The organism is Roseicyclus sediminis (genome assembly GCF_025515305.1).
Classification (GTDB): domain Bacteria; phylum Pseudomonadota; class Alphaproteobacteria; order Rhodobacterales; family Rhodobacteraceae; genus Roseibacterium; species Roseibacterium sediminis.
This window is the reverse complement of sequence record NZ_JAOPHT010000006.1, coordinates 51,805-108,041: the sequence shown is the minus strand read 5'-3', so window position 1 is coordinate 108,041 and position 56,237 is coordinate 51,805. Positions and strand designations below refer to the sequence as shown.

Sequence of the window (56,237 nt, the reverse complement as noted above, 5' to 3'; positions counted from 1 at the left end):
ACATCTCCATCGCCACGACGCGGCCCGAGACGATGCTGGGTGACGGGGCGGTGGCGGTCCATCCGTCGGACGAGCGCTATGCGCCCATCGTCGGCATGCTGTGCGAAATCCCCGTCGGCCCGAAGGAGCATCGCCGCCTGATCCCGATCATCACCGACGAGTATCCCGACCCGGCCTTCGGCTCGGGCGCCGTCAAGATCACGGGCGCGCACGACTTCAACGACTATGGCGTCGCGAAACGGAACGGCATTCCTTGCTACCGGCTGATGGACACCAAGGCGCATCTGCGCGAGGACGGACTGCCCTACGCCGAGGCCGCCGCCGCCGCGCAGGAGGTTGCCGAGGGCCGGCGCACGCTCAGCGAGGCCGAGGCCGACCTTCTGAACCTCGTGCCGGACCACCTGCGCGGGCTCGACCGGTTCACCGCGCGGGAGCGCGTGGTGGACGAGATCACCGCCGAAGGCCTTGCCGTCATGACGCGGGCCGACGATCCGCGCCTTGGGAAGGCGGCGGTCAAGCCCGGCGCTGAAGGGGCCGATGCCCTCGTGCCGCTCGTCGAGGAGAAGCTCATCACCCAGCCGTTCGGCGACCGCTCCAAGGTCGTGATCGAGCCGATGCTGACGGACCAGTGGTTCGTCGATACCGCGAAGATCGTGGGTCCCGCGCTGGACGCCGTGCGCGACGGTCGGACGACGATCATGCCCGAGCAGCACCGCAAGGTCTATTTCCACTGGCTCGAGAACATCGAGCCCTGGACGATCTCGCGGCAGCTGTGGTGGGGGCACCAGATCCCGGTCTGGTACGGCTTCGACCTTGCCGGTCACGGGTTCCGTGACGACGAGGGGGACGGCGCGCTCGACGAGGTCGAGATGCTGCGGCTGCTGAATGCCCAGACGCTTCTGGAAGGCGAGGACCGGCACCATTGCGCGGCCGACTTCGAGGGTGTGAGGGCCGAGTTCGCCGATGTCCTCGGGCGCCTGCCGACGCCGCTCAACCATGCGCGGGTCGTGGAGGTCGAGGACCGCCACGCCGCCGCCCACGCGCTGGGCGCGGCGCTGGCGCAATACGAGATCGACCAGGATCCGACGAAGCTGGTCTACCCGGTCTGGCGGGACCCCGACGTTCTGGACACCTGGTTTTCCTCCGGGCTCTGGCCCATCGGCACGCTCGGCTGGCCCGAGGATACGCCGGAGTTGCACCGCTACTTCCCGACATCGACGCTGGTTTCGGGCTTCGACATCATCTTTTTCTGGGTCGCCCGGATGATGATGATGCAGCTGGCCGTCACGGGCCAGGTGCCCTTCCGCGACGTCTACGTCCACGCGCTGGTGCGGGACGAGAAGGGGCGGAAGATGTCCAAGTCGATCGGCAATGTCCTCGATCCGCTGGAGCTGATCGACGAGTTCGGGGCGGATGCCGTCCGCTTCACGCTGACCTCGATGGCGGCGATGGGGCGCGACCTGAAGCTGTCGAAGGACCGGATCGCGGGCTACCGCAACTTCGGCACGAAGCTCTGGAACGCGGCGCGCTTCGCCGAGATGAACGAGTGCAGGCCGGTGCCGGGCTTCGACCCCTCGGGCGTCACGCAGACGGTGAACAAGTGGATCGTCGGCGAGACGGCGCGGGCGCGGATGGCGCATGACGAGGCGCTTTCGGGATACCGGTTCAACGACGCGGCGAACGGGCTTTATGCCTTTGTCTGGGGCAAGGTCTGCGACTGGTACCTGGAATTCGCCAAGCCCCTCTTCGCCAGCGGAGACGAGGCGGTGATCGCCGAGACGCGGGCGACGATGGCCTGGGTCATCGACCAGTGCCTGATCCTTCTGCACCCCACGATGCCCTTCATCACCGAGGAGCTCTGGGGCGATATCGCCGAGCGGGAGAAGATGCTCGTCCACGCCGACTGGCCGCAATACGGCGCCGAGCTGGTCGACGCGGAGGCCGACCGCGAGATGACCTGGGTCATCGGGCTGATCGAGGAGATCCGGTCGATCCGCGCGCAGATGCATGTGCCGGCGGGCTTGAAGGTGCACCTGATGCAGGCCGAGCTCGACGCGGCCGGCCGAGCGGCCTTCGCGCGGAACCGGGCGATGATCGAACGGCTGGCGCGTCTCTCCGAAGTCACGGAGGTCGATGCGCTGCCGAAGGGGGCCGTCACCGTCGCGGTGGAAGGCGGTGTCTTCGGCCTGCCGATCGCGGACCTGATCGACGTCGCCGAGGAGAAGGCGCGGCTGGAGAAGGTGCTGGAGAAGCTCGGCAAGGAGATCGGCGGGCTGAAGGGGCGGCTGTCGAACCCGAAATTCGTCGAAAGCGCACCCGAGGAGATCGTGGAAGAGACCCGCGAGAACCTCGCGCAGCGGCAAGAAGAAGAGGGCAAGATCCGTGCCGCGCTGAAGCGTCTGGCCGAGATCGCCTGACGGCCACGCATTCCCGCGCGGCGCGTGTCCGGTTGTGGTAGGATACCTGCCATGACGGGCAAGTGGGACAAGCTGGCCGAACGCCAGATGCAGAAGGCGCTGGCCGAGGGCAAGCTCTCGGGCCTCGAAGGCGAGGGCCGGCCTCTGCCCGAACGCCCCGAGGCGGCCTTCGTGGACCCCGGCGAGGCCGTGGGTTACCGCATCATGCACGAGCATGGCGCGCTGCCCGAGGAGATCGAGCTGCGCAAGGCCGTTGAGGCCGCGAAGGCCGACTACGCCGCCGCCGAGGGGGAAGACGCCCGGCGCAAGGCCATGGCCCGGATCGCGGAACTGCAGATGAAGCTTTCGATCGCCGAGGAGGCGCGCAAACGCTTCATGCGTTGAGGCTCAGGGCACCAGACGGTCCACGGCACGCAGGCCTCCCGTGGCCTTGTCCCGCACAAGCGTCAGGATACGCCGGGCGGGGAGGCGCGCAAGCGCCGGGGGCAGGGCGCGCGCGGCGCCTGCGGCGGATAGGGCGGCGAGAAAGCCGCGACGGGTCAGTTCCGGCATCCATGGATCTCCTCGCAGGTTCGGGGCCTTGGAGCATCGGTTCGCGCAAGGTTTCCGGCAAGCCTTGCGCAGGGGGAGAATTTCGGATTTTTCTCCGCTCCATGTCCGACAGCACCCAAGCCCCCCGCTATACCGATCTCGTCCGCACGCTTCCGGCGACGGTGCCTTTCGTCGGCCCCGAGACGCAGGAGCGCGCGCGCGGCGCCGCCTTCGCCGCCCGTCTCGGCGCGAACGAAAGCGTCTTCGGCCCCTCGCCGAAGGCAGTGGCGGCCATCGCCGAGGCCGCATCGGGCGCATGGATGTACGGCGATCCCGAGGTGCATGACCTGCGCCGCGCGCTCGCGGCCCATCATGGCGTGGGCGCGGAGAACATCGTGGTGGGCGAGGGGATCGACGGGCTTCTCGGCTACCTCGTCCGGCTTCTCGTCGCGCCGGGCGATGCGGTGGTGACCTCGGACGGCGCCTATCCGACCTTCAACTACCATGTCGCGGGCTTTGGCGGAGTTCTGCACAAGGTGCCTTACAAGGGCGATGCCGAGGATCCCGAGGCCCTGATCGCCAAGGCGGCCGAGGTGGATGCGAAGCTTGTCTACTTCGCCAATCCCGACAACCCGATGGGAAGCTGGCATGACGCGGCCACCGTCCAGCGCATGATCGACGCTCTTCCGGCGGGCGCCGTGCTCGCCCTCGACGAGGCCTATGCCGATACCGCGCCCGCCGAAGCGGTGCCCGCCATCGACACCACCCATCCCCGCGTAATCCGGTTCCGGACCTTCTCGAAGGCCTATGGTCTCGCGGGTCTGCGCGTGGGTTACGGCATTGCCGCGCCGGATTTCGTCGCCGCCTTCAACCGCATCCGGAACCATTTCGGCATGGGCCGTGTCGCGCAGGCCGGCGCGCTCGCCGCGCTCGCCGACCAGGACTACCTGGCCCGGACAGTCGCCGACATCGCCGCCGCGCGGGAGCGGATCGGAAAGATCGCGATCGAGCATGGCCTGCTGCCGCTGCCCTCGGCGACGAACTTCGTGACCATCGACTGCGGCCGGGACGGTGCCTTCGCCCGCGCCGTGGTGGCCGGCCTCATCGCGCGGGGGGTCTTCGTGCGGATGCCCTTCACGCCGCCGCAGGACCGGTGCATCCGGGTCTCCTGCGGGCGGGAGGCCGACCTCGACGCCTTCGCCCGGGCGTTGCCCGAAGCGCTGGAAGAGGCCCGCGGCGCGCCGGTGGCCGTCACCAGCCGATAACCTGAACAGCCGGCCCGATACCGGCGCTACGCTTGTTTTCCGACGATCACCGGCAGAGCACGGCGCGCAGGTTTCCGGATAATTGGAGAAGCCGGCTTCCCCTGCGACATTTTGGCGCTACCTCCGGAAGCAGGTCCTGCCAACGACGGTTTCCCCAATGCATTTCCGGGTTCTCTACGCACTCGCCATGGCTCTCACGGTGTTCTCGCTCTTCGTGCTCTGGGTCTGGACGGGTCCGCTGGGCGCGGCGATCGCGGCGTTCGCCACTCACTGCATCCTCCGCGTCTGCGAAGGTCAGCGCGATGGCGAGCTTGCGCTTGCCCGCAAGGAACGTGACGCCGAGTTGCGCGCGTCGTTCCGGCGGAACGGGCGGGACCGCTGAGGGCCTGCCGCCACCTCAGCCCTCCGCGATCACCTTCATCGCCGCCTCGAGCCCCGTGGCCCCGTGCGGAATGCCAAGCGCGGTCATGCCCGCCTGAAGGCTCGCCAGCACGCCCAGCACCATGTGCGTGTTGACATGGCCCATATGCCCGATCCGCAGGAAGTCGTCGGCATTGCCACCGGGCCCCTCGACGCCGCCAAGCGGAATGCCGAGCGTCACGCCGGCATTGGCGGTCATCCAGTCGCGCATCCGCTTGCCGTTTCCGGGGCCGAAGTTGACCGTCGTGACCGAGTGGCTCCGCGTGTTGCGGTCGGCAATGTTCGGGCGAACCGGTCCGGCCTGTCCCCAGACTTCCAGCGCGGCCCAGACGGCGCGGGCCAGAACCGCGTGCCGGTGCCAGACGTTTTCCAGCCCTTCCTCATGCACGATCATGTCGAGCGCGACGCGCAACCCGTAGAGGTGATGCGTCGGCGCGGTGCCGTTGAAGTAGCGGTAGAACTCGGCAGGGTTCGCGCGCGGGCGCCAGTCCCAGTAGGGCGTGACGAGGTCCGCGCGCGCGCGCGCCTGGTCGGCCTTGTCGCTGAAGAAGACGAAGCCCATTCCGGGCGGTGTCATCAGCCCCTTCTGGCTTCCGGTCACCATCACGTCGACGCCCCAGTCGTCCATGTGGAACTCGTCGCAGGCGAGGCAGGCGATGCAATCGGCGAAAAGGAGCGCGGGATGGTCCACGGCATCGAGCGTGCGGCGGATCCCCTCGATATCGTTCTTCACGCTCGTGGAGGTATCGACCTGCACGGCGAGAACGGCGCGGATCCGGTGTTCGCGGTCGGCGGCCAGCGCCTCGGCGACGCGGGACATGTCGATGTCGGAGCGTTGGCCGAAATCGATGATCTGGCAGTCGATCCCCATCGCCGCCGCCATCTCGCCCCAGCCGAGGCAGAAGCGGCCGGTGCCCAGAACGAGGATTCGGTCGCCCCGGCTGAGGGTGTTGGTCAGGGCCGCTTCCCATGCCCCGTGGCCATTGGCGATGTACATGGCGACATTCTGCGTCGTTCGCGCCACGGTCCTGAGGTCGGGGACGAGGCCTGCCACCATGTCCACGAGTTGCCCGGTGTAGATGTTCGGCGCCGGGCGGTGCATCGCCTGCAAGACGCGGTCGGGCATGACGGACGGGCCGGGAATGGCGAGGTAGTGGCGGCCGTTGGCAAGGCTCATTTCGGGGGCTCCTCTCACGGGACAGAAGCGGGGTAGAACGCGCGACGGGCAAGGTCAATCGTGCCGCCCGGCTTGGCGTGCGGGCGGGACATCACTAATTGTGAGAAGCGACTTCGGCGGAGGTGATGATGACGGAAGAGGCCACGGGCGAACGCGCCTCGGACCGAACGGTCCTGCGGATCTCCGGGGGCGACCGGGAAAAGTTCCTGCACGGTCTCGTCACCCATGACGTCGGGCCAGAGGGCTCTGGCCTCGTGTGGTCGGCGCTCCTGACGCCCCAGGGCAAGTACCTGGCAGATTTCTTCCTTCTGAACCGGGGCGAGGACATCCTTCTCGACGTGAAGACCGAGCTTGCGGCCGGTCTGGCGCAGCGGCTGTCGATGTACCGCCTGCGCGCCGATGTGGGAATCGAGGACAGCGGCCTGACGGTCACCCGCGGCCTCGGCGACGCGCCCGAGGGGGCTTGGCCCGATCCGCGCCACCCCGCGCTCGGCTGGCGGGGCTACGGACTGGGCGGGGGCGAGCCCGCGATCGACTGGGACGCGATCCGGGTCGCCGCCTGCGTGCCGGAGACGGGGGTGGAGCTTGTCCCGAACGACAGCTTCATCCTCGAGATGGGCTTCGACCGACTGCATGGCGTCGATCACCGCAAGGGTTGTTACGTCGGGCAGGAGGTGACGGCGCGGATGAAGCACAAGACCGAGCTTCGCAAGGGCCTCGTGACGGTCACGGTGACCGGGCGGGCGGATCCCGGCACGCCGATCGAGGATGCCGAGGGTCGCACGGTTGGCACGCTCTTCACGCAGGCCGGCGGGATGGCGATTGCCTATCTCCGGTTCGACCGGGCGGGAGACGAAATGCGGGCGGGCGAGGCGCGGATCGGCTGGCAGCCCTAGGGGGCGGTCGTATTCCGGCGCCCCGCGCTCAGATCAGCAGGCCCGCCGCCCCCTCGTGACGCAGAAGCGCGACCTTGGTCTCGACCCCGCCCGGCGCGCTGAACCCGCCGAGCGTCGCGGCGCCGAGGACCCGGTGGCACGGTATCAGGATCGGCAAAGGGTTCGCGCCGCACGCCTGGCCGATGGCCTGAGCAGGCGCGCCGAGGTCGCGCGCGAGGTCGCCATAAGTCCGCGTCTCGCCGAAGGGGATCGCCGCGAGCGCGTCCAGCACCTGTCCCTGCAGGCCACTCCTGCCATGTGCAAGCGGCAGGTCGAAGGCCTTGCGGCTCCCGGTGAAATACTCATCACACTGCCGGAGCGCCTCGGCCAGGGTCGGATCTTCCGTCTCGTGCGACGCGGGGCCCCAGCCGCTTGCGACGATCAGACCGTCGCGCGCCTCGACCCAGACCGGCCCGACAGGCGTGTCGAGCCCGGCCCGCGTCACGCGGCCAGCCTGAGCCGGATCGGCCCTTTCGCACCGAGGGGGTCCACCGGCTGGCCTTTCTGCGTTGCCAGAAGCGGCAGCCCCGCCGCGACGCGCCGGACTTCGGGCATCAGCGGTCGCCAGTCCTCGGCCAGCGCGCGCGCAGCGTCCGAGGGGCAGAAACTTGCGCCCGCTCGCCGGGAATGGGCGAGGTCCATCAGGACCGCCGCGATCAGTGCCTCGTCCGCGCTCACTCTGCGGCCTTTACCTTGTCCTGCGTCCGCGTCTCGAAATCGCTGGCGTCGTGGCGTTCCCAGAGCTGCTGGGACGGGTCCCCGAAGGTGCGGTTGACCATGCGCCCGCGCTTCACGCCCGGACGGTCGTAGAAGCGCTCGGCCCAGGCGATGACGTTGGTGTATTCGTGCACCGACAGGAACTCGCCCGCGTCATAGGCTTCGCCGAGCACGAGGCGGCCATACCAGGGGCAGATCGCGATATCGGCGATGGTCAGGTCATCGCCCACCATCCATTCCCGCCCCTCCAGATGCCGGTTCAGCACGTCGAGCTGGCGCTTGGCTTCCATGGCGTAGCGGTTGATCGGGTATTCCATCGGCTCGGGCGCGTAGGCGTAGAAATGCCCGAAGCCGCCGCCGAGATAGGGGGCCGAGCCCATCTGCCACATGAGCCAGGACAGAAGTTCCGGGCGGTCCGAGGGCGCGCCGAGGAAGGCGCCGAACTTCTCGGCCAGGTGCATCAGGATCGCGCCCGACTCGAAGACGCGCACGGGCTCGGGGCCTGTCCGGTCCACCAGCGCGGGGATCTTGGAGTTGGGGTTGATCTCGACGAAGCCCGAGCCGAACTGGTCTCCTTCGCCGATCCGGATGAGCCAGGCGTCGTAGTCCGCCTCGTGCCCGGCCTCCAGAAGCTCCTCGAACAGAACGGTGACCTTCACGCCGTTGGGCGTACCCTGCGAATAGAGCTGGAAGGGATGCTTGCCGACAGGCAAGGGCTTGTCGTGGGTGGCCCCTGCGATGGGGCGGTTCAGACTGCCCCATTTGCCGCCGTTTTCCTGGTCCCAGGTCCAGACCCTGGGAGGCGTGTAACCGTCGTTTCCGCTCATGGTATCGCTCTCATCGCTTAGCCTGATCCAGAGCTAGGGCATCTGGTGAGAAATCCCAAGGCACGGATGGGTGTTCATCAGCGCACAAACCGAAAAAGGCCGGGGTCGCCCCCGGCCTCCTTTCTACGCATCGCTTGCCTCAGAACCCGATGACGGCCCCTGCCAGAGCGATCCAGAGCGGGATCGACAGGATCGCGACCGGCGTACCAAGGCCCGTGGAGGTGCCGACATAGGCCGAGGGGTTGGCCTCGGGCAGCGCACCGCGCAGCGTCGGCGGGCCCGAGATGTCCGAGCTCGAGGCCGCCATCACCGACAGGAGCACCACGCCGCCCGCCGAGAAGCCCGTCAGGTGATGCGCCACCAGCCCGGCGCCGAAGCCGATGAGGCCGTGCAGGAAGGGTGCCGCGATGCCGTAGAGGACGTAGGCGTGAGCCACCTTCCGCATCTCCGACAGCCGTTGCCAGGCCTCGATGCCCATGACGAGCATAAGGATCGACAGGAGGCCCCGGAACAGCGGCTCATAGAAGCTTTCGTAGACGCTCTCGGGCCGGGCGAAGATGCCGATGGCCAGCCCGAGCAGCAGCGCCGAGATCGCCGGGCTGCGCGCGGTGTCGACGAGGATGCCTTTCACGAGGTCGCCGTCGAAGCCGTTTCCGCCGGACCCACCACCACCGATGGTCATGGTCGCCGCGCCATTGCTCTGCAGGCTGCGCGCGGTCTTCCTCTCCGCGCTCATCCGGGCCAGCACGATTGCGGTGACAAGGGCGGCGATGTCCATGAACGGGTAGAGGGCGCCGATGAACCCCTCGTAGGCGATCCCCTCGGCGTCCAGCATGGCCATCCCGGCCGCCAGCGTCGAGGCCGAGACCGCCCCGAAGAGGCCCGCGGTGGCCATCCCGTCCATCTCCGACACACCGCGCCAGCGGGCGAGCGTGGCCCGCCCGATCAGGATGATGACGATGCCGACGGCGGCGGCCAGTGCGGCGGGCACGGCGAGATCGAGAAGATCGGCCTCGCGCACCGAGATACCGGCGCTGAGGCCGACCTTGAGCAAAAGGACCATCACGATGAACTTGTAGACCGGATCGGGCACCTCGAGCTTGCTGCCGAGCGCGGCGAGAAGCATCCCGCCGATCAGGAAGGCGAGCGTCGGCTTCTGCAGCTGTCCGATCAGCGTGGCCGCGATGTCTGCGACGAATTCCATGATGTCACCCCGTGCTTGAACCCTGCACGGGGATTTGCGTCATCCGGGTGTGAAAATAAAATAGAAGTTAAATGGGATATCGTTCTTCTTGAAAGAACGAACGCAAAGGGGCCGGACCCGTTTCCAGGTCCGGCCCCTGCGCATTCAGTTCGACAGCGCCTCGTCGCAGCGGCTGCAGACATCGGCATGCGCATGGCTGCCGACGTCCGGCAGGATCTTCCAGCACCGGGCGCATTTCTCACCCTGCGCGGCATGGAACACCACGCCGATGCCCGGATCGTCCAGGCGGAAGGCGTCGTCCTGCGGCTCGCCCTCCATCACGCTGAGGGCGCTCGTGATGCAGATGTCGTCCATCGCCACGCCCTTCACGACGCGCGCGAGGTCCGGATCGGCGATCTGCACCAACGGCGCTGCCTCGAGGCTGGCACCGATGACCTTGTCGCGCCGCTGGATTTCCAGCGCCGCCGTTACCACGCGCCGGACCTTCCGGATGCCGGCCCATTTCGCCGCGAGCGCCTCGTCGCGCCAGTTTGCCGGCGTCTCGGGGATGTCCTGCAGGTGGACGGAGCTGTCCTCGCCGGGGAAGCGTTCCAGCCAGACCTCTTCCATCGTGAAGACGAGGATCGGTGCGAGCCAGGTCGTCAGCCGGTGGAACAGGATGTCGAGCACCGTGCGCGCCGCCCGCCGCCGGGGCGTGTCCCCGTCGCAGTAGAGCGCGTCCTTGCGGATGTCGAAGTAGAAGGCCGACAGGTCCGTCGTCGCGAACTGGAACACCGACTGGAACACACCCTGGAAGTCGAAGGCGCGGTAGCCTTCGCGCACGGTCTGGTCCAGCTCGGCGAGGCGATGCAGCACCCAGCGCTCCAGCTCGGGCATCTCCGCGGGTTCGACCCGGTCGCTCTCGGTGAAGTCCGAAAGCGAGCCGAGCATGAACCGCATCGTGTTGCGAAGCCGCCGGTAGCTGTCGGCGGTGCCTTTGAGGATCTCGGGCCCGATCCGCTGATCCGCGGTGTAATCGGCCTGCGCCACCCACAGCCGCAGGATATCGGCGCCGTACTGGTCCACCACCTCCTGCGGGAGGATGGTGTTGCCGATGGACTTGGACATCTTCATGCCCTTCTCGTCCAGCGTGAAACCGTGCGTCACCACGTTGCGGTAGGGCGCGCGCCCGATGGTGCCGCAGGCCTGCAGCAACGAGGAGTGGAACCACCCGCGATGCTGGTCGGTGCCTTCCATGTAGACATCCGCGATGCCGTCCTCGGTCCCGTCCGCGCGGTCACGCAGCACGAAGGCGTGGGTCGAGCCGCTGTCGAACCACACGTCGAGGATGTCGAAGACCTGTTCGTAGGCCTCCGGGTCGTGGTCGTTTCCAAGGAAACGTTCCTTGGCGCCGGGCTTGTACCATGCGTCCGCGCCTTCGGCCTCGAAGGCGTCGAGGATGCGGGCGTTGACCTTGGGATCGCGCAGCAGGAAGTCCGCATCGCCGGGCATTGCGCCCTTCTTCACGAAGCAGGTCAGCGGCACGCCCCAGGCGCGCTGCCGCGACAGAACCCAGTCGGGCCTCGTCTCCATCATCGAGCGGAGGCGGTTCTGCCCGGAAACGGGCGTGAACTTGACCAGCTCGTTGATCGAGGTCAGCGCGCGCTCGCGGATCGTGCGCCCGTGCTGGTCCCGGCCGTCCTTCAGGTCCACGTCGATGGCCGCGAACCACTGCGGGCGGTTCAGGCGGATGACGGGCGCCTTCGAGCGCCAGGAATGCGCGTCGGAGATGGTGATGCGCTTGCGGGCCAGAAGCTTGCCGACCTCCACCAGTTTGTCGATCACGACCTTGTTGGCGTTCCCCGGCTTGCCGTTATCGCGGATGATCTGTTCGCCCGCGAAGAACGGCAGGTCGGGCCGGAACGACGAGTCGTCGAGGATGTTGTGCGTCATCGGCAGGCCGTGACGGCGCCCGATCTCGAAGTCGTCGTCGCCGTGCGAGGGTGCCGTGTGAACGAAGCCCGTGCCCGCGTCGTCGGTCACGTGGTCGCCCGGGAAGAGCGGAACGTCGAAGTCCCACTCGCCCTCCGCTCCCTCCGCGCCGCGCAGCGGATGCGCGCAGCTGAGCGCGCCCAGTTCCTCCGCCGTCACGTCGCGCAGGCGCCGGTACATCGACGGCTCCAGCCGCATGGCACCCAACGCCTCCTCGGCCAGCGCGTCGGCCAGCAGGTAGCGGTCGCCGATCCGCGCCCAGCATTCCTCGGGGCGGCCGGTGATTTCGTAAAGGCCATAGGCTATGTCGGGGCCGAAGCAGATCGCCCGGTTCTGCGGCAGGGTCCAGGGCGTGGTGGTCCAGATGATGACCTGCGCCGTGTCGAGGTCGCTTGCGGTCAGCGCGTGAAGCGACTCGTTGAACGCCGTCGGCTCGTCGTCCAGCAGCGCCATCTTCTCGGATTTGGGCACCACACGGAACGGCACCCAGACCGCGTCCGTCTGCCGGTCGTGATACTCCACCTCGGCCTCGGCCAGCGCGGTCTTCTCCACCGGCGACCACATCACGGGCTTGGAGCCCTGGTAGAGCGAGCCGTTCATCAGAAAGACCATGAACTCCTCGGCGATCACCCGCTCGGCGTGGAAATCCATCGTGAGGTAGGGATCGTCCCAGGTCCCGGTCACGCCCAGGCGCTTGAACTCCTCCCGCTGGACGCCGACCCAGTGTTCTGCGAAGCGGCGGCATTCCTGGCGGAACTCGACGACGTCGACCGCGTCCTTGTCCTGGCCCTTCTCGCGGTACTGCTGCTCGATCTTCCACTCGATCGGCAGGCCGTGGCAGTCCCAGCCGGGGACGTAGCGGCTGTCATGGCCCATCATCTGGTGCGAGCGCACGATGATGTCCTTGATCGTCTTGTTCAGCGCGTGGCCGATATGGAGGTTCCCGTTCGCATAGGGAGGGCCGTCATGCAGCGTGAAGGGCGTCCGCCCCTCCTTCTCGCGCAGACGGTCGTACACTCCGATCTTCTCCCAGCGTTCCAGCCACGCGGGCTCGCGCTGCGGCAGGCCCGCGCGCATCGGGAAATCGGTCTTCGGCAGGTTCAGGGTGTCCTTGTAGTCGACACCGTCGGTCTTCTCGGCGCACATCTTCCGCGCTCCTTGGCTCGTCTCGTATCCGGAGAGTGTATTCGGGGAATAACAGGGCGGTGCGATAGCTCAAGCACCTTGTCCCGGCGGCTCAGGGGTCAGAGCGCCGGGTTGGTAATTCGAATGACGATGGCAAGGCGGTGCGTCATGGCACGCGGTATAGGCCCGCCGCCTGACGGGGTAAAGAGGGACCAGGCCCGCAAGGAGGGTTCCCGGCGCGCTGCGACGTCCCGCCGTCCGTGCCCGTGTTCGCGCGTGGCGTGTCTGCGTTCAATGACGCTGACGTCGCGCCGGGCCGAAGCGGCGGCCGCCGGGGTCGGATCAAGCGGTCAGGCGGTCGGTGGTGCGGCCCGTGACATGGCGCGCTCGCGCATGACGATGTAGAGGCCCGCCGCGATGGTCACCATGATGCCCGCGGCCGCCAGTCCGTCGGGCAGATCGCCGAAGATCAGGAAACCGACGAGCGTGGCGACCGGGATCTCCAGGTATTGCATCGGCGCCAGAGTTGCAGACGGCGCGAAGCGCAGCGACCACGTCATGAGGAGGTGCCCGAGCGTGCCCGTGACGCCGAGCGCCACCAGAAGCCAAAGCACGGGACCCTCGGGCGCGACCCAGCCGATCACCGGGGGCTCGCCCGTGGACAGCGGCGCCAGCAGGTAGATCGCGGCGAGGATCGGCAGTCCGATCAGCGCGTTCGAGGCCTGCAGCGCGATCGGGGTGATGTCCTTGGCGATCTGGCGCGTGACCAGCATGAAGAGCGCGAAGATCACCGCGACACCCAGCGGCAGGAGCGCGGCCGGCCCGACCTCGGCGAAACTCGGCTGCACCACCATGAGCGTGCCGACGAAACCCACGGCGCAGGCCGCGAGGCGTCGCGGTCCCACCTCCTCGTTCAGGACGAAGCGGCCGAGAAGCAGCATGATGAAGGGCATCACGAAGGCGATCGCGACCGCGTCCGCCAGTGGCAGGTAGCGCAGCGCGGTGAACATCATCGAGAGGCCGCCGATCTGCAGGAGGGTGCGGATAACCGTCAGCCGCGCGACCCGCGCCGACGGGAACAGCGCGGCCCGCGCCGCCAGCGCCAGCGGCAGGAGCAGAAGCGCCTGCGCGAGGTAGCGCACGACGATCAGCTGCCAGAGCGGGAGGGTATCCCCGAGTATCTTCGCCAGCGCATCCGAGAACGGGATGAGCAGGCAGAAACCCAGCATCAGCATGATGCCGAGAAGCGGCCGGTCGGCAGTGTGGAGGGTCGGGGCATGGGCCATGCCCCCGGGTCTGGCACGGATCGCGGCGCTTGTCAGGGGGGAAGCGTTTTCGAGGCGGAAAGCGGATCGGACAATCCGCAAATCCGGCGGCCGCCCGGGCCCCTGGTTCTGCGCTTCGCGGTTTAGCCGTTCAGGAAATCCCAGACGCGGCTGATGACGACCGATCCCTCGCCGACCGCACTCGCCACGCGCTTGACCGAGCCCGCCCGCACGTCGCCCACCGCGAAGATGCCCGGATGCGACGTCTCGTAGGCCGAGTTCGTGCCCACCTCGGGCCCCGTCAGAACGAAGCCCTTCCCGTCAAGCGCCGCGAGGCCGGACAGCCATCCCGTGTTGGGCGCGGCGCCGACCATGACGAAGACCGACGACGTCCCGAGCCGCCAGTCCTGCGCCGAGGTCCTGTCACGGATGGTGATCGCCTCGAGCTGGTCCTCGCCGTGCAGCGCGGTCATCTCGGTGCGGTAGTGGATCGTGATGCGCGGATGCGCCTCAAGACGGCTGGAGAGGTAGTGCGACATGGACGCCGCGAGGCTCTCGCCCCGCACCAGGACATGAACGTGCCGCGCGGTGCGGGCGAGGAACATCGCGGCCTGACCGGCAGAGTTCCCGCCGCCGATCACGGCCACTTCGCTGTCCCGGCAATAGCGCGCCTCGACATCGGTCGCTGCGTAGTAGACGCCCGCGCTTTCGAAATGGGCCAGCCGGTCGAGCGGCAGGCGGCGGTACTGCACGCCCGTGGCCACCACAATGGCGCGGGCGCAGGTCCTCGCGCCGTCTTCCAGCGTCACGCGGAATCCGCCTTCCACCTTCTCCAGCGCCGCGGCGCGACGCGGGACGGCGAAGCGGGTGCCGAACTTCATCGCCTGCACCTCGCCACGCCAGCACAGGTCGGCGCCGGAGATGCCGGTGGGAAAGCCCATGTAGTTCTCGATCCGGCTCGACGTGCCGGCCTGCCCGCCGATGGCGAGGTCTTCGAGCACGAGGCCAGACAGTCCCTCGGACCCGGCATAGACCGCGGCGGCGATGCCCGCCGGCCCCCCGCCCACGATCAGAACATCATGCCATTCGTCGGTGTCGAAGCTGAGATCGAGCCCGAGCCTCGCGGCGATCTTGCGGGGGCTCGGGTCGGGGATGGGGGTGTCCTTGCCGAAGATCACGGCCGGTGCGTTGGGGGCGATCTCGCAGGAATTCGCCAAAGCCTCCGCCTCTGCCTCGTCGAGGGTCAGCGAGCGGAAGGGAATGCGGTTGCGCCCCGCGAAGCTCGCGATGGCACGGATCGCGCGGTCACTTTCGGCGCCGATCAGGGTCAGGCTCGCCCGCCCGCTTTCAAGAAGCCTGCGCCGCCGCGCGGCGAAGACGGTGATGACGATATCCGACATCTCGGGCAAGCGCCGCATCAGGTCCAGCATCACCTCGCGGTCCACGCACAGAAGCTCCGCATCCTGCACGGCGACCGCGCCCAGCATCAGCGCGCCGCCCCAGAGCAACGAGATCTCTCCGAAGAACTGTCCGGGGCCGAGCGTTGCCTCGCCGTAGCGTTCGCCGGTCACCGGGTCGGTGGCGGCAAGCTCGCCCGCGAGGACGTAGATGAACCTCTCCTGCACGTCGCCGCTGCGATAGAGCACCTCGCCCGCGCCGAGCGTTTCGACCTGCCCGACCTTCCGCATGGCGGCGACATGCGCCTCGGTCAACGGCGTCCGGATCATTGTCCGAAGGTCCTGCGCGAGCGTTTCCATGGTCTTGCCCCTGGGTTCAGGCGTTCCGCGCGATCTCGGCTTCCGTCTCCGCCAGGAGCGCGTCGAGGTCGGGGTCCGGGATGTCCATCTCGTGCAGGTGCCGCACGACGTTGCGAAGGTAGTCGGCGCTGGTGCCGAGGAAACCCTCGCCCAACGCGAGATAGCGGATCTGCTCGGCCCGGCTGATGTCGGGCCGCATCAGCGGGTCCTCGTGGTCGGCGAGAAAGGTCAGCGCCCGGGCTTCCCGCCCGCCGACGAGGACCGGGACGAACCGGGCCAGGTAGCCCGGCCCGATCATCTCGCGGCGAAAGAGGATTTCGGTCTCCGTCTCCACCTTGTCCGACGCGATGCGGAAGACCAGCCCGTCGCAGCCTTCGCCGTCGTCGAGGGCGGCCATCAGGCCCGGCTTCTCCGCGGTTCCCCGCCCGCCATAGGTGTCGACGAGGATGAAGCGCCGTGCATGCTGGGGCGCATGGGCGCGGCGGACCTCGCAGAAATCGAGCGCCGGGTCCCAGATGAGGGACCCGTAGGCGAAGACCAGCAGATCCCCCGCATGCCCCTTCAGCGCCTCTGCGCGGATCGCTTCGCGGACGGTGTCCGGATGAAAGGGAAATGTGTCGTGGCCGCCCCTTGCCTCGGCCATTTCGCGGATGACGTCCGTTGTGACCGTCCGGAAGAACGACTCGGCGAAGGGTTTGATCTTGTCCCGCAGGCCGGGGTGGTGGCGGAACGGGTCAGCCATCCTCGGCCTTGCCTCCGAAAAGCCCCGTCAGCGCGCGGCGCACGAGCGCGGTGACGCTCGGCCGGCGTTTCGGGCCGAAGGGCAGCGGGCGGCAGACTTCCATCGCCGCGACGCCGACGCGCGCGGTCAGCGCCCCGTTCACCACGCCCTCGCCGAAGCGGCGCGAGACCCGGCTGAGGACCGACCCGCCGGCGACCGAGCCGATCAGATCGTCGCCCACCGCGACGGCGCCGGTCGCCACGAGATGCGTCAGCACCGCCCGCGTGAGCCGCCAGGCGCCGAGCGTGCCCGCCCGCCCGCCATAGATCTCGGCGATCCGCCGGATCATGCGCAGGTTGGACGTCAGCGCGGCGATCACGTCGGCGAAGGCGAGCGGCACGATCGCGGTGACGGTGGCGACCTGCCGGGCGGCGGCCTCGACCTCGCGGGAGGCCATGGCGTCGAGCGGGGCGAGGAGCCGGGCCTCGGCCAGCGCGAAGAGGCTCTCGGCATCGAAAACCTCGTCGCGGCGGCGGGCCATCTCCTTGGCGCCGAGCCGCAACTCGGCCCGGCCGCGGTAGAGTGTGCCGAGCTTGTCGGTCACCGCCCGCGCGGCGCGCAGGTCGCCCGAAGACAGTGCCGCCTCGGCGTCGCGATGTATCTCATCCAGCCTTCCAAGACGCGAAAACGCCGCCAGTTCCCGCAGCGCGATCAGGAGGAGCGTCACGAGAACGAGGCCGATAAGCGCCGTCGCGGTCCATCCCAGGATCGGGTTGGCGGCGAGAAGCCCGGTCGCGAAATCCCAGGCGGCCACCGACAGGACGAACCCCAGGAGCGCGGTCAACGCGCCCCAGAACCACCGCGCGAGGCCCGAGCCCTTCCGCTTGCGGCCGAGCGTGGCCACCACCTGCATAGCACGGCCCTCGGGCGGCGCCTCCGTGTCGACCGGCGGGGCCGATGCCGGCGCTGGTGGCGCCTCGGCGGCGTCGTCGATCTCGATCAGGACCGGGCCCTTGCGCTCGTTCATCTCGGTTCCTTTCGCTCGCCTGGGCCAAGTCCGGACGGTGCCCCGGAGAGAGCGGCCCCGCCCGCGCCCGAGAGCAGCCGCGTCATAGCCGGTCCCCGATGAGAAATTCGGCGGCCCGGTCGAGCCGGATATGCGGCGGCCCCTCGCCGGCCCGAAGGGATTGCGGCGTGGGGGCGAAATGCATCACCCCATAATCCCCCGACAGCCACGTCGCCGCCCCTTCCCGCGCGGGGGCGAGAAGGGCCGACGGGTCCTCGGGCAGGTCGCCGGGATGGAGCGCCGCCTGCCGTCCGTCCCGCAGGAGCCTTCCGCGGACGAGGCCCATCTCGGCGCCATTCACTCGCCGCGTTTCCTCGACCGTGGCGCGCAGGCTCGCGATCGCCATGGCCCGCGTCGTGGCGCCCTGGAAGTCCGCACGGCGGCGCGCATCCGCAAGCAGCGCCTCGATCACGGCCTGAAGGCGGCCGTGCTGCTCGTGATGCAGATGGTCAGCCTTGGTCGCGGCGAAGAGGATGCGATCGACGCGTCGACCGAGGATCGCACTCAGGAAGGTGTTGCGGCCCGGCCGGAAGGCACCGAGGATCGACGCCATGGCACGGCGCAGGTCCTCGAGCGCCTGCGGCCCCGAATGGATCGCACCGAGCGCGTCGACCAGCACCACCTGCCGGTCGATCCGGGCGAAATGGGCGCGGAAGAAGGGTTTCACGACCTCGCGCTTGTAGGCCTCGTAGCGCCGGGCGAATTCGCGCGTGAGCGAACCGCGCGGCGCGGGGCCGGGCGGCAGGGGCGCGAAGGTGAGGGCGGGGCTGCCCTCCAGATCGCCGGGCAGAAGGAAGCGGCCGGGGGTGCAGTCGCTGAAGCCCGCCTCGCGCGCGGCCGCGAGATAGGCTGTCCAGCCGCGCGCCAGCGCGGTGGCGGTCGGCTCGTCCAGCTTCGCGGAGGGGTCGGCCGCGTCGAGGGCCGCGAACCAGGGCCCGGCGAGGCCGTCGCGGCGGGCCTCCGCGCGCGCCAGCGCCTCGCGCGACCATGCCTCGAAGTCGAGGTCGAGCAGCGCGAGGTCGAGCAGCCATTCGCCCGGGTAGTCAACGATGTCAAGATGCACCGTGCGGGGCCCGGACACCGCGCCGAGCAGGCCGGACGGCCGCACGCGGAGCGACAGGCGAAGCTCGGAGACCGCGCGGGTGCTGTCCGGCCAGCGCGGCTCGGTCCCGGTCATCGCGGCGAGGTGTTCCTCGAAGGCGAAACGCGGGACCGTGTCGTCGGGCTGCGGCTGCAGGAAGGCGGCCTCGATCCGGCCGGAGCGGGCGGCCTCGAGCCCCGGCATCCGGCCGCGTTCGAGCAGGTTCGCCACGAGCGACGTGATGAACACGGTCTTGCCCGAGCGCGCGAGGCCCGTCACGCCGAGGCGGATGACCGGTTCGAAGAAGGCTTCGCTGACGGCGGATGTCACGCCCTCGACACCGCGTCCCAGCGTGTCCGCAATCGTACCGATGACCAAGCGCCGCCGTCCTTCTGCCGTCTACGCAACCCAGAATAGGCATTGCGGGCGGCGGTTAACAGGGCCCGGGGTTGCGCCGGCCCTGCCGGCGCCCGGAGAAGCGCCGTCTCGGGGCCTGAAGGCCCCTCGGCGGCGCTGGCCTCCGGCGGGAGTTTTCCTGCCAGGATGAAGGAGCCGGTGCCGCATTGCCCCGTGCCGGGGGATCGGGTAGCCGGACGCCATGCCGCGCTATGCCCTCAGGATCGAATACGATGGCCGCCCCTTCGCGGGATGGCAGCGCCAGGCCGACCAGCCTTCGGTGCAGGGCGCGCTGGAGGCGGCGCTGGCGGCCCTGGAACCGGACGTGCCCCCGATCGCGGCGGCGGGGCGCACGGATGCGGGCGTCCACGCCACCGGGCAGGTCGCGCAGGCCGATCTGGCGCGCGACTGGGAGCCGTTCCGCCTTGCCGAGGCGCTGAACTGGCACCTGAAGCCGGCGCCGGTCGCCGTGGTCGCCTGCGCAGTGGCGCCGCCGGACTGGCACGCGCGGTTCTCCGCCGTGGAGCGGCGTTATACCTACCGGGTCGTGTGCCGGCGCGCGCCGCTCGTGCGGGAGGCCGGCTGGGCCTGGCACGTAAGGCAGCCGCTCGACCTCGGCGCGATGCGGGAGGGGGCGGCCCACCTGATCGGGAAGCACGATTTCACCACGTTCCGGGCCTCGATCTGCCAGGCGAAGAGCCCGGTGAAGACGCTGGACCGCCTGGAGATCGAGGCGGCCGGACTGGCGAATGGCACGCAGGTTCTCTTTCACCTTCAAGCGCGGTCCTTCCTGCACAACCAGGTGCGTTCGATCGTGGGCACGCTGGAACGGGTGGGCGCGGGCGCCTGGCCGCCCGCGCGGGTCGCCGAGGCGCTGGAGGCGCGCGACCGCGCCGCCTGCGGACCGGTGGCGCCGCCCCAGGGGCTCTGCCTGACCGGGGTGCGCTACCCCGTCGATCCCTTCGCGGCCGGGTGGAGCGAGACATGACGCCCGACGCGCCCATCGTGAAGGAACTTCTTTTCATCGGTGGCGGCCATGCCCATGCGCTGGTGCTGCGGCGGTGGGGAATGCGGCCTGTGCCGGGGGTGCGCCTGACGCTTGTGAACCCGGGCGCCACCGCCCCCTACACGGGCATGTTGCCAGGCCATGTCGCCGGGCATTACGGGCGGGACGCTCTCGAGATGGACCTCGTGCAGCTGGCGCGGTTCGCGGGCGCACGGTTCGTCGAGGGGCGGGCGGTGGCGCTCGACCGGGCGGCCCGGCGCGTGACGCTCGCCTCGGGGCGCAGCCTCGCATACGACCTCCTGTCGCTCGACATCGGCATCACCTCCGAGATGCCCTCGTTGCCGGGGTTCGCCGCGCACGGCGTGGCTGCCAAGCCGCTCGGCCGGTTCGCAGATCTCTGGAGCGCTGTGACGGCGGGCGAGGGGGCTATATCGGTCGCGGTGCTGGGTGGCGGCGTGGCGGGGGCGGAACTGGCGATGGCCGTGGCGCATCGCCTGGACGCCATCGGCCGGCCCCGAGAGGTGGCGCTCATCGATCGTGGGGCGATCCTTTCACGGGTCGCGCCGGCGGCTCGAAGGCACATCATGGCGGCACTCTCGCGGTGGCGGGTCGTCCTCGTCGAGAACGACATGCCGGTCGAGGTCACGGCGCAGGAGGTCATCCTGCAGAGCGGGCGGCGCGTGGCCGCGGACCTGACCATCGGCGCCGCCGGTGCCGTGCCGCAGCCCTGGGTGGCCGAGACGGGGCTCGAAACCCTCGACGGCTATGTCGTGACCGACCGGTATCTTCGCTCGGTCACCGACCCGGCGGTCTACGCGGTCGGAGATTGCGCCCACTTCGCCCCAGATCCCCGACCCAAGGCGGGTGTCTACGCCGTCCGCGCGGCCCCCGTCCTCGCCCAAAACCTCGCGGCGGACCTGACCGGGCGACAGCGCCGTCCCTTCCGGCCGCAACGCGATTTCCTGAAGCTGATCTCGCTTGGCGGAAAACGCGCGGTGGCCGAGAAGGGGGGGCTGGCTTTCGAGGGGGCCCTGGCCTGGCGCTGGAAGGACCGGATCGACGCGCGGTTCATGGAGCGGTTCCGCGACCTTCCCGAGATGCAGGCCCCGCCCGTGCCGAAGAACGCGGCCCAGGGTGTCGCGGCGGAGCTTGCCGGCCCCGCGCCCTGCGGTGGCTGCGGGGCAAAGCTGGGTTCGGGCGCGCTTGCAGGTGTCATTTCCGGGCTGCCCGGGGCCGTGAGGGAGGATGCCGAGCAGCTGCCGGGCGACGACGCGGCGGTGCTGAGTTTCGGGACGGCGCGGCAGGTGATCTCGACCGACCACCTGCGCGCCTTCGCGCTCGATCCCGCGCTGGTGGCGCGTGTGGCGGCCGTCCACGCGCTGGGCGATGTCTGGGCCATGGGGGCCACGCCGCAATCGGCTCTGGCGACCGTGATCCTGCCGCGCATGGCCGCCCGGTTGCAGGGGCGCTGGCTCGACGAGGTCATGGGCGCGGCGGCGGAAGTCTTCGCTGCAGAAGGTGCGGCGGTGTTGGGCGGGCATTCCTCCATGGGGTTGGAACTGACGGTGGGTTTCGCGGTGACCGGCCTTCTCGACGGTCCGCCCGTCACGCTGGCGGGCGCGGAGCCGGGTGACGCGCTGCTCCTGACGAAGGCGCTGGGCTCGGGTGTGATCCTCGCCGCCGAGATGCGCGGCAAGGCGCGGGGCGCGGACGTGCTGGCCTGCTGGGAGGCCATGTCGCGCCCTCAGGGGGACGCGGCGCGCCTACTTGCGCCGGTGGCCCACGCGATGACGGATGTCACGGGCTTCGGTCTTGCCGGGCACTTGTGGAACATCTGCGGGGCGTCGGGGGTCGGGGCCGAGGTGGCGCTTGGCGACCTTCCGGTCCTGAGCGGGGCGGAGACACTGGCGGCGCGGGGAATCCGCTCCACGCTTTACGGGCAGAACCGGGCGGCGCTGGAGCATGTTGCCGAAGCACCGGGAACCCCGCGCGGCGATCTCGTCTTCGACCCCCAGACGGCGGGGGGGCTGTTGGCGTCGGTGCCGGATGCCGAGGCGGCGGCGCTGGTGAACAGGCTTCGCGATGCCGGTTTCCCTGCGGCGCGGGTCGGGACCGTCACGGACACGCCTGCCCGGATCGTCTTCACCTAGAGCGCGCGGTCGAGTTTCGTCGACAGGTGGATCAGGCTTTCGGAGCCCTTCACTCCGTCGATCCCGCCGATCCGGTCGAGGACGGCGTCGAGCGCCGAGGTGGTGTCGGCCGCGACCTCCAGAAGCAGGTCGACCCGTCCCGAGGTCGTATGGATCCGCTCCACCGCATCGATGGCGCGCAGGCGACCGAGGACGCCGGCCTGCGCGCGCGGCTCGATCGTGAGAAGGACCGAAGCGCGGATGCGGTTGGCCCGCGCGCCCTCGCCGAGACGCAGGGTATAGCCCGCGATCACGCCGGTCGTTTCCAGCCGCTCCAGCCTGGCCTGCAGGGTGGAGCGCGCGAGGCCCAGACGCCGGGCCATGACCGCGACGGACATGCGCGCGTCGCTTGCCAGAAGCCTCAGGATACCGCGATCGGTCTCATCCATCGTCGTTTCGCCCGAATCTTCGTCGAATAGCCGATGGAATAGCACGAATCCTCTGATCTGACCAATGAATCCGCCGAAAAGCCACGGCATCCTGAAGGGACGAGCAGTTCGACCGGAGCAAGCGCGATGACTGTGACCCGGCCCATCCACATGACACCCCGAAGCTACCTTCAGGCGGAGGTGCCGGACGAACCCGTCCTGTTCCTCTCGCCCGAGACATTGCAGGCGACCGCGCGCGTGTTCCTCGATGGTTTCCCGGGTCTCGTGACTTACGCGGTCAAGGCCAACCCCGCGGAGGCGGTCCTGGAGAACCTTTCGCGCGCCGGGATCGGGGCCTTCGACGTGGCGTCGCCCGCCGAGATCGCACTGGTGCGCAGCGTCATCCCGCAGGCTGTCCTTCACTACAATAACCCGGTGCGCTCGGCCGCCGAAGTCGCCATGGCGCGCGATCATGGCGTGCGGAGTTTCTCCGTCGACGACCCGGGCGAATTGGCCAAGCTCCGGGACGCGGGGCTCGGGCGCGGCACGGAGGTTTCGGTGCGCTTCAAGCTGCCCGTCGCCGGGGCCGCCTACGATTTCGGGGCGAAGTTCGGCGCTACGCCCGAGCTTGCCGCCGACCTGCTGGGCAAGGCGGCCGCGGCGGGGTTCGCGCCGTCGCTCACCTTCCACCCCGGCACGCAGTGCACCGACCCGAACGCCTGGGTCGCCTATATCGGCGAGGCGGCGCGGATCGCACGGGCAGCGGGCGCTGGGCTCGCCCGTCTCAATGTCGGCGGCGGCTTCCCCTCGCGGCGGATGCTGGCCGACGCGCCGCCCCTTGGCGCGATCTTCGAGGCCGTTGCGAACGCGACCGCCCGGGCCTTCGGCGAGACTGCGCCCGACCTCGTCTGCGAACCGGGCCGCGCGCTGGTGGCCGAGGCCGTGTCGCTTGCCGTCCGGGTGAAGTCGATCCGCGCGGGCGGGCACATATACCTCAACGACGGCATTTACGGCGCGCTTGCCGAACAGCCCCTGATGGGGATGACCGACCGTCTTGCCGCCGTCTCGGTCACGGGGCGGCCGCGCTCGGGCCCGATGCTCATGCGCACCCTCTGGGGGCCGACCTGCGACAGCCTCGACCGGATCCCGGGCGAGGTGGCCCTGCCTGCCGACCTTGCGGAAGGCGACTACCTGCTCCTGCACGGGATGGGGGCCTACTCAACGGCCACCGTCACCCGCTTCAACGGCTATGGCGGCCTGCGGCTCGCCACGGTCCGGACGCTCGCCTGAAGCCATGTTCCCACTGGACACCCGCACCTCGCCGCCTAAGGTCCGCACCAGACGGACAGCCTCGGGACAGGGATGCGGGACATGACGAAATTCGGCTCAAGCCAATCGGTCAAGCGGCTGGAGGACACGCGGTTTCTCACCGGCCACGGGCGCTACATCGACGACACCGCGCCGGAAGGCGCGCTTCGCGGCTATGTGCTGCGCAGCCCGATGGCCCATGGCGAGATCACCGGCCTCGATGTGTCTGCCGCGCGGGACGCGCCAGGGGTGGTCGTGGTCTTCACCGCCGCCGACATCGCGGCCCACGGTCTCAAGAACGCGATGAAGGGGTCCATCGTGCCGAACCGAGACGGCACGAAAGGTGCCGCCCCGGTGCGTCCGATCCTCGCCGAGACCCGCGTGCGCTATGTCGGAGAGCCGGTGGCCTTCGTCGTCGCCGAAACGCTGGCCGCCGCGCGCGACGCCGCCGAGCTGATCGAGCTCGATCTCGACGAGCTGCCGGTCAAGCTCGACATCGCGCCGGGGGGAACGACGCTCCACCCGGAGGCGCCCGACAACGTGGCCTATGACTGGGCCCATGGCGACGAGGCGGCAACGGACGCGGCACTCGCGGGCTCGGCGCGCGTCGTCACGCTGACCACCCACGACAACCGCGTGATCGTGAACAGCCTCGAGCCGCGCGGCGTGTCGGCGGAGTGGGGCGAGGGACGCCTCCATGCCGCGATCAACGGGCAGGGCGTCTGGGGCCACAAGTCCGACCTCGCGAAATGGTTCGGCCTCGACGAGGCGCAGGTGCGGGTCACGAACCCCGACGTTGGCGGCGGCTTCGGCATGAAGTCGATGCGCTATCCCGAGCATTTCCTCGTGGCGCTCGCGGCGCGCGAGACCGGGCGGCCGGTCCACTGGATGGGCGACCGGAGCGAGTCGATGCTGTCCGACAACGCCGGCCGCGACCTCGACGTCACCTGCACGCTGGGCTTCGATGCCGACAACCGTCTGACGGCTTACAAGGTCGACAGCCTGTCGAACCTCGGCGCCTACAACTCGCAGTTCGGGCAGAACATCCAGTCCGCTCTTTTCGCAAAGGTGCTGACCGGCACCTACGATGTGCAGGCGGTCTATTTCCGCAACCGGGGGGTCTACACCAACACGACCCAGGTCGACGCCTATCGCGGTGCCGGACGGCCCGAGGCGATCTACGCCCTCGAACGCGCGATGGACTACGCCGCGCGGGAGCTTGGCGTCGACCCGCTGGAGCTTCGCCGCCGGAATTTCATCCGTGCCGACCAGTTCCCCTACAAGACCGCCTCGGGCGAGCTCTACGACGTGGGCGACTTCCACAAGCTGCTCGACCGTGCGGAGCTCGAGGCGGGCCTCGGCGGTTTCGAGGACCGGCGCGCGGGTTCTTTCGCGCAGGGGCGGCTCCGGGGTCTCGGCATCTGCTATTACATCGAGTCGATCCTCGGCGATCCCGACGAGACCGCGACGATCGAACTGACCGAGACCGGCGCGAAGGTCTATGTCGGCACGCAGTCGAACGGGCAGGGCCACGAGACGGTCTACGCCCAGCTTCTGCACGACCAGACGGGGCTGCCGCTTGAGACGATCGAGATCGTGCAGGGCGACAGCGACCTCATCGCGACTGGCGGGGGCACGGGCGGATCACGCTCGGTCACGGTGCAGGGAATGGCGATGCGCTCGGCCGGGACGGCGCTTATCTCGGGGCTGACGGCATTTCTCGAGGACGAGATGGACACGGACGGCATGAGCTTCGACGCGGAGGAGGGCGTGTTCCGCGCGCCCGGCTCGAACGTCGTCGTCACGCTTCTGGAAGCCGCCGGCAAGGCCCGCGCGGCGGGCAAGGCCGCACTGGCGAAGGTCTCCAGGCACGAGAAGCTGCCGGGCCGCTCCTACCCCAACGGCTGTCACATCGCCGAGGTCGAGATCGACCGCGAGACGGGCGACACGCGCGTCGTGCGCTACACGGTGGTGGACGATTTCGGCAACCTGATGAACCCGATGCTGGCCGAGGGTCAGGTCCATGGCGGCGTTGCGCAGGGCATCGGACAGGCGATCACCGAGCGCGTGGTCTACGACGCCGACGGGCAGCTCTTGTCGGCCACCTTCATGGATTACGGGATGCCGCGCGCCGAGGACATGCCCTTCGTCGCCTTCCACACCGAACCCGTGCCCTCGATCATGAACCCGTTGGGCATGAAGGGCTGTGGCGAGGCCGGGACGGTCGGTGCGCTCGCCGCCGTCGCCAACGCCGTGCAGGACGCGCTCTGGCCGCTGGGGATCCGGCAGGTCGACATGCCCTTCACGCCGTCGCGCGTCTGGGCGATGCTGAACGAGGGGGACGGGAGGATTGCGGCCGAGTAGGGGCATATGGACCCGGCTTGCCGGGTATCGCTCGCGCCCGCCGCGACTGCCGCAGGTGCGGCCTGCCCATATTCACGTGGTCCTGCTCGACGGCACGATGTCCTCGCTCCGGCCGGGATCCGAGACGAATATCGGGCTGACCTACCGCCTCCTGTCGGAACTGCCCGACAGCGCGAACGTCACTGTCTACTACGAGCCCGGAATCCAGTGGCGTGGCGTCAGGCGGGCGCACGAGGTCATCGCGGGGATCGGCATCAACCGGCAGATCCGCCGCGCCTACCTGTTTCTCGCGCGGAACTACCGCCCCGGCGACCGGATCGTGCTGATGGGCTATTCGCGGGGCGCCTATGCCGTCCGCTCGCTTGCGGGCCTGATCGACAAGATGGGCCTTCTGCGAGCCGCCCAGATCGACGAGGAGACGCTCGATCGCGTCTATCGCCTATACCGCGAGGCACCTGACAGCGCGGCCGCCCGGGCGCTGAAGGCGGCGCGGTGCCATGCCTACCCGGCGGTGCATTTCCTGGGCGTCTACGACACGGTGCGCGCGCTCGGCGTGCGCTGGCCTGTCCTCTGGCGCTTCATGCCGATGCCGCACCCGTATCATTCCCATGCGCTCGGGCCATCGACGCGCATCGCCCGCCACGCCCTCGCCATCGACGAGACGCGAGACATCTTCGAACCGGTCCTCTGGGACGTGCCCGAGGAGGCGGCCGCGTCCGGTGCGGTTCAGCAGATGTGGTTCCGCGGCGCCCATGGGGATGTCGGCGGACAGCTTGACGGCTACCGGCCCGCGCGGGCGCTCTCGAACATCCCGCTTGTATGGATGCTCGGCGAGGCGGAGGCCGCGGGCCTGCCGCTGCCGCCGCTCTGGCGGTCCCGCTACCTCACCGACCCCTCGGCCCCGGCCACGGGTACACGCAGGGGCGCGGGACGCTGGTTCGTGTTCCGGCATCGCCGCAAGGTCGGCCTCGACCCGTCCGAGCGCGTCCACCCGACCGCGCGCGGCGCGGCGGAGGCGCGCGGCATCCGGGTTCCCGTGCCAAGACCCGGCGGAGTTCCCCCGGCCACCGCCTGAGCCTCAGGTTCCGCGCGGTTTCGCCCGCAGCGTCGGGTCAGCCACCGTCGGATCCTCCGGCCAGAAATGGCGCGGATACCGGGCGCGCATGTCCTTGCGCACGTCGGCGTAGGATCCGGTCCAGAAACCGGGAAGGTCAGTCGTCACCTGGATCGGGCGCTGGGCCGGGGACAGAAGGACGAGGCGGATCGGCACGCGGGCCGGGCCGATCACGGGATGGACCGTCTCGCCCAGCACCTCCTGCAGGCGCACCGCGATTTCCGGCGCGTCCCCGCCATAGTCGATCTGGAGGCGGCGGCCGAGCGGCGTTTCCCAATGCTCGGGCGCAAGGCGGTCCACCTCGGCCATTCCCTCCCAGCCAAGCCAGGCGCGCAGCGCGTCATGGGGGTCGAAGCGACCCAGACCACCGGCGTCCCGGATGCCGTCCAGGAATGGCAGGGCCCAGTCCTCCAGCGCGGCGAGCAGCGCGTCGTCCGAGACGTCGCGCACCCGCGCATGTCCGATCCGCGCGCGCAGGAGGCGTGCCCGCTTCGACCAGCCGAGCGCGTCGAGGCCGAGGGTCCGGATCCCCTCGCAGATCGACGCTGCAACGGCCTCGGGAGGGGGATCGGTCAAGGGCCGGTCCGTCAGCACCAGCGCGCCGAGCATCTCCTGCCGCCGCGCCTCGATCCGGCCCTCCCGCTTCGACCAGCGGCAGGTTTCGCGCCATGCGATCCGGTCACCATGGACCATGTGCAGATCGGCCTCGACCAGTGCCACCGCCTGCCGGATGCGCGCCTCGCGCCGGTCGCCGTCGAGATCGGTGGCCACGATCAGGCGTTCCCGCCCCAGAGGGTCGCCTTCGGGCAGGGCCGCGCCGGTGCCACCTGACAGGAGGTAGCGCGGCGCCTCGCCCGGACGGCGCAGTCCGATACGATCGGGATAGGCCAGCGCCGCCTGCGCGCCGGGTGGCATCGGGTCACCCGCCTCGTGGCGCTTCAGCCGCTTCGCCTCCTCCCGGATGCGGGCCGTGATGGCGGGGTCGGCGCCGAGGCCCTTCGGGTCGTCCAGCGCCCGAAGCCGAAGGGCGAGGTCCGCGCCCTGTCCGCGCAGCGGGTCACGCTCGGCGAGCAGCGCCGCCATCCGCGCCGATCCCGGTCCCCCGCGCCTCAGCAGGTGGCCGAGGCGCGGGTGAAGCGGCAGGCGCACCAGTTCCCGCCCGTGGGCGGTGATCCGTCCGGCATGATCGAGCGCGCCGAGGTCCTGCAGGAGCGCCCGCGCCTCGGTCAGCGCAGCTTCCGGTGGCGGCGTCAGGAAGCGCAGTCCCTCTGCGCCGCCCCATTGCGCCAGTTCCAGCGCCAGTCCCGCGAGGTCGGCGGCCTCGATCTCGGCGGGCGGGAAGGCGGGGAGCGACCCCTCCTGTCCCCGCGCCCAGAGCCGGAAGCAGACGCCTTCGGCCACGCGCCCCGCACGACCGCGCCGCTGATCGGCCTCGGCACGCGAGACGGGTTCGGTGACCAGGCGGCTCATGCCGGTGCCGGGATCGAACCGCGCCCGTCGCGCGCGTCCGCCGTCGACGACGATGCGCACGTCCTCGATGGTCAGCGAGGTTTCCGCGATGGAGGTGGCCAGCACCAGCTTGCGGCCTTCCGTTTCGGGCCGGATCGCGGCGCGCTGCTCGCGGAAGGGCAGCGCACCGTAGAGCGGGCGGAGGTGGACATCCCCCGGCAGGCGCGGGCCGAGGAGGGCGGCGACGCGCCTTATCTCGCCCTCGCCCGGCAGGAAGGCGAGGCAGCCTCCGGCCGCATCCGACATGGCCCGCAGGATCAGGTCCGCCATCGCGTCCTCCCACCGCGTCGTCGCGGGCAGCGGACGGTCGAGCCATCGGGTCTCCACCGGGTAGGCGCGCCCCTCCGACGAGATCAGCGGCGCGTCGTCGAGCATCGCGGCGACCGGCCCGGCGTCGAGCGTCGCCGACATCACGAGGATGCGCAGGTCGGGACGCAGCGCGCCGCGCGCCTCCCACGCCAGCGCGAGGCCGAGATCGGCGTTCAGCGCGCGTTCGTGGAACTCGTCGAAGATGACGGTACCGATGCCCGGCAGGTCGGGCGCGTCCTGCAGCATCCGTGTCAGGATCCCTTCGGTCACCACCTCGATCCGGGTTGACTTCGAGACCTGCGCCTCGCCCCGGATGCGGTAGCCGACCGTCTGCCCGCAGGGCTCGCCCAGCATCTCGGCCATGCGTTCGGCGGCGGCGCGGGCGGCAAGGCGTCGGGGTTCCAGAAGGAGGATCCTGCCGGCCGCTCCGGCCTTGAGGAGCGCAGGCGGAACGCCGGTCGTCTTGCCCGCCCCGGGTGGAGCCTGAAGCACTGCGCGTCCAGCCGCGTCCAGCGCCCCGATCAGCTTGGGAAGGACATCGTCGATCGGTAGCGCCAAGGCTCAGGTCTTTCCGATGATCCGCACGGGGGCCATAGATCGGCGGCAGGGCGTCCCGCGTCAACTCCCCCCTGCGTCCGGTGCAAACAGGGCCGGGCTGGACAGGGAAGGGCGCTTGCGGTCAAAGAGGAGGCCATGCGCGGGGCCAGGGGTTCCGCGCGCCCACGGCAGAGATGAAGCGCCCGATGACCGACACCGAAACGCTCGCCGACAGGATCCTCGCGGGCGACCGGCGCGCACTGGCCCGGGCCGTGACGCTGGTCGAGAGCACGCGGGCCGACCACCGCGGCGAGGCCGCGGCGCTGCTCGAGCGGCTTCGGGGGGCGGGGCGGCAGGCGCTCCGGATCGGGCTGTCGGGCACGCCGGGCGTGGGCAAGTCCACCTTCATCGAGGCCTTCGGGATGATGCTGATCGGGCAGGGACTGCGCGTTGCGGTCCTCGCCGTCGACCCTTCCTCGGCGAGGTCGGGCGGCTCGATCCTCGGCGACAAGACGCGAATGGAGCGGCTGTCGCGCGAGAAGGCGGCCTTCATCCGGCCCTCGCCCTCATCGACCCACCTCGGCGGCGTCGCGCGCCGGACGCGCGAGGCGGTGGCGCTGTGCGAGGCGGCGGGTTTCGACGTCGTGCTGATCGAGACGGTGGGCGTGGGCCAGTCCGAAACGATGGTGGCGCAGATGTGCGACCTCTTCGTGCTGCTGCTGGCGCCCGCAGGCGGAGACGAGCTGCAGGGCGTGAAGCGCGGGATCATGGAGATGGCCGACCTGATCCTCGTGAACAAGGCGGACGGGGACCTCAAGGCCACGGCGACGCGGACGGTCGCGGATTATGCCGGCGCGCTGAGGCTCCTGCGCCATCGTCCGCAGGACCCCGAGGGGTTCCCCAAGGCGCTGCCGGTCTCGGCGGTGACGGAAGAGGGGCTGGCGGCGGCCTGGGCCGAGATGCAGGCGTTGGCCGGGCTGCGACGGGAAAGCGGCTGGTGGGACAGGACGCGCGCGGAGCAGGCGGCCCACTGGTTCGAGGAAGAAGTCAGGGCAGGGCTGCTGCGGCGGCTGGCCGAGCCCGGAGTGCGTGCGGAAATGGCTGCGCAGGCCAAGGCGGTCGTACGCGGCGATATCAGCCCCGAGGCCGCGGCACAGGCGGTGATCCGGGGCCTTGGCGCAGAAGACTAGCCGTCCGGCGTCAGGTCGCCCCGGTACCGGATCAGGTGGCCGAGGATCGGCGCCGTTGCCGTGACGTCGAACTGGATGGCGCCGGTCGGCCCCACCCGCTCGACCCCGCCGCCTTTCAGAAGGCCCCGCGCCGGAAGGCGGATTCCTGCGCCTAGCATCCCGACAACCGGCATCCTCAGCACGCCTTCTGCCACGGCAGGTCGCATCAGGAGCGTGACCGGCCCCACCCGCTCCGCGATGATGCCGGGCCGCCAGAGCCACTGAACGGAGCGCGCGACGTGCCCGTCGAAGCAGCGTTCCCAGACCTCCCGCGCGCCGTCCCGTCGGAGGCGAAGGGTCAAGGGCATTTCCCCGGCTCCCACGGGAAACCCGGCCAGCCGGACAGCCAGCCGCGCCGCGCCGTTGCCTTGCGTGACATCGACGTGTCCGCGAAAGCGATGCTCGGCCTGCGTCATGTGGAAGTGCCGAAGCGCGGCGGGAAGGTCGTCGAACGGGGCACCGAGGGCGCGGCGGTAGAGCATCCTCAGGCCGTCCGGCCGGCATGCTCAACGAAGCGCGCCTTAAGTGCCGGCTCCGGCATCATGCAGGTGTCGTAGCGCCCGAAGATCGCGTAGCGGTTCCGCGCGATCCGGTGGTATAGAAAATCGCCGATTGGCCGGGGAATGAACCGCAGCGCGGACAGCACGCGCCAGGGCCAGCCCACCGCGGCCATCGCGGCGGCGAACGCATCGAGGCGCTGGTGGATCACACCGTCCACGATCACGAGGTTGGTCTCGAAATCGCGGATCGGCAGGCCGAGCGCCTCATAGAGCGCGGCGCCGAGCGGCGATTGGGCCGTCGCGAAGGAAAAGCGTTCGGTTCGGTCCAGCCGCACCATCGTCCTGAAGAAGCCCGAGCAAAGGACGCATTCCCCGTCGAACACGATCAGGTCGCGCCCGGCGAGGGCGCGTTGCAGGACGGCTGGAAGGTCCTCAACCCGGCTCATGGCGGACAGGTAGCGCCGGGCGCCGGGGGAGGGATGCGGCAGGGTGCCGCCGGGACAGGGCCCGGCTCAGCCGAAGATGCGTTCGCCCTGTTCGTCGATGATCTGGCGGGCCTTCAGCACCGTGAAGCGCTGGGCCTCCTCCTTCGACTGGATCGTGTCGGCGCGGAGGAAGCGGTGGACCTTCACCTCGCCGCCGATTTCCTTCTCGATCCGCCCCGCGATGCGGAAGCCGCCGGCGTCCGATTGCGGCTCGGGGAAGATGCGGAACCCGTTATGCTCCTCCGGCTCGGGGCCAGGAGCGGACCCACCGCCGCCGAAAAGCTTGGAGAAGATTGACATGGCGGTTACCTCTTTGGACCCGTTAAGGATAAACGACGCGGGCCTCCCGTGGAAGCCTGTCGACCCTTTCGTGGCCTCGCATCGCGCCGGAGCGGTGCCGCGGTTGCGAAGGTCTGTAACCGAAAGCTGTCAGCGTGGCTTGGCTCGAATCTTTCGTCGAAACCTACGGAACGCTTGCCGTCTTTATCGGCACGGCGCTCGAGGGTGAGACGGTCGCGATCTTCGGCGGAGTGATGGCCCACCGCGACCACCTTGCCTTCTGGCAGGTCGCCCTGGCGGCGGCCGCGGGGGGCTACCTCTCGGACCTCCTGATCTACGGGTTCGGCCGATGGCACCGCGACAGTGCGCGGACCCGGAGGATCCTGGAACATCGCCATGTCGCGCCCGTGGTCGCCCGGCTGAGCCGGAACTTGACGCTGTTCGCCCTCGTGTTCCGTTTCGTCCCCGGCCTGAGGACGGCGGGCCCCCTGACATTGGCGGCGGCGAGGATGTCGTTCGTTCCCTATGCCCTGCTGACCGGGATCGCCGCCCTCGCATGGGGGGTGACCGGTGTCGGTCTGGGTTACCTGCTCGGGCAGACGGTTACGGTCCTGATCGGCAGACTTCACAGGATCGAGCACGCCCTGTTGATCCCCATCGTGGCGGGAGTTCTGATCGTCGGGGGGCGGATGCTGCTGCAGCGCCGGCGCGCGCGACGGGAGGCGGCCGACGGGCACGAGTGACGGGCCTGTCCCCGCCTGTCCCCGCCGGTCCTAGCCCTGCGACCGTCGCCCGACGGTCAGCTTGAGGCCCAGCAGGAGCCAGGGGGTTCCGTGCATGGCTAGATCGAAGATGTCGATGGCCTCGGTCAACTCGCCCGCCGCAAGCATCTTCAGCTTCTCCCAGATGTGGGGTTCCGGGAAGAACGGGGCGAGCCCGAGCGTCAGGCTCGCGATCAGAAGGACGCTGAGGGGCAGCGCGTCAAGGAGGCGGCGGAGGGCGGTCATCTCGCTCTCGCAGTCGGGGTAGGCCCCCGCCGGGTTCGGTCGGCGGGATTGCCCATCCTACTGATCCAGGAACGACCTCAGCTTTCGCGAGCGGCTGGGGTGCTTCAGTTTCCGCAGCGCCTTGGCTTCGATCTGGCGGATACGCTCACGGGTCACGCTGAACTGCTGACCGACCTCTTCCAGCGTGTGGTCGGTGTTCATCCCGATGCCGAAGCGCATGCGCAGCACCCGCTCCTCGCGCGGGGTGAGGGAGGCCAGGACCCGCGTCGTCGTCTCCTTCAGGTTCTCCTGAATGGCGCTGTCGAGGGGCAGGACCGCGTTCTTGTCCTCGATGAAGTCGCCGAGCTGGCTGTCTTCCTCGTCGCCGATGGGCGTCTCGAGGGAGATCGGCTCCTTGGCGATCTTCATCACCTTGCGGACCTTCTCCAGCGGCATCTGCAGCTTCTCGGCCAGCTCCTCGGGCGTCGGCTCGCGGCCGATCTCGTGGAGCATCTGGCGGCCGGTGCGCACGAGCTTGTTGATCGTCTCGATCATGTGCACGGGAATACGGATCGTGCGCGCCTGGTCGGCGATGGAACGGGTGATCGCCTGCCGGATCCACCACGTCGCATATGTCGAGAATTTGTAACCCCGACGGTACTCGAACTTGTCCACAGCCTTCATGAGGCCGATGTTGCCCTCTTGGATAAGGTCGAGAAACTGCAAGCCGCGGTTGGTGTACTTCTTGGCGATGGAGATCACGAGGCGGAGGTTGGCCTCGACCATCTCCTTCTTGGCCTGACGGGCCTCCTTCTCGCCCTTCTGGACCTGGTTCACGATCCGCCGGAATTCCTGGATGTCGAGGCCGACATACTGGCCGACCTGCGCCATGTCGTTGCGCAGCTCCTCGACCTTGTCGCGGGATCGGTCCATCAGGGCCTGCCAGCCGCGGCCGGACTTGTCGGCCATCCGCTCCACCCAGGTCGGGTCGAGCTCGTAGCCGCGGTATTCGTCGATGAACTCGCGGCGGTTGATCCGCGCCTGGTCGGCGAGTTTCACCATGCCGCTGTCGATGGCCATGATCCGGCGGTTGATGCCGTAGAGCTGGTCGATCAGCGCCTCGATCCGGTTGTTGTGGAGGTGAAGCTCGTTCACCAGTTCCACGATCTCGGAGCGAAGCTTCTGGTAGACCGCCTCGTCGTTGGTCGAGAAGCTGCCATCCTCGTTCAGCGTGGCCGAGATGCGCTTGTCCTGCATCTCGGACAGCTTCACGTAGTCCGCGGCGATCCGGTCGAGAATGTCGAGGACCCGCGGCTTCAGCGTCGCCTCCATCGCGGCGAGGCTCATGTTGGCCTGGTCGTCCTCATCCTCGTCGTCGTCACGGGCGATGGGATTGCCGTCGGCGTCGAGCTCGGGCTCGTCGCTCTTGTCGGCGGGCTCGGCATTGGCGTTGGCGACACCGCCCGCGGCGGGCGCGACCACGGGTTCGTCGTCGTCCTCGCCAAGCGACCGGCCGAATGTCGCGTCGAGGTCGATCACGTCGCGCAGCAGAATGTCCTCGTCGAGGAGTTCGTCGCGCCAGATGGTGATCGCCTGGAAGGTCAGCGGGCTTTCGCACAGGCCCGCGATCATCGTGTTGCGGCCGGCCTCGATCCGCTTGGCGATGGCGATCTCGCCCTCACGGCTGAGAAGTTCAACGGACCCCATTTCGCGCAGGTACATGCGGACGGGGTCGTCGGTGCGGTCGAGTTTCTCGGTCTCCGACGTCGAAACGGCGATCTCGCGGGAGGAGGACGTCTCGACGACATCCGTTCCACCCTTCTGGTCGCCGTCCTCGTCGGCCTCTTCGTCCTCGATGACGTTGATGCCCATTTCGCTCAGCATCGACATCACGTCTTCGATCTGCTCGGAACTCACCTGCTCGGGCGGGAGCACGGTGTTGAGCTGATCGTAGGTGATGTACCCGCGGGCCCGCGCATCGGCGATCATCTTCTTGACGGCTGTCTGGCTCATGTCGAGCCCGATGTCGGCCTCTTCGCCTTCCGTCTTGCGATCGTCGGTGTCCTTGGCCATGGGCAACGTCCTTTCGTGCTGGGAGCGCGGCGCGATTCGCGGGCGCCGACCCTTGCATCTGCAATCACATCTAGCGCGAATCACTGATTCGCACAGGCCGCGTTCAGCTTTTCTTCGCTTGCCCGGCGCTGTTTAGCAACTCGTGGAACGCGGCACGGGCCTCGGGTGTGTCCCCGAACTGCTCGGCCGGTCGTCCGTCGCGGGGCAAAAGCGCTTCGTGCTTGCCCCGGACCGCCTGGCGGAGCCGGAAGGCGAGCGTGCTGTCCACCTCCACGGTTCCCTCGGCGAGGTCGTGTGCGGCCTCGCTCAACTCGTCTTCGAGGGCGCGTACTGCGGCGTGCTTGGCGAATTCTTCCTCCAGGCAGGTGCGGGCGGCCGACGGGTCGTCGCGCCCCGCGAGAAACGGCGTGATCCGCAGATGGCCCGTCGTCTCCAGGCTTTCAAGGGTGGACAGGTGCCCGGCGGCCGCGATCGCCTCGCGGAGCGCTTCCGGCTCCCGTTCGGGGCAGGCAGCCAGGAACAGCGCAAGGCGTGCCACATCGGGATCGCGCGGCTCCAGCCGGTCGAGCCGATCCTCGAATGTATCGAGCAGCGTGGGATAGCGGCAGAAGGTTGCGAGGATCAGCGCACAGCGCAAACGATCGCCTTCGAGCTGACCGACAAGCGCCCGCGTCGCGGCGAGGGGGGCGAGCGGCGCCTCGGCGAAACCGCGCCCGCGCCAGGATCCGCGCTCGCCGCGCGCCGGCCGCTGCGGCCGGAACAGCGCCCGGCGCAGTTCGGACAGCGCCTCGCCATAGTGGCGGCGCAGCGAAACGTCCTTGATCCGGGTCACGGCCTCGCGCAGGCGGCGGTCGAGGCCCGCGCGCCGTTCGGGCGTGTCGAACACCTGCCCCTCCGTTTCCCGGCGCCACAGCAGCGTCACCAGCGGCTCGGCGGCGTCGATCGCCTCCTGCATCGCCTTGGCGCCCTTCGAGCGGATCAGGTCGTCGGGGTCCTGCCCCTCGGGGAGGATGCAGAACCGCAGGCTGCGGCCCGGCCCGAGATGCGGCAGCGCCAGGTCGAGAAGCCGCATCGCGGCCTGGAGCCCGGCCCGGTCGCCGTCGAGCGCGATCACCGGCTCGTCCGCGATGCGCCAGAGCAACTGCAATTGCTCTTCCGTGATCGCGGTGCCGAGCGGCGCGACGGCGGCCTGGAAACCGGCGGCCACCAGAGCGATGACGTCCATGTAGCCCTCGGCCACGATCAGCGTCTGGCCCTTGCCGGCGGCGGTGCGCGCCGGCCCGTGGTTGTAGAGCGCGCGACCCTTGTCGAAGAGAGGCGTCTCGCGGGTGTTGAGGTATTTCGCGGACTGCTTGGGGTCCATCGCCCGCCCGCCGAAACCGATGCAGCGTCCGCGCGGGTCGCGGATCGGGAACATGATCCGGTCGCGGAAGGCGTCGAAAGGCGCCCGTCCGTCGTCCGGCCTCGTGGCGATGCCGGCCTCGAGCACGTCGCGTTCGGCGATGCCCTTGCCGGTCAACGCCTGCAGCGCTGCGGTGCGGCTTGCGGGCGCGAAGCCGATCTCGAAACGCTCCTGCATTTCCGCTGAAAGCCCCCGGCGTTCCAGGTAGGCGCGTGCCTCCGCGGCCGCGCCCGTGCGAAGCTGCAGACGGTAGAACCCGACAGCCGCCTCCGTCGCGCGGGCGAGTTCGGTCAACCGGTCCGCCTTCTGCGCCGCCTTGGGGTCGGGGGCGGGCATCGTCATGCCGGCCTCGCGGGCCAGAAGCTCGACCGCTTCCATGAAGCCGACGTTCTCCGTCTCCTGCACGAAGGCGAAGAGGTCACCTTTGGCCTGGCAGCCGAAGCAGTAGTAGAAGCCCTTGCGGTCGTCGACGTGAAAGCTTGCCGTCTTTTCGTGGTGGAAGGGGCAGGGCGCCCACATGTCGCCCTTGCCCTGATTCGACTTCCTCCGGTCCCAGATGACCTTGCGGCCCGCGACATGTGCCAGGGACACGCGCGACTTCAGCTCTTCGAGGAAACCGGGGGGCAGGCTCATGCCGCCAATATCGGCGCCCGGAGGGGTCGTGTCCAGCGCCGTCCGCGACATGGGGCGACCGAGGAAATGTCAGAATGTTTTCTTATCCCCGGCACGGTGCCGGCACGTTCTGCGCGCACAAGGTCGCCCATGACGAGTATCGAGTACCAGGCCACAACGGCCGGCGCCGCCCGGCGTGCATCCGCAGTCGAGGGTTTCTTTCTGGGGGACGGCGGAGCCGTGACCGTCGACTGGACCGTGATGGCGGCTACCGTCGTGGCGGTCGGCCTTTCCGTCATGACCCTGGTGTCCGGTGGCGCAGGTGACCTCGCGGGAGACACGGCCGCGGCGATGACCGAGGACGACATCGTCTACCGCTCCGGGCATTTCGGACAGAACCGCGCCGACGTGATCGCCGGCATGGAGTGGACGGCCTACAACAGCGGCAACCACGCGCGAAACCACTTCAACAACATCGTCGCCAATCTCAACGACGCTCAGCTGCGCAACAGGCACCGCAACTGGGTGAACATCGCGAACGATCCCGACCATCCGAACCATGCCCTTGGCGCCGACAGGGCAACCGTTTTCGGCATGGCGCTGGACGAGCGCGGGCTCGAACCGCACGACGGTTACTGAAGCCGCTCCCGCGCGGCGACCTTGCGCATCGCGCCTTCCAGTTCGTGGGCCGCGGACCCCGCCATGGAGCGGAACACCATGATCCCGTAGCGGTCCCCGGCCTCGCGCGTCAGCACGCAAGCCATGTGACCGAAAAGCGTGCGCGCGGCATGGCCCACGGCGAAGACATCGGGCCTGAGGTCGATCGGCACGAGCCTTGCAAGGACGGCGCGCGCATCGGTGCCCTCGATCGCCAGCGCACCCCAGGCGTCGGTCTGGTCGGTCACGGCGGCGCCGGGCAGGGGGCCGGGGTCCGCGCCGAGCACGAAGCACTGGCCCATGCCCGTCCAGATCGCGCGCACGTCGTCCCTGGCGATCACCCGGCCAGCGTCCGGAAACGGCACGCCGACGGCCTTCTCAAGGGCCTTCGACACCTTGGTCTCCTGCCCCCGGAACGGGGACACGGAGGTGATGGTGGCCGCCATGACCTCCACCGCCTCGACGTTACCGAAGCGGAGCGGCAGGAGCCCCTGGAACGCGGATCTTGCGATAAGCTCAGCCACGCGCGCGCCCTCCCTCGGGGTCGAAGAACACCGGGTCGCAGACCTCGCAGAGCGTCTCGGCCTTGCGCAGGTGGTCGACCATCCGCACCGTCTCGCCGATCCGCGCCCTGCCGTTCAGGAGGAAGCCGAGGCCCAGATACGTCTCCAGCGTCGGAGACCACGCGACCGAGGTGATATAGCCCTGGTCGTTCACGCGCACGGCGTCGTCTTTCTCGCGGAAGAGATGCGCGCCGGCCAGAAGCGGTGTCTCCGGGGATTTCGGCTTCAGGCCCACGAGTTGCTCGCGCTCGGGGCCCGAAAGACCCGGGCGGAGCGAGGCGGCCCTGCCCACGCAATCCTTCTTGCCCGAGACCATTCGGCCGAACCCGACATCGTCGGCCGTCACGCGGCCGTGGATCTCGGCATGCGTGATGAAACCCTTCTCGATCCGCATGACGTTCAGCGCCTCCATCCCGTAGGCCCCGCCGCCGAGCGTCTCGGCGCGGGCGACGAGATCGCGGTAGAGTGCCTCGCCAAAACGGGCGGGAATGGCGATCTCGTAGGCGTGCTCGCCCGAGAAGGAGATGCGGAAGAGGCGGCCGGGAATGCCGTGGATGCGGACCGGGCCGCAAGCCATGAAGGGGAAGCTCTCGTCGTCGATCGCCTCGTCCAGCACCGAGTTGATGAGCGCCCGTGCCTGCGGCCCCGCGACCGAGAACTGCGCCCACTGCTCGGTGACGGAGATCAGCGCCACGTCGAGGTCGGGGCGAAGGCACTGCCGCACGAATTCGAGGTGCTGCATCACCTGGCCCGCGGCTGCGGTGGTCGTCGTCATCACGAAATGCGTGTCCGACAGCCGCGCGGTGGTGCCGTCGTCCATGACGTGCCCGTCCTCGCGCAGCATCAGGCCATAGCGCACGCGCCCGGGCTTCAGCGTCGAGAAGGTGTTGCAATAGACGAAGTCGAGGAAGGCCGCCGCGTCCGGTCCCTGGATATCGATCTTGCCGAGCGTCGAGACATCGACGACGCCGACCGCCTCGCGGACCATCCTCACCTCTCGGTCGCAGGACTGGCGCCAATGGGTCTCGCCCGGTTTCGGCACATAGCTCGGCCGGTACCAGAGCCCGGCCTCGATCATCGGCGCGCCCCAGTCTCGCAGCGCGCGGTCGGAGGTCGTCCGCCGCTCGGGGGCGAAGCCCTTCCCTTCGGCGCCCGCCGCCATCGCGCCGATCGGCACCGGGATGAAGGGCGGGCGGTAGGTCGTGGTCCCGGTCTCGGGAATGCCGCGCCCCGTTGCGTCGGCCAGAAGCGCCAGCGCCGCGATGTTCGAGGATTTGCCCTGGTCGGGCGCCATGCCTTGCGTCGTGTAGCGCTTCATGTGTTCGACCGAGGTGAACCCTTCCTGCGCGGCGAGCTTCACGTCCTTCGTGGTCACGTCGTTGGCGAAGTCGAGCCAGGCGCGTCCCTTGCCCTCGACGTACCAGAGTGTCGAGACGCTCCCTGCGTCCTCGAGGGCCTCGGAGACCTCGACCTTCCTTGCCTTGAGCCCGAGCATGGCGAGGGCCTTCGCCGCCGCCGCGTGGCCGTCGCGCAGGCAGGCGGCCGTCGCGTAGTTGCCATTGCAGGCCCCCGCCGGAAACAGCCCGGGCACCGCGTCGGGCGCGGGCAGGAACGCCTTGCGCGCCGCGTCCCACACCGGCCGCGCGCCGAGATGGCAGGTCAGGTGCACGCTGGGGTTCCAGCCGCCGGACATCGCGAGACAGTCGGTGATGATGTCGTCGGTCCGCCCGCCGTGCCGCACGGTGATCTGCCTCAGACCGTGGCGGCCCTTCGTATCGATCACCTGCCCGCCCTCGATCAGGCGGTAGTCGCCCTGCTTCCTGACGCCTGTCCGGCTGTCGATGACGGCGGCGACGCGCATGCCGGCCGCCTGCATCTCGACCGCCGTGCGGTGCGCGTCATCGTTGGTGGCGAAGACCGTCAGGTTCCGCCCCGGCGCGACACCGTAGCGGTTGAGATACGTCCTGACCGCCGAGGCCAGCATGATCCCGGGCCGGTCGTTCATCGGGAAGGCGATGGGCCGCTCCAGCGCGCCGGCGGCAAGGACGGCCGACTTCGCCCGGATGCGCCAGAAACAGTCGCGCGGCGTGTCGGGGTCGTGGGGCAGATGCTGGCCCACCCGTTCGAGGGCGCCGAAGTTCAGCCCGTCATGGACGCCGGTCACGGTCGTGCGCGTCATCACGCGGACCCGGCCCGTTTCCTTCAGTTGCGCCAGCATGTCCTCGACCCAGTATTCGGCCTCGACGCCGTCGATCTCCTCGGCGTCCGACAGGAGGCGGCCGCCGCATTCGGCGCTTTCCTCGGCGAGGATCACGTCGGCGCCGGCCCTCGCTGCCGTCAGCGCGGCCATCAGCCCGGTCGGCCCGCCGCCGATCACCAGGACATCGCAATGGGCGAAGGCGCGTTCGCTGGCCTCGGGGTTGGGCCCCCGCGTCATCCGACCGAGCCCTGCGGCGCGGCGGATCATCGGCTCGTAGAGCCCTTCCCAGAAGCGCCGCGGCCACATGAAGGTCTTGTAGTAGAAGCCCGCGCCGAGGAACGGCCAGAACAGGTCGTTCACCGCCATCAGGTCGCGCTCCAGCGATCCGATGCGGTTCTGGCTGTTGACGGTCAGGCCCTCGTGGATCTCCTGCACCGTGGCGCGAACGTTGGGGATCATCGCGTGCCCCGTGCCGACCTGCACGAGCGCGTTCGGCTCCTCGCTGCCTGCCGTCAGGGGACCGCGCGGGCGATGATACTTGAAGGACCGCGCCATGAGGCGGATGTCCCTGGCCAGCAGCGCTGAGGCGACCGTGTCACCTGCGAAGCCCGAGATCGTCTTCCCGTCGAAGGTGAAGCTGACCGGCCGCGTCCGGTCGATGCGCCCGCGTCCCTCAACCCGCATGCCGGCTCGCCTCCCGCGCCAGCTCCACGCCGGTGATCTCGTGCGTGACGGTGTTCCGCGTGACAACAAGCCAGGCGCCGCAGCCCGAGCCGTGGAACCACAGGTCGCGCGTCATGCCCGCCGGGTTCTCGCGGTTGTGAAGGTAGTCGTTCCAGGCGTCGGACCACGCTTCGTCGGCGGGGCGATGAATGTAGGTCTCGTGCCCGAGATAAGTGAATTCGCGGATGTCGCGGGCCCCGCAGAAGGGGCAGTCGATCTGCATGGTCTTCCCCTAGTGCAGGTTGTGCTGGCTGCCCTTCGCCTCTTCGTCCATCAGGCCGCGGCCCGTGGCGAAGCGGTCCAGGCGGTAACGCGCGGCGGCCTCGTGCGGTCGGTCGGTGGCGATGAGATGGGCGAAGGTGTGCCCCGATGCCGGCACCGCCTTGAACCCGCCGTAACACCAGCCGCAGTTGAGATAGAGCCCCTCGATATGGGTGCGGTCGATGATCGGCGAACCGTCCGGCGACATGTCCATGATCCCGCCCCAGGACCGCAGGATCCTTGCCTTGCCGATCATCGGCATCAGCGTCAGACCCGCTTCCATCACGTGCTCGGCCATGGGCAGGTTCCCGCGCGCGGCGTAGCTGGCGTAGAAGTCGAGGTCGCCGCCGAAGACGAGGCCGCCCTTGTCGGACTGGCTGATGTAGAAATGCCCCATGCCGTAGGTCACGACGTGGTCGATCACGGGCTTCAGCCCCTCGGTGACGAAGGCCTGGAGGATGTGGCTTTCTATCGGCAGGCGCATCCCCGCCATCGCCGCGACCTGGGAGGAGCGGCCGGCGACCACGATGCCCACCTTCTTGGCGCGGATCGCGCCGCGCGAGGTCTGCACGCCGGTCACGCGCCCGCCCTCGATGTCGATCCCCGTCACCTCGCAGTTCTGGATCAGATCGACGCCCCGCATGTCCGCGCCGCGTGCGAAGCCCCAGGCCACCGCATCGTGGCGCGCGGTGCCGCCGCGCGGGTGGTAGAGCCCGCCATAGATCGGGAAGCGCGTCTGCTCGTAGTCGAGATAGGGCAGGAGTTTCCGCACGCCCGCCCTGTCGAGGAGGATCGCGTCATCGCCCTGGTTGATCATGGCGTTGCCGCGCCGTGCATAGGCGTCGCGCTGGCCGTCGGAATGGAACAGGTTGATGATGCCCCGCTGGGAATGCATCACGTTGTAGTTGAGCTCCGCCTCCAGCCCCTCCCAGAGCTTCAGCGAATGCGAGTAGAACTCGGAATTCCCGGGCAGCCCGTAGTTTGCGCGCACGATGGTGGTGTTGCGCCCGATGTTGCCGCCGCCGAGATAGCCCTTCTCGAGCACCGCGATGTTGCGCAGGCCGTGCTCCTTGGCCAGGTAGAAGGCGGTGGCGAGGCCGTGGCCGCCGCCACCGATGATGACGATGTCGTAGGCGTCTTTCGGTGCCGGGTCACGCCACGCCGGGCGCCAGCCCCTGTTGCCAGTCAAGCCCTGGGCCAGAACGGCCAAGCCGGAATACCGCATCTCGCTCCTCGAGGTCGGGCCCTCCCGGAACGGGCCAGGCCACCGCGCCTTTATCGAACCTCGGCGTCGCGATGGAAAGTCCGTCTGCGACAACGCGATGCCGCACCGCGACCTGAAGGGCCACGGCGCGGCAATGGCGCGGAAACGAGGGCCGAGCCGACGTCAGGAAGAAGTGGGCATGCCCGTCGCGCTGAAGGGAACCTGTCCGGCGTAGCGCGGACGCACCAGCGTGAAGTTGTCGAACCGCAGAACGGTCAGGCCGATCTCGAAAGGCGCATCGTAGGCGACGAATGTCTCGACCAGAACCACCCGTTCGCCGTTGGCCATGACGGGAAGACGGTCGGTCATGTCGACGAGGTTGGCGTCGAAGAGTCGCGCCGCGCCGTTCACGCCATGGGACCAGTCGACCCGGTAGTTGCCGTTGATCATCGCGATCTGGGTGGCGCGCATCTGCACGTCGCCCGAACCTCGGATGATGGTGTCGATGACGTTGGCCATGCCCGAGATGTCGTGGCCGAAGACCATGTTGGTCTGCCGCGACAGCATGTCGGCAACCATGTAGGTCGCCTTCACCGACGTGTTGTAGACACGGTACGCGTCGAAGAAGACGAAGCTGCCGACATAGGCCCAGACGAGCAGGGGCGTCAAAAGGACCGTCTCGAACGCCACGGCGGCGCGGGTGTCGTGGATGAAGTTCCGAAGGCTCTGGATCATGGCTCGGGCCCTCTCAGTCCGGTTCGTTCACGAAGACGGAGGACGCCATCATGTGCAGCCCCCCCGAATCGTCGCGCGTGAGGTTGAGGCCGAAGCCGGAGAAGGGCAGCACCCGGTCCACGATCATGCAGGCGCGTACAAGCATTACCTCGTTGTCGCCGCCGGCCGTGAACGAGTTGCTGGGTGTGGCGGTTGCGTCGGCGCGCTCGATGCAGAGCTCCTGGTTGTCCGGCACCGCGTAGGTCATGCGGTTCACGCGACGCAGGTCGATCGTGAGAAGTGCCTCGCAGTTCGGAAGCATTCCGGTGTTGTCGCAGATCGCGGTCCGGATGTCGGCGGGCGTGACGGTCAGCCCATTGGCAAGCCGCAGGATGCGCACGGCCTGGTCGAGCGTGCGCTCGAGCATCACCTGACGCGTCATGATCATCGAGGTCTCGAAGACGGCGATGAAGAGGATCATGATCACCGGGAAGGTGATGACGAATTCCATCGTCGCGGTGGCTTCCTCGCGGCGTGCGAATTGCCGGATATGAAATGCGAGTCCGTTCATCGGATTACTGGATGAGCCTCAGCTGGTTGATGGCGCCGGCGATGGACTGGAAGGCCGCATCGAGATCGGAGCCCCGCACGTCGTAGTAATGGGCGATCGACGAAGCGCAGTTCTGCATCTCGGTCCGACCGTTGGAATTGGTGTTGAAGGCGATGGTGAAGACGATCACGCCGTTGTCCCGCGCGGCCTGGCAGGCGGCGTAGAAGCGGCTGAGGTTCGTGTTCCGGGCGCTCTCGGTGACACGGCAGCCCTGACCGTTGCAGTCCCCGCTGTTGCTCTGCTCCTGCAGTTCCTGCGTGTGGTTCAGGAAGATCCGGGTGGGGTTGGTTTCATCGAGCGGCGACAGCGTCCGGTCCTGGAAGCGCGGACGGATCTGGTCGGTGATGGCGCCGTCGGTCATCAGGACGATCACCTTCAGCGTCTCGGGGTCGTCGAACGCCGCCGGGCGGTCTTCGAAATCGGAGGACACCGCACCTTGATTGACCAGTTCCCGCACGGCCCAGTTGCTGTCGGGGTTCAGAAGCCAGAGGCCCCAAAGCATCCCGTAATGCGTGCCCGTGCCGTCGTGCAGGCGCATCCGGTTGATGTAACCCTCGAGGTCGTTTGCCTGGTTCGAGAAATACTGGATCGCCGAGGAGTTCTCGAGCAGGCTGGTGTTGCCCTCCAGCGGGCACCAGCCCCAGTCCATCGTCGGATTGTCGATGGACCAGTTCATGAAATGCGGCACCTGGTCGAACGAAGCGCCCTGCGGGATTGCGCGCAGGTCGAAGTCGCTGCTGTCGAATTCCACGCAATGCGATCGGGGGTGGTCGCGCAGGACCGTGACGGTGTCGCCGTTGGTATCCTCGTAGTCGACATAGGCGCGCACGCCACCGATCAGGTCGAACATCGCCGCGCCGGGATTGACCTGTCCGGCATAGGGAACCACCGAGATCGTGGTCGCGGCCGCACGGTCGTCTTCGAGGACGCGGTCGATGAAGTTTCGGGCGGCCGGGCGCAGCCGGTCGATCTGGGGCATGCCGTCGCTGTCGGTGAAGCGCATGGAGCCCGAGATGTCGAGAACGAGCGAGACCTCGACGTTCGGAATGATCTCCTCGGCGGCGCCTTCCGCGGGCGAGGTCAGGACGCGCACCCCGAACATGTGCATGAAGAGCGTGTTGATCTCGACTTCTGCATAGGCGTTCACGCGGCGGAAGTTGATGCCTTCCTCGACGTTCACGTTCAGGCGGTAGTTGTTGAGGCCGGAGATCTCGAAATAGTTCTCGACCACCGCGACAGGGTTCAGCGGCTGCGACACCGAAGCCGCGGCCAGGACGGCGCGGTCGAGCGTGTACTGCAACTGCACGCGCTGTGTCTCGTAGCGCATGATGTCGATCGCGATTCCGGCGACGGCCACCATCAGGATGAAGATCATCAGTGCGAAGGTGGTGATCGTGCCTTCCTCGCTCCGCATGAACCGGCGGACAAGCCGGTCGCGGCGCGCCGAGTAGGCGCCATGGATGGTCGAGATCCGGTCGAACTGGCGCATTTCGCGCTCCTGCTGGTTACCCCTGGACTGCGACAAGACGCAGGAATGGAAGCATCCAACTGCCGTGCAACCGCGGCAGAATTTTGGCAGTTCGAAGATGGAAACGGGGTGTTTCGGCCCGGGGCGGAAAGAAAGGGCGGGTGGACGCCAACCGGTTCCTGATCGACCCAATTTGGCGGATTTGGGGGTTGTAACCGCGGGGCCGCCTGTGCGTTTCATGGGCCAGCGCCCGGTGGCGCCGCCGCTTGGGGCGTGCTCAACCCTGCCGGGCCGGGGAGGAGAGACCATGTCCACCACGGCGACCGAGCCGAGTTTCCGCCAGTCCGTCGACCTGATGTTCAACCGCGCTGCCGCGCTTCTCGATCTGCCGCCGGGGCTCGAGGAGAAGATCCGCGTCTGCAACGCGACCTATACCGTTCGGTTCGGGGTCCGCCTCAGGGGCGAGATCCGGACCTTCACCGGCTACCGATCGGTCCATTCCGAACACATGGAGCCCGTGAAGGGCGGCATCCGCTACGCGCCGACCGTCCACCAGGACGAGGTCGAGGCGCTGGCCGCGCTGATGACCTACAAGTGCGCGCTGGTCGAGGCGCCCTTCGGCGGATCGAAGGGGGGGCTGTGCATCGATCCGCGCCAGTACGACCGCGACGAGATCGAGAAGATCACCCGCCGCTTCGCCTACGAGCTCATCAAGCGCGACCTCATCAATCCGGCGCAAAACGTGCCGGCGCCCGACATGGGGACGGGCGAGAACGAGATGGCGGTGATCGCCGACCAGTACAACCGGATGAACACGACCGACATCAACGCGCGCGCCTGCGTCACGGGCAAGCCGATCCATGCCGGCGGCATCCAGGGCCGGGTCGAGGCGACGGGGCGCGGCGTGCAATACGCGCTGCGCGAGTTCTTCCGACATCCCGAGGATGTGAAGCGCGCGAACCTCGCGGGTTCGCTCGACGGCAAGCGCGTGGTGGTGCAGGGCCTCGGCAACGTAGGCTATCACGCTGCGCTGTTCCTCTCGACCGAGGACGGCTGCAAGATCACCCACGTGATCGAGCGCGATGGCGCGGTCGAGAACCCCGACGGTCTCGACATCGCGGCGCTGCGGGACTGGATCGTGCGGCATGGCGGGGTCAAGGATTGCCCCTTCGGCACCTTTCATGCCGATGGCAGGGCCGTGCTGGAGGCCGAGTGCGACATCCTCATTCCGGCCGCGCTGGAAGGGGTCATCAACCTCGGCAACGCCGAGAACATCAAGGCGCCGCTGATCGTCGAGGCCGCGAACGGGCCGATAACGGCGGGTGCGGACGAGGTCCTGCGCCACAAGGGGACGGTCATCATTCCTGACCTCTACGCCAATGCGGGTGGCGTCACGGTGTCCTACTTCGAATGGGTCAAGAACCTCAGCCACATCCGGTTCGGCCGGATGCAGCGCCGGCAGGAGGAGGCGCGCCACCAGCTGATCGTCGACGAGCTGGAGCGGATCAGCCGCGACGCGTCGATCAACTGGACGCTCTCGCCCGGCTTCAAGGAGAAATACCTCAGGGGCGCGGGCGAGCTGGAGCTCGTGCGCTCGGGCCTCGATGACACGATGCGCGGCGCCTACCAGTCCATGCGCGAAATCTGGTGGGAACGCGACGACGTCACCGACCTGCGCACGGCTGGCTTTCTCGTGGGCATCAAGCGGGTCGCCAGAAGCTACGAGGAAAAGGGGATCTAGCCGCGCTCGCGCTCGGCGAGGATCACGTTGAGCAGCTCGGCCACCGCCTTGCCCTCGGCGCGGGCCGTGGCCCCGCCAACCGCGACACGGCGGCCCGACCGCCACCAGAGACCCGGCGCGTAGACGCGCGTGCCGGGTTCGCGCAGGTGGATCACGAACCCCGCGGCGGGTTTGAAGGCGAAGGCGCTTCCGTCGATCCGGTCGATGTTCTCCACGGCACAGAGCTGCCGTCCGCCCCGTTCCCGCAATTCGTTCCGCGTCAGCTCCAGCGTGACGGCGGTTGCCGTCCAGACGCGCCAGGCCCACCAGAGGCAAATCGCCCCGAGCGCCACGAGGAAGGCCAGCCACGCGAGATCGGCGGGTGGAAACGCGGCGGCGATATAGACGAGGATCAGGCCGAGCAGACCCGTCGTGCCCACGGCAAACCAGCGCCGCGCGGGTTTCGGGTTGATCGTGGCCAGCACGTCGTCCGGGCCGGGTCTGTTTCTGCGGTTCGCCATGTCCCGCCCCATATCCGCTGCTGCGGCCCTTGGCGAGGGGCGATGCGCCGGTTCTGCACGAACGCACAGTTGCCCTTCGCAAGGCCCGATTGCCGCGACGCGCGGCGCGGACTATCTGCCGGTCAACGCACGCTCAGGAGAAATCCCATGTCCATCCGCCCGATCCTCGAGACCCGTCCCGCCCAGCCCACCATGGAAGGCGCGGGTGTCCACCTGCACCGCGCCTTCGGCTTCCAGGACCCGACCGAACTCGACCCGTTCCTCCTGTTCGACGATTTCCGCAATGACGACCCGGCCTATTTTCGGAAGGGCTTCCCGTGGCATCCCCATCGGGGGATCGAGACGATCACCTATGTCCTCGAAGGCACGGTCGAGCATGCCGACAGCCTCGGGAATACCGGGCGCCTCGGCCCGGGCTCGGTCCAGTGGATGACGGCCGGGTCTGGCATCCTTCACCAGGAAATGCCGCTGGGGAACGCGAAGGGGCAGATGCACGGGTTCCAGCTCTGGGGCAACCTGCCGTCCAGCATGAAGATGACCGCGCCGCGCTACCAGGACATCCAGGGCGCCGAGATCCCCGAGATCACCGATGACGACGGCACGCATGTGCGTGTCATCACCGGCGAGTTCTGGGGCAAGCGCGGGCCCGTCGACGGCATCGCCGCCGATCCGCAGTATCTGGACATCACAGTGCCTGCAGGGGTGCGGAAGACGTTCAAGATCGACACGTACCGCCGGGCCTTCGCCTATGTCTTCCAGGGGGCGGGTGCCTTCAGCGATGCCTCGAAGCCCACGGGCGTCCTTCTGGAAAAGGAAGTGATGGGCCGCGAGGTGAACATCCGCGACATGTCGGGCGACCGGACGCTGATCCGGTTCGGCGCGGGCGACGAGGTGACGGTGCAGGCGGGCCCGGAGGGGGTGCGTTTCCTCCTGATCTCCGGCGCGCCGATCGAGGAGCCTGTGGCCTGGCACGGGCCGATCGTGATGAACACGCAGGAGGAACTCATGCAGGCGATGCGCGACCTGCGCAACGGAACCTTCATCCAGCCCGCGCATTGAGCCTTGCCGCCCGGCCCGCTAGAAGGCGGCTCATGCTGCACACGGTCATCCAGGGCACCGACGCTGTCGAGCCGCCGATCCTCATCGCCCACGGTCTCTTCGGGTCCGCGCGGAACTGGGGTGTGATCGCGAAACGGCTGTCCGAAGGGCGCAAGGTTCTGGCGGTCGACATGCGCAACCATGGCGAAAGCCCCTGGTCGGATCGCCACGGTTACGCCGACCTGGCCGGGGACCTCGCCGAGGTGATCGCCGCGCATGCCGGCCAGGCCGACGTGGTCGGCCATTCCATGGGGGGCAAGGCGGCGATGGCGCTCGCCCTTTCCCACCCGCAAACCGTCCGGCGCCTCGTCGTCGCCGATATCGCGCCCGTGGCCTACGGTCATTCCCAGCAGCCGATGATCGACGCGATGCGCTCGGTGGACCTGTCGAGGGTCGCCACCCGCCGCGACGCGGATGCGCAACTTGCCGCGATCGTGCCGGAGGACGGCGTGAGGGCCTTCCTGCTCCAGTCGCTCGACGTGGCCGGCCGTCGCTGGCGGCTGAACCTCGACGCGCTGTCGGCCGAGATGGCGGGGATCGTCGGATGGCCGGACCTCGGCGGGAGTTTCGAAGGTCCGACGCTGTTTCTTTCGGGCGCCCTGTCCGACTACGTCCGGCCCGAATACCGTGACACGATCCGCGCCCTGTTTCCGGCCGCGCGCTTCGCGAAGATCCCCGGAGCGGGCCATTGGCTGCACGCCGAGAAACCGAGGGAATTCGAGGCCGCGCTGCGCGCCTTTCTCACTGCGGACGCATCATCCGCCTGAGCAGTCCCGTCTTCCAGACGAACTGATGCACCAGCACCGCGCCGACATGGGCGAGGATCACGATCATCAGGATCGCGCGAAGCACTTCATGCGCGTCACCCGCAGCTTCGATCCGGCCACCCCAGGCCATCACGCCTGTCACGGGCAGAAGAAACAGCAGCACATAGAAGGACATGTGCCCGGCGTGGGACAGGCGCCGGAACAGGGCGGGCTCGCCCTCGGGCGGCGGCGGCGCACCATGCTCGCGCCTGAGCATCAATCGCCAGGCCGTAAGCAGCAGGATGATCATGCCGCCGGCCGCATGACCGACCACCGGCGTCGAGAGCGCGTAGACCCCGGTGTCCTGCGCCACCTCGTAGGCCTCCGAGATGCCCTCGTGCAGAAGGTATTGCAGCGCCACGAGGACCACGGTGGCCCAGTGCAGGCGGATCTGCATCCGGCTGTATCCCGTCGATTGGTTCACGGCGCGCTCCTCGGCTGGCATCGGTGGAGCGAAGGATACGACGCTTCGCGGCGCCCGCAACGTTCAGAGTTGCGAGATCCTGCGCGTGGCCGCCCAGGTTGCGGGAAGGGCCAGCACCGCGCCCACCGCGGCTGCGGCGACGATGGGCTGCCAGCCCGGCATCCCGGCAGCAAGAACGACGGTGATCCCCACGCCGGAAAGCACCGTGGCGGCCAGGGAGAAGACAAGGAAAAACAGACGCAAGACAGGATCTCCGAATGGGGTGGCATTCGATTGGCAACGACAATCGGATTCTCCGCCCCGCCGCGTTGATCTCGATCAACAGTCGGAGGATGGCCTCTGGCCCGCGCCGATCCCTGTGGCGGAATTGCCAATGCGTTAGCGGGACCTGTCGACTTCGACGCAATATCTTGTTGCCGGCCCCACATGCGCGGCGGTATGAGGGCATTGGTGCTAGGACGCGGATGCATCGACTGAACGGAACGGGGCTCCGGCTTGCCCGGGTCCCGTTTTCGTTTGTTTCGAGGGTCCTTGAACGGGAAAAAGCGCCAGGTGCTTGGACGCGGTCCTTGCATCGCCTGACGCCTTCCCGAACCGTTTCTCACGAATGAAACATCCGCGATCTCCGATCCGACAGGGCCACCGCCTTGCGGCTGCAACCCCTGACCTTTCCACCGTCTCCGGCGTCAAGGCCGCCCGATCCACCTGCTTTCGGCGGCGTCCCGCGCGCAGACCCGAAGGCCCCGCCTGCGTTCGCTACCGATCCTCTGGCCCGTTCAGTCCGGTCCGGGGCAAGCCCCTTTCCGTTCCGCCGATCGCCCGAGGAAGGCTTCTCGAACCCCGCAGCCTGTCCGAAAACCGCTGCGATGAAGTGACGTTCCCAGCACTGCCCGTTTCGGACAAGTCCGTAGCACTGCAGCATGGAAATTTCCTGTTGAGCGATATGTGGGCAACCCTGTGCGCCGCCGGTTGATTCACCGCTTTTGCGGCGCATCCCCAAAGTCTTGGTCCGCATGTGGAGAGTTCGGCCCGGACCCCCGCCGTTTCTGCGCATGCGAAGGCGAATCCCGGGTGGTTTCGCCGTGGAACCGGGGCCTGCGGCGGCGACTCGGGCGCGTTCGGGGTCGAATCGCACGCCCCGCCGCTTGACCTGTCTCAACGCGACGCGCCGGCGGATCGCCTAAAATTGCGGGATGCGGTCGGGGGACCGCGCAATGGGTCGGTCCGGGAACGGGCCGGGGAGGATGGAATGATCACGCTCGACGACATGGAGGACATGTGCAGCCTGACCCGCGCCGAGATCGCGCAGGTGGCGGAGCACGAACACATCACCGAGGAGGCCGCGGTGGCAGAGGTGGAACGCCTGATGCACGAACACGGCGGGCCGCAGGCGGTACAGCGGATGCTGAGCGAGGACATCCGCGCGGCACTGCATGCCGACGACCTGGTCGAGGCGAAGCGGCTTTTCGCGGTGCTGCGCGGCTTCGTGACGGCACACCCCGAGGCGGTGCGCGGCTCGGACTGAGACGCGCACCTTGGGGCGGGCGTCAGGGCCGGATGTAGGCGTAACCCTGTTCCTGCAGCTCCATCAGCCGCACGACACCCGAGGGCGTGATCGACACGTTTTCGAGCAGCGGTACCTCGGCCCCCTCGCGCTGGGACCAGTTGGCGTGGGTGTTGCCGCAGGCGCTGAAGGACATGTTGGCGTATTCCAGCGACATGGAGTTGATGCGGTCCTCGACCGGGCTGCGGTCGGGGATGAACATGGTCAGGCCGGGTCCGTAGGCGACGATCTCGATCTCGACGGTATCGCCCTGCGCCTCGTAGTGACGCGTCACGTTCACGGCGTTGTTGAGCGCCATGTTCATGGTCTGCGGCTCGTTCGAGTTGACCTGGATGGCGACGTAATGCGTGACGCCCTCGGCCCAGGCGCCGGTAGCGGTGACAAGCGCGACGGCGGTCGCGGCGAACAGGTGTTTCATGGTGGTTGTCCTCCCTTTCGGTGGGAGGAGTTTGGCGCAGGGCCGGAGGTTGGCAAAGCTTTTTGTTGGCCGCGCCAACGGTGTGCCGGGTCTCAGGCCCGGCGGACGCGGCGCAGGACGGCCGCGACCGTGGCCGAGACGGCGATCCAGACAAGCCAGAGGACGGCCATGAGCCCGAGCGTCAGCGGCCAGAGGTTGGCGGCCGTGGGGTCGGCGGCCATGAGCGCGAGGAGGTAGAGCCCGAACCCCGCCCAGATCAGCGCCGGGGCCGCCACGGCGAGAAGCGGCAGGAGGGGCTGCGGCCAGCGGAAGAACGGGAGGCGCATGGCGAAGGCATGGAGCGCGGCCAGCGCGGCGCCGAGGCCGAAGATGATGGCCGCGATGACGGAGAGGCCGGCGATGTGGGCGAGCGGGTCCATGGCGCGGGATATGCGCGCGGATTCGGGCGGGAGTTGGGCGGTGGATTAAACCCATTCACGACAATCCCCGGCCCTCCGCTTGCGCTCCGGGCGTTCGGCCCTGCCATCGCTCCACTGGAGCGATGGCCGCGCGGCCGCTTTCAGCGGTTGGCGCGCCGGGCCTTACCCATCCATTTTCAGCGCATTGATAAACGCCGACTGCGGGATCTCCACCTTCCCGAACTGGCGCATCTTCTTCTTGCCGGCCTTCTGCTTGTCGAGCAACTTCCGCTTCCGCGTCGCGTCCCCTCCGTAGCACTTCGCCGTCACGTCCTTGCGGAGCGCCGCGATCGTCTCCCGCGCGATGACCCGCCCGCCGATGGCCGCCTGGATCGGGATCTTGAACATGTGGCGCGGGATCAGCTCCTTCAGCTTCTCGCACATGGCGCGGCCGCGCATCTCGGCCCGGTCGCGGTGGACCATGATCGACAGCGCGTCCACCGGTTCCTCGTTCACGAGGATCTGCATCTTCACGAGGTTGTCCTCGCGGTAGCCCAGCATCTGGTAGTCGAAGGAGGCATAACCCTTCGTCACCGATTTCAGCCGGTCGTAGAAGTCGAAGACCACCTCGTTCAGCGGCAGGTCGTAGACAACCATCGCCCGGGTGCCCGCGTAGGTGAGGTCCATCTGCTCGCCCCGCCGGTCATGGCAGAGCGTGAGCACGTCGCCGAGGTATTCGTCGGGAACCAGGATCGTCGCCTTGATGCGCGGCTCCTCGATATGGTCGATGGTGGCGGCATCGGGCATGTCGGCGGGGTTGTGCAGCTCCATCATCGAGCCGTCGCGCAGGTAGACGTGGTAGATCACGCTGGGCGCGGTGGTGATGAGGTCGATGTCGTACTCGCGCTCCAGCCGGTCGCGGATCACCTCGAGGTGCAGCAGCCCCAGGAACCCGCAGCGGAAGCCGAAGCCGAGCGCCGCCGAGGTCTCCATCTCGAAGGTGAAGGAGGCGTCGTTGAGCGCCAGCTTCTCCATCGCGTCGCGCAGATCCTCGAAGTCGTTGGCATCGACCGGGAAGAGGCCGCAGAAGACCACGGGCACCGAGGGTTTGAAGCCCGGCAGCGCGACGGCGCATTGCTTCTTCTCATGGGTGACCGTGTCGCCCACGCGGGTGTCGCGCACCTGCTTGATCTGGGCGGTGAAGAAGCCGATCTCGCCCGGCCCCAGTTCCGCGATATCGGCCATGGCGGGTTTGAACACGCCCAGCTTGTCGATCTGGTAGGTGCCGCCCGTCTTCATCATGCGGATGCGGTCGCCTTTCTTCACCACGCCGTCGATGACCCGGATCAGGACGACGACGCCGAGATAGGGGTCGTAGTAGCTGTCGACCAGCATCGCCTTGAGGGGCGCGTCGCGCTCGCCCTTGGGCGCGGGCAGGCGGTGGACGATGGCCTCCAGCACGTCGGGGATGCCGAGGCCCGTCTTGGCGCTGATCGGGATGGCGTCCTGCGCGTCGATGCCGATGACGTCCTCGATCTGCTCCTTCACGCGGTCGGGCTCGGCGGCGGGCAGGTCGATCTTGTTGAGGACCGGAACGATCTCGTGGTCGGCATCGATGGCCTGGTAGACGTTGGCGAGCGTCTGCGCCTCGACCCCCTGGGAGGCGTCGACCACGAGAAGGGAGCCCTCGACCGCCTGCATCGAGCGCGAGACCTCGTAGGCAAAGTCCACGTGGCCGGGCGTGTCGATGAGGTTGAGGACGTAGGTGTGCCCGTCCTTCGCGGGATACTCGATGCGGACTGTGTTCGCCTTGATGGTGATCCCGCGCTCGCGCTCGATGTCCATGGCGTCGAGCAGCTGCTCCTTCATGTCGCGTTCTGCCACCGTCCCGGTCAGCTGGATCAGCCGGTCGGCGAGGGTGGATTTCCCGTGGTCGATATGGGCGACGATGGAGAAGTTGCGGATGCGGTTGAGGTCGGTCATGGCGGCCTGCAAGGGGAAGGTTCGCAGGGGGAGATAGCGGAAGGGTGGGGCCGGGGGAAGGGGATGCGCGCAAGGCCCGGGGATCAGCCGCGGGCAAACTCAACGATCTCGGCCACCAGCGCGTCGAGGCTGTCCGTCACCGCCACCCCGTTGAGCCATGGCACGATCAGCGACAGCTCGGTACAGGCGACGCAGAGCGTGTCTGCTTCCGCCAGCAGGTCCTCCGCGATCCGCCCGAGGTCCGGGGCCAGCGTCTCGGGCGCCTCCCCCCGCTTCACCGCCCGGATCAGGGCAAGAACCGCGTCGTCGGGGTCCGGGAACACTGGTGTCAGCCCCCGCGCGGCGAAGGGCGCCTCGAAGACCGAAGCGAGCCGCGTGGCCGGCGAGGCGAGCATGCCGATGCGGCGCGCCCCGCTTTCGGCCAGCCGGTCCGCCGTCGCCTCCACCATGTCGAGAAAGGGCAGCGCCGTCGCGTCCCGGATCGCGCCCGCATAGGCATGCGCCGTGTTGCAGGGCATGGCGAGTGCCGCAGCGCCCGCCGCCTCCAATGCGCGGGCCATGTCCTGCAACACCGGCGTCGGGTCCTCCCCCGTCCGCTCGATGAGGTGGGCGATGCGGGACGGCACGCCCGGGTTCTGGTGCACGATCAGCGGCACGTGGTCGGCATCGTCTTGCGCGGGGACCGCCTCCATGACCTTGCGCATCAGGAGGATCGTCGCCTCCGGCCCCATGCCGCCGAGAATGCCGACCGGGCGCATCTCAGACTGCGCCGCTCAATTCGGCACGTCGAAACTGTGGAGATACCCCGTCAGGCCGATGGCGCCTCCGGTATGGAGGAACAGCACCCGTTCCCCCTTGCCGAAATGACCCTTGCGGCAGAGATCGATCAGTCCCGCCGCGCCCTTCGCCGAATAGACCGGGTCCAGCAGGATGCCCTCCAGCCGGGCGAACATCTCGATTGCCTCGATCGTCGATGGCGCGGGCAGGCCATAGCCTTCGCCCACGTAGTCGGTATTCGCGACGACCGCCTCGCGCGGGGGCGCGGGCACGCCGAGCTTCTGTGCCGTGGCGAGGCACAGGGCATGGACGTTCTCTTCCTGCTTCGGCTTCGGCGCCCGGACCCCGATGCCGAGGACGGGAAGCTGTGCGTTCATCGCGCAAAGCCCGGTGACCAGCCCCGCCTGCGTCCCCGCGCTACCGGTGGCATGGACGAGGATGTCGATGTCGAGGCCCATGTCCGTCAGTTGCGCCACCGTCTCGAGCGCGCAGTTCACGTAACCAAGTGCGCCCGTGGCGTTCGAGCCGCCGCCCGGGATCGCGTAGGGCTTGCGCCCCGTCGCCGCCATACGTTCGGCCACGGCCGCGAGTTCCGCGTTCATGTCGAGGCCCGGGCCGCGATGCTCCCACGTGGCGCCGTGCAGGTGGTCCAGCAACACGTTGCCGTTCCGGCGGTAGTTCTCGTGGTTGTAGCCCGTCCGATCCTCGAGCAGCAGGTGGCAGTCGAGGCCCAGCTTCGCCGCCGCCGCCGCCGTCTGGCGGGCGTGGTTCGACTGCGTGGCGCCCTGCGTCAGCACGATGTCGGCGCCCCGCCCGACCGCCTCGGCAATCAGGAATTCCAGCTTCCGGGTCTTGTTGCCGCCGGTTGAAAGCCCGGTGCAATCGTCCCGCTTGATCCAGATCTCGGGGCCGCCGAGCGCTTCGGAAAGCCGTGGCAACGGCTCGATCGGGGTGGGCAGATGCGCGAGGCGGATGCGGGGAAA

The 56,237-nt window shown here is 68.7% G+C and carries 52 protein-coding genes (2 of these 52 only partly in view); 17 read left to right on the top strand and 35 right to left on the bottom strand.

The window, feature by feature from the left end; all coding sequences use genetic code 11:
* Together N8I71_RS10285 and N8I71_RS10280 are read left to right on the top strand one after the other, a co-directional pair.
* Positions 1–2,417, top strand: partial view of a valine--tRNA ligase gene (locus tag N8I71_RS10285; protein ID WP_262877891.1) — the 3' portion only. 718 nt of this gene lie to the left of the window's left edge; only the last 2,417 of its 3,135 coding nucleotides appear in the window; its start codon lies off the left edge, out of view; it ends in the stop codon at positions 2,415–2,417.
* Between the two features lie 51 nt (positions 2,418–2,468).
* A complete protein-coding gene (locus N8I71_RS10280; RefSeq protein WP_262877890.1) occupies positions 2,469–2,801 on the top strand; it encodes a DnaJ family domain-containing protein in 333 nt (110 codons plus the stop codon).
* Positions 2,802–2,804: 3 nt separating this feature from the next.
* Here the strand turns inward: N8I71_RS10280 and N8I71_RS10275 are convergent, their stop codons facing one another.
* Positions 2,805–2,969: a twin-arginine translocation signal domain-containing protein gene (locus N8I71_RS10275; RefSeq protein WP_262877889.1), complete on the bottom strand. Its 165-nt coding sequence runs from the start codon at positions 2,967–2,969 to the stop codon at positions 2,805–2,807.
* A 101-nt stretch (positions 2,970–3,070) separates the two neighbouring features.
* On the opposite strand from N8I71_RS10275, the gene N8I71_RS10270 reads away from it, so the two are divergent.
* Both N8I71_RS10270 and N8I71_RS10265 read left to right on the top strand, forming a co-directional pair.
* Positions 3,071–4,213, top strand: a complete 1,143-nt coding sequence (locus N8I71_RS10270) for a pyridoxal phosphate-dependent aminotransferase (RefSeq protein WP_262877888.1) — start codon at positions 3,071–3,073, stop codon at positions 4,211–4,213.
* A gap of 157 nt (positions 4,214–4,370) precedes the next feature.
* On the top strand, positions 4,371–4,595 hold the full coding sequence (locus N8I71_RS10265; RefSeq protein ID WP_262877887.1) for a hypothetical protein: 225 nt from the start codon (positions 4,371–4,373) through the stop codon (positions 4,593–4,595).
* 15 nt (positions 4,596–4,610) lie between these two features.
* Here the strand turns inward: N8I71_RS10265 and N8I71_RS10260 are convergent, their stop codons facing one another.
* Positions 4,611–5,810 (bottom strand): pyridoxal-phosphate-dependent aminotransferase family protein, encoded by a 1,200-nt coding sequence (locus N8I71_RS10260; RefSeq protein WP_262877886.1) that lies wholly within the window; start codon positions 5,808–5,810, stop codon positions 4,611–4,613.
* Positions 5,811–5,938: 128 nt separating this feature from the next.
* On the opposite strand from N8I71_RS10260, the gene ygfZ reads away from it, so the two are divergent.
* The gene (gene ygfZ, locus N8I71_RS10255; protein WP_262877885.1) at positions 5,939–6,706 is read left to right on the top strand and encodes a CAF17-like 4Fe-4S cluster assembly/insertion protein YgfZ; all 768 of its coding nucleotides are present in this window, start codon (positions 5,939–5,941) and stop codon (positions 6,704–6,706) included.
* 28 nt (positions 6,707–6,734) lie between these two features.
* Here the strand turns inward: ygfZ and N8I71_RS10250 are convergent, their stop codons facing one another.
* The 10 genes from N8I71_RS10250 to N8I71_RS10205 all read right to left on the bottom strand — a co-directional run bounded on the left by N8I71_RS10250 (position 6,735) and on the right by N8I71_RS10205 (position 18,857).
* Positions 6,735–7,190, bottom strand: coding sequence for a methylated-DNA--[protein]-cysteine S-methyltransferase (locus N8I71_RS10250; RefSeq protein ID WP_262877884.1), 456 nt, complete (start codon positions 7,188–7,190; stop codon positions 6,735–6,737).
* Positions 7,187–7,423: a DUF3253 domain-containing protein gene (locus N8I71_RS10245; RefSeq protein WP_262877883.1), complete on the bottom strand. Its 237-nt coding sequence runs from the start codon at positions 7,421–7,423 to the stop codon at positions 7,187–7,189. The genes N8I71_RS10250 and N8I71_RS10245 overlap by 4 nt, the downstream gene beginning before the upstream one ends.
* Complete coding sequence (gene yghU / locus N8I71_RS10240) at positions 7,420–8,289, bottom strand: glutathione-dependent disulfide-bond oxidoreductase (protein ID WP_262877882.1); 870 nt, start codon at positions 8,287–8,289, stop codon at positions 7,420–7,422. The genes N8I71_RS10245 and yghU overlap by 4 nt, the downstream gene beginning before the upstream one ends.
* Before the next feature lie 139 nt (positions 8,290–8,428).
* Positions 8,429–9,493 carry a sodium-dependent bicarbonate transport family permease gene (locus tag N8I71_RS10235; RefSeq protein ID WP_262877881.1) on the bottom strand — a complete coding sequence of 355 codons (1,065 nt, stop codon included), beginning with the start codon at positions 9,491–9,493 and terminating at the stop codon, positions 8,429–8,431.
* 144 nt (positions 9,494–9,637) lie between these two features.
* Positions 9,638–12,610, bottom strand: a complete 2,973-nt coding sequence (gene ileS / locus N8I71_RS10230) for an isoleucine--tRNA ligase (RefSeq protein ID WP_262877880.1) — start codon at positions 12,608–12,610, stop codon at positions 9,638–9,640.
* A 329-nt stretch (positions 12,611–12,939) separates the two neighbouring features.
* On the bottom strand, positions 12,940–13,875 hold the full coding sequence (locus N8I71_RS10225; RefSeq protein WP_262877879.1) for a DMT family transporter: 936 nt from the start codon (positions 13,873–13,875) through the stop codon (positions 12,940–12,942).
* 122 nt (positions 13,876–13,997) lie between these two features.
* On the bottom strand, positions 13,998–15,611 hold the full coding sequence (locus N8I71_RS10220) for an FAD-dependent oxidoreductase (protein ID WP_262877878.1): 1,614 nt from the start codon (positions 15,609–15,611) through the stop codon (positions 13,998–14,000).
* Between the two features lie 16 nt (positions 15,612–15,627).
* Complete coding sequence (locus tag N8I71_RS10215; RefSeq protein ID WP_262877877.1) at positions 15,628–16,353, bottom strand: gamma-glutamylcyclotransferase; 726 nt, start codon at positions 16,351–16,353, stop codon at positions 15,628–15,630.
* Positions 16,346–17,359, bottom strand: coding sequence for a YcjF family protein (locus N8I71_RS10210; protein ID WP_262877876.1), 1,014 nt, complete (start codon positions 17,357–17,359; stop codon positions 16,346–16,348). The genes N8I71_RS10215 and N8I71_RS10210 overlap by 8 nt, the downstream gene beginning before the upstream one ends.
* An 82-nt stretch (positions 17,360–17,441) precedes the next feature.
* A complete protein-coding gene (locus tag N8I71_RS10205) occupies positions 17,442–18,857 on the bottom strand; it encodes a YcjX family GTP-binding protein (protein WP_262877875.1) in 1,416 nt (471 codons plus the stop codon).
* A 220-nt stretch (positions 18,858–19,077) separates the two neighbouring features.
* On the opposite strand from N8I71_RS10205, the gene truA reads away from it, so the two are divergent.
* Both truA and selD read left to right on the top strand, forming a co-directional pair.
* Entirely contained in the window at positions 19,078–19,863 is a 786-nt protein-coding gene (truA, locus tag N8I71_RS10200; RefSeq protein ID WP_262877874.1) for a tRNA pseudouridine(38-40) synthase TruA, read from the top strand.
* The gene (gene selD, locus N8I71_RS10195; protein ID WP_262877873.1) at positions 19,860–22,031 is read left to right on the top strand and encodes a selenide, water dikinase SelD; all 2,172 of its coding nucleotides are present in this window, start codon (positions 19,860–19,862) and stop codon (positions 22,029–22,031) included. Before truA ends, selD begins: the two co-directional genes overlap by 4 nt.
* Here selD and N8I71_RS10190 read toward each other — a convergent pair.
* Positions 22,028–22,459, bottom strand: a complete 432-nt coding sequence (locus N8I71_RS10190) for an Lrp/AsnC family transcriptional regulator (protein WP_262877872.1) — start codon at positions 22,457–22,459, stop codon at positions 22,028–22,030. The two genes, selD and N8I71_RS10190, sit on opposite strands and share 4 nt — an antisense overlap.
* 126 nt (positions 22,460–22,585) lie before the next feature.
* On the opposite strand from N8I71_RS10190, the gene N8I71_RS10185 reads away from it, so the two are divergent.
* The 3 genes from N8I71_RS10185 (at position 22,586) to N8I71_RS10175 (ending at position 27,185) form a co-directional block, all read left to right on the top strand.
* Positions 22,586–23,728: a type III PLP-dependent enzyme gene (locus N8I71_RS10185; RefSeq protein WP_262877871.1), complete on the top strand. Its 1,143-nt coding sequence runs from the start codon at positions 22,586–22,588 to the stop codon at positions 23,726–23,728.
* Positions 23,729–23,809: 81 nt separating this feature from the next.
* Complete coding sequence (locus tag N8I71_RS10180) at positions 23,810–26,110, top strand: xanthine dehydrogenase family protein molybdopterin-binding subunit (RefSeq protein ID WP_262877870.1); 2,301 nt, start codon at positions 23,810–23,812, stop codon at positions 26,108–26,110.
* 76 nt (positions 26,111–26,186) lie between these two features.
* Complete coding sequence (locus N8I71_RS10175; RefSeq protein ID WP_262877869.1) at positions 26,187–27,185, top strand: DUF2235 domain-containing protein; 999 nt, start codon at positions 26,187–26,189, stop codon at positions 27,183–27,185.
* Between the two features lie 3 nt (positions 27,186–27,188).
* Here N8I71_RS10175 and hrpB read toward each other — a convergent pair whose 3' ends face one another.
* Positions 27,189–29,600 (bottom strand): ATP-dependent helicase HrpB, encoded by a 2,412-nt coding sequence (hrpB, locus tag N8I71_RS10170; protein WP_262877868.1) that lies wholly within the window; start codon positions 29,598–29,600, stop codon positions 27,189–27,191.
* Between the two features lie 185 nt (positions 29,601–29,785).
* Between hrpB and meaB the strand changes: the two genes are divergently transcribed.
* Complete coding sequence (meaB, locus tag N8I71_RS10165; RefSeq protein ID WP_262877867.1) at positions 29,786–30,769, top strand: methylmalonyl Co-A mutase-associated GTPase MeaB; 984 nt, start codon at positions 29,786–29,788, stop codon at positions 30,767–30,769.
* On the opposite strand, the gene N8I71_RS10160 is transcribed toward meaB, so the two are convergent.
* From N8I71_RS10160 to N8I71_RS10150, 3 genes are all read right to left on the bottom strand, one after another.
* Positions 30,766–31,290 (bottom strand): DUF4166 domain-containing protein, encoded by a 525-nt coding sequence (locus tag N8I71_RS10160; protein WP_262877866.1) that lies wholly within the window; start codon positions 31,288–31,290, stop codon positions 30,766–30,768. The genes meaB and N8I71_RS10160 overlap by 4 nt on opposite strands.
* A 2-nt stretch (positions 31,291–31,292) precedes the next feature.
* Positions 31,293–31,754 (bottom strand): thiol-disulfide oxidoreductase DCC family protein, encoded by a 462-nt coding sequence (locus N8I71_RS10155; protein ID WP_262877865.1) that lies wholly within the window; start codon positions 31,752–31,754, stop codon positions 31,293–31,295.
* A gap of 66 nt (positions 31,755–31,820) precedes the next feature.
* Positions 31,821–32,093, bottom strand: a complete 273-nt coding sequence (locus N8I71_RS10150; RefSeq protein WP_262877864.1) for an HlyU family transcriptional regulator — start codon at positions 32,091–32,093, stop codon at positions 31,821–31,823.
* 134 nt (positions 32,094–32,227) lie between these two features.
* On the opposite strand from N8I71_RS10150, the gene N8I71_RS10145 reads away from it, so the two are divergent.
* Positions 32,228–32,815, top strand: coding sequence for a DedA family protein (locus N8I71_RS10145; protein WP_262877863.1), 588 nt, complete (start codon positions 32,228–32,230; stop codon positions 32,813–32,815).
* A gap of 30 nt (positions 32,816–32,845) precedes the next feature.
* Here the strand turns inward: N8I71_RS10145 and N8I71_RS10140 are convergent, their stop codons facing one another.
* The 3 genes from N8I71_RS10140 to dnaG form a co-directional block, all read right to left on the bottom strand.
* Complete coding sequence (locus N8I71_RS10140) at positions 32,846–33,079, bottom strand: RND transporter (protein ID WP_262877862.1); 234 nt, start codon at positions 33,077–33,079, stop codon at positions 32,846–32,848.
* A 57-nt stretch (positions 33,080–33,136) separates the two neighbouring features.
* Positions 33,137–35,131, bottom strand: a complete 1,995-nt coding sequence (gene rpoD, locus N8I71_RS10135) for an RNA polymerase sigma factor RpoD (RefSeq protein WP_262877861.1) — start codon at positions 35,129–35,131, stop codon at positions 33,137–33,139.
* Positions 35,132–35,234: 103 nt separating this feature from the next.
* Complete coding sequence (dnaG, locus tag N8I71_RS10130) at positions 35,235–37,166, bottom strand: DNA primase (protein ID WP_262877860.1); 1,932 nt, start codon at positions 37,164–37,166, stop codon at positions 35,235–35,237.
* Between the two features lie 129 nt (positions 37,167–37,295).
* On the opposite strand from dnaG, the gene N8I71_RS10125 reads away from it, so the two are divergent.
* The gene (locus tag N8I71_RS10125) at positions 37,296–37,784 is read left to right on the top strand and encodes a hypothetical protein (protein WP_262877859.1); all 489 of its coding nucleotides are present in this window, start codon (positions 37,296–37,298) and stop codon (positions 37,782–37,784) included.
* Here N8I71_RS10125 and N8I71_RS10120 read toward each other — a convergent pair.
* The 7 genes from N8I71_RS10120 to N8I71_RS10090 all read right to left on the bottom strand — a co-directional run bounded on the left by N8I71_RS10120 (position 37,778) and on the right by N8I71_RS10090 (position 45,566).
* Complete coding sequence (locus tag N8I71_RS10120) at positions 37,778–38,326, bottom strand: sarcosine oxidase subunit gamma (protein WP_262877858.1); 549 nt, start codon at positions 38,324–38,326, stop codon at positions 37,778–37,780. The two genes, N8I71_RS10125 and N8I71_RS10120, sit on opposite strands and share 7 nt — an antisense overlap.
* Positions 38,319–41,249, bottom strand: a complete 2,931-nt coding sequence (locus N8I71_RS10115; RefSeq protein WP_262877857.1) for a sarcosine oxidase subunit alpha family protein — start codon at positions 41,247–41,249, stop codon at positions 38,319–38,321. Before N8I71_RS10115 ends, N8I71_RS10120 begins: the two co-directional genes overlap by 8 nt.
* Complete coding sequence (locus tag N8I71_RS10110) at positions 41,239–41,511, bottom strand: sarcosine oxidase subunit delta (RefSeq protein WP_262877856.1); 273 nt, start codon at positions 41,509–41,511, stop codon at positions 41,239–41,241. Before N8I71_RS10110 ends, N8I71_RS10115 begins: the two co-directional genes overlap by 11 nt.
* 9 nt (positions 41,512–41,520) lie before the next feature.
* Positions 41,521–42,774 carry a sarcosine oxidase subunit beta family protein gene (locus N8I71_RS10105; RefSeq protein ID WP_262877855.1) on the bottom strand — a complete coding sequence of 418 codons (1,254 nt, stop codon included), beginning with the start codon at positions 42,772–42,774 and terminating at the stop codon, positions 41,521–41,523.
* 162 nt (positions 42,775–42,936) lie between these two features.
* Positions 42,937–43,488 carry a hypothetical protein gene (locus N8I71_RS10100; protein WP_262877854.1) on the bottom strand — a complete coding sequence of 184 codons (552 nt, stop codon included), beginning with the start codon at positions 43,486–43,488 and terminating at the stop codon, positions 42,937–42,939.
* A 13-nt stretch (positions 43,489–43,501) separates the two neighbouring features.
* Positions 43,502–44,038 (bottom strand): TadE/TadG family type IV pilus assembly protein, encoded by a 537-nt coding sequence (locus N8I71_RS10095; RefSeq protein ID WP_262877853.1) that lies wholly within the window; start codon positions 44,036–44,038, stop codon positions 43,502–43,504.
* A 4-nt stretch (positions 44,039–44,042) separates the two neighbouring features.
* Positions 44,043–45,566 carry a Tad domain-containing protein gene (locus tag N8I71_RS10090; RefSeq protein ID WP_262877852.1) on the bottom strand — a complete coding sequence of 508 codons (1,524 nt, stop codon included), beginning with the start codon at positions 45,564–45,566 and terminating at the stop codon, positions 44,043–44,045.
* A gap of 286 nt (positions 45,567–45,852) precedes the next feature.
* On the opposite strand from N8I71_RS10090, the gene N8I71_RS10085 reads away from it, so the two are divergent.
* Positions 45,853–47,286, top strand: coding sequence for a Glu/Leu/Phe/Val family dehydrogenase (locus tag N8I71_RS10085; protein ID WP_262877851.1), 1,434 nt, complete (start codon positions 45,853–45,855; stop codon positions 47,284–47,286).
* Here N8I71_RS10085 and N8I71_RS10080 read toward each other — a convergent pair.
* A complete protein-coding gene (locus N8I71_RS10080; RefSeq protein WP_262877850.1) occupies positions 47,283–47,786 on the bottom strand; it encodes a hypothetical protein in 504 nt (167 codons plus the stop codon). The two genes, N8I71_RS10085 and N8I71_RS10080, sit on opposite strands and share 4 nt — an antisense overlap.
* Positions 47,787–47,933: 147 nt before the next feature.
* Here N8I71_RS10080 and N8I71_RS10075 point away from each other — a divergent pair, with 147 nt between their 5' ends.
* Both N8I71_RS10075 and N8I71_RS10070 read left to right on the top strand, forming a co-directional pair.
* Complete coding sequence (locus tag N8I71_RS10075; protein ID WP_262877849.1) at positions 47,934–48,845, top strand: pirin family protein; 912 nt, start codon at positions 47,934–47,936, stop codon at positions 48,843–48,845.
* Between the two features lie 32 nt (positions 48,846–48,877).
* A complete protein-coding gene (locus tag N8I71_RS10070; protein WP_262877848.1) occupies positions 48,878–49,651 on the top strand; it encodes an alpha/beta fold hydrolase in 774 nt (257 codons plus the stop codon).
* Here the strand turns inward: N8I71_RS10070 and N8I71_RS10065 are convergent.
* Both N8I71_RS10065 and N8I71_RS10060 read right to left on the bottom strand, forming a co-directional pair.
* Positions 49,626–50,114, bottom strand: a complete 489-nt coding sequence (locus tag N8I71_RS10065) for a cytochrome b (protein ID WP_262877847.1) — start codon at positions 50,112–50,114, stop codon at positions 49,626–49,628. The genes N8I71_RS10070 and N8I71_RS10065 overlap by 26 nt on opposite strands.
* Before the next feature lie 63 nt (positions 50,115–50,177).
* Entirely contained in the window at positions 50,178–50,357 is a 180-nt protein-coding gene (locus N8I71_RS10060; RefSeq protein WP_262877846.1) for a CTP synthetase, read from the bottom strand.
* A gap of 1,006 nt (positions 50,358–51,363) precedes the next feature.
* Between N8I71_RS10060 and N8I71_RS10055 the strand changes: the two genes are divergently transcribed.
* Positions 51,364–51,639 (top strand): hypothetical protein, encoded by a 276-nt coding sequence (locus N8I71_RS10055; RefSeq protein ID WP_262877845.1) that lies wholly within the window; start codon positions 51,364–51,366, stop codon positions 51,637–51,639.
* A 22-nt stretch (positions 51,640–51,661) separates the two neighbouring features.
* On the opposite strand, the gene N8I71_RS10050 is transcribed toward N8I71_RS10055, so the two are convergent.
* The 5 genes from N8I71_RS10050 to N8I71_RS10030 all read right to left on the bottom strand — a co-directional run.
* Complete coding sequence (locus N8I71_RS10050; RefSeq protein WP_262877844.1) at positions 51,662–52,096, bottom strand: DsrE family protein; 435 nt, start codon at positions 52,094–52,096, stop codon at positions 51,662–51,664.
* A gap of 92 nt (positions 52,097–52,188) precedes the next feature.
* The gene (locus N8I71_RS10045; protein ID WP_262877843.1) at positions 52,189–52,515 is read right to left on the bottom strand and encodes a hypothetical protein; all 327 of its coding nucleotides are present in this window, start codon (positions 52,513–52,515) and stop codon (positions 52,189–52,191) included.
* A 162-nt stretch (positions 52,516–52,677) separates the two neighbouring features.
* Positions 52,678–54,477 carry a translation elongation factor 4 gene (gene lepA, locus N8I71_RS10040; RefSeq protein WP_262877842.1) on the bottom strand — a complete coding sequence of 600 codons (1,800 nt, stop codon included), beginning with the start codon at positions 54,475–54,477 and terminating at the stop codon, positions 52,678–52,680.
* Between the two features lie 83 nt (positions 54,478–54,560).
* Complete coding sequence (locus N8I71_RS10035) at positions 54,561–55,235, bottom strand: cysteate racemase (protein WP_262877841.1); 675 nt, start codon at positions 55,233–55,235, stop codon at positions 54,561–54,563.
* A gap of 15 nt (positions 55,236–55,250) precedes the next feature.
* Positions 55,251–56,237, bottom strand: the 3' portion of a protein-coding gene (locus N8I71_RS10030; RefSeq protein WP_262877840.1) for a D-cysteate sulfo-lyase. Its footprint extends 15 nt past the window's final position; the window shows 987 of its 1,002 coding nt (coding positions 16–1,002); its start codon lies beyond the right edge, outside the window — the gene reads right to left on this strand; its stop codon occupies positions 55,251–55,253.

Coding starts and splice junctions, on each gene's coding strand:
- N8I71_RS10085 (WP_262877851.1), top strand. CDS start 45,853: ATGTCCACCACGGCGACCGAGCCGAGTTTCCGCCAGTCCGTCGACCTG.
- N8I71_RS10150 (WP_262877864.1), bottom strand. CDS start 32,093: ATGTCAATCTTCTCCAAGCTTTTCGGCGGCGGTGGGTCCGCTCCTGGC.
- N8I71_RS10070 (WP_262877848.1), top strand. CDS start 48,878: ATGCTGCACACGGTCATCCAGGGCACCGACGCTGTCGAGCCGCCGATC.
- N8I71_RS10080 (WP_262877850.1), bottom strand. CDS start 47,786: ATGGCGAACCGCAGAAACAGACCCGGCCCGGACGACGTGCTGGCCACG.
- N8I71_RS10160 (WP_262877866.1), bottom strand. CDS start 31,290: ATGCTCTACCGCCGCGCCCTCGGTGCCCCGTTCGACGACCTTCCCGCC.
- N8I71_RS10140 (WP_262877862.1), bottom strand. CDS start 33,079: ATGACCGCCCTCCGCCGCCTCCTTGACGCGCTGCCCCTCAGCGTCCTT.
- N8I71_RS10045 (WP_262877843.1), bottom strand. CDS start 52,515: ATGGACCCGCTCGCCCACATCGCCGGCCTCTCCGTCATCGCGGCCATC.
- selD (WP_262877873.1), top strand. CDS start 19,860: ATGACGCCCGACGCGCCCATCGTGAAGGAACTTCTTTTCATCGGTGGC.
- N8I71_RS10210 (WP_262877876.1), bottom strand. CDS start 17,359: ATGAACGAGCGCAAGGGCCCGGTCCTGATCGAGATCGACGACGCCGCC.
- N8I71_RS10125 (WP_262877859.1), top strand. CDS start 37,296: ATGACGAGTATCGAGTACCAGGCCACAACGGCCGGCGCCGCCCGGCGT.
- N8I71_RS10190 (WP_262877872.1), bottom strand. CDS start 22,459: ATGGATGAGACCGATCGCGGTATCCTGAGGCTTCTGGCAAGCGACGCG.
- N8I71_RS10270 (WP_262877888.1), top strand. CDS start 3,071: ATGTCCGACAGCACCCAAGCCCCCCGCTATACCGATCTCGTCCGCACG.
- N8I71_RS10050 (WP_262877844.1), bottom strand. CDS start 52,096: ATGAAACACCTGTTCGCCGCGACCGCCGTCGCGCTTGTCACCGCTACC.
- rpoD (WP_262877861.1), bottom strand. CDS start 35,131: ATGGCCAAGGACACCGACGATCGCAAGACGGAAGGCGAAGAGGCCGAC.
- lepA (WP_262877842.1), bottom strand. CDS start 54,477: ATGACCGACCTCAACCGCATCCGCAACTTCTCCATCGTCGCCCATATC.
- N8I71_RS10110 (WP_262877856.1), bottom strand. CDS start 41,511: ATGCAGATCGACTGCCCCTTCTGCGGGGCCCGCGACATCCGCGAATTC.
- N8I71_RS10075 (WP_262877849.1), top strand. CDS start 47,934: ATGTCCATCCGCCCGATCCTCGAGACCCGTCCCGCCCAGCCCACCATG.
- N8I71_RS10235 (WP_262877881.1), bottom strand. CDS start 9,493: ATGGAATTCGTCGCAGACATCGCGGCCACGCTGATCGGACAGCTGCAG.
- N8I71_RS10105 (WP_262877855.1), bottom strand. CDS start 42,774: ATGCGGTATTCCGGCTTGGCCGTTCTGGCCCAGGGCTTGACTGGCAAC.
- N8I71_RS10280 (WP_262877890.1), top strand. CDS start 2,469: ATGACGGGCAAGTGGGACAAGCTGGCCGAACGCCAGATGCAGAAGGCG.
- dnaG (WP_262877860.1), bottom strand. CDS start 37,166: ATGAGCCTGCCCCCCGGTTTCCTCGAAGAGCTGAAGTCGCGCGTGTCC.
- meaB (WP_262877867.1), top strand. CDS start 29,786: ATGACCGACACCGAAACGCTCGCCGACAGGATCCTCGCGGGCGACCGG.
- truA (WP_262877874.1), top strand. CDS start 19,078: ATGCCGCGCTATGCCCTCAGGATCGAATACGATGGCCGCCCCTTCGCG.
- N8I71_RS10275 (WP_262877889.1), bottom strand. CDS start 2,969: ATGCCGGAACTGACCCGTCGCGGCTTTCTCGCCGCCCTATCCGCCGCA.
- N8I71_RS10090 (WP_262877852.1), bottom strand. CDS start 45,566: ATGCGCCAGTTCGACCGGATCTCGACCATCCATGGCGCCTACTCGGCG.
- N8I71_RS10180 (WP_262877870.1), top strand. CDS start 23,810: ATGACGAAATTCGGCTCAAGCCAATCGGTCAAGCGGCTGGAGGACACG.
- ileS (WP_262877880.1), bottom strand. CDS start 12,610: ATGTGCGCCGAGAAGACCGACGGTGTCGACTACAAGGACACCCTGAAC.
- yghU (WP_262877882.1), bottom strand. CDS start 8,289: ATGAGCGGAAACGACGGTTACACGCCTCCCAGGGTCTGGACCTGGGAC.
- N8I71_RS10220 (WP_262877878.1), bottom strand. CDS start 15,611: ATGGAAACGCTCGCGCAGGACCTTCGGACAATGATCCGGACGCCGTTG.
- N8I71_RS10035 (WP_262877841.1), bottom strand. CDS start 55,235: ATGCGCCCGGTCGGCATTCTCGGCGGCATGGGGCCGGAGGCGACGATC.
- ygfZ (WP_262877885.1), top strand. CDS start 5,939: ATGACGGAAGAGGCCACGGGCGAACGCGCCTCGGACCGAACGGTCCTG.
- N8I71_RS10155 (WP_262877865.1), bottom strand. CDS start 31,754: ATGAGCCGGGTTGAGGACCTTCCAGCCGTCCTGCAACGCGCCCTCGCC.
- N8I71_RS10265 (WP_262877887.1), top strand. CDS start 4,371: ATGCATTTCCGGGTTCTCTACGCACTCGCCATGGCTCTCACGGTGTTC.
- N8I71_RS10260 (WP_262877886.1), bottom strand. CDS start 5,810: ATGAGCCTTGCCAACGGCCGCCACTACCTCGCCATTCCCGGCCCGTCC.
- N8I71_RS10215 (WP_262877877.1), bottom strand. CDS start 16,353: ATGGCTGACCCGTTCCGCCACCACCCCGGCCTGCGGGACAAGATCAAA.
- N8I71_RS10115 (WP_262877857.1), bottom strand. CDS start 41,249: ATGCGGGTTGAGGGACGCGGGCGCATCGACCGGACGCGGCCGGTCAGC.
- N8I71_RS10095 (WP_262877853.1), bottom strand. CDS start 44,038: ATGAACGGACTCGCATTTCATATCCGGCAATTCGCACGCCGCGAGGAA.
- N8I71_RS10055 (WP_262877845.1), top strand. CDS start 51,364: ATGATCACGCTCGACGACATGGAGGACATGTGCAGCCTGACCCGCGCC.
- N8I71_RS10225 (WP_262877879.1), bottom strand. CDS start 13,875: ATGGCCCATGCCCCGACCCTCCACACTGCCGACCGGCCGCTTCTCGGC.
- N8I71_RS10100 (WP_262877854.1), bottom strand. CDS start 43,488: ATGATCCAGAGCCTTCGGAACTTCATCCACGACACCCGCGCCGCCGTG.
- N8I71_RS10185 (WP_262877871.1), top strand. CDS start 22,586: ATGACTGTGACCCGGCCCATCCACATGACACCCCGAAGCTACCTTCAG.